Origin of the sequence: Niabella yanshanensis (genome assembly GCF_034424215.1) — a bacterium.
Taxonomy (GTDB): Bacteria; Bacteroidota; Bacteroidia; order Chitinophagales; family Chitinophagaceae; genus Niabella; species Niabella yanshanensis.
On sequence record NZ_CP139960.1, the window covers coordinates 4210016 to 4267686 of the forward strand.

The 57671-nt window shown below is 42.8% G+C and carries 48 protein-coding genes (1 of these 48 cut by a window edge); 22 read left to right on the plus strand and 26 right to left on the minus strand.

Going from position 1 to position 57671, the window contains the following annotated elements:
* The first annotated feature begins 278 nt into the window (after positions 1 to 278).
* Together U0035_RS17530 and U0035_RS17535 are read left to right on the plus strand one after the other, a co-directional pair.
* A complete protein-coding gene (locus U0035_RS17530) occupies positions 279 to 740 on the plus strand; it encodes a ribonuclease domain-containing protein (protein ID WP_211316474.1) in 462 nt (153 codons plus the stop codon).
* On the plus strand, positions 737 to 1018 hold the full coding sequence (locus U0035_RS17535; protein WP_114791739.1) for a barstar family protein: 282 nt from the start codon (positions 737 to 739) through the stop codon (positions 1016 to 1018). The genes U0035_RS17530 and U0035_RS17535 overlap by 4 nt, the downstream gene beginning before the upstream one ends.
* On the opposite strand, the gene U0035_RS17540 is transcribed toward U0035_RS17535, so the two are convergent.
* From U0035_RS17540 to U0035_RS17575, 9 genes are all read right to left on the minus strand, one after another.
* On the minus strand, positions 1015 to 1503 hold the full coding sequence (locus tag U0035_RS17540; protein WP_114791738.1) for a VOC family protein: 489 nt from the start codon (positions 1501 to 1503) through the stop codon (positions 1015 to 1017). The genes U0035_RS17535 and U0035_RS17540 overlap by 4 nt on opposite strands.
* Position 1504: 1 nt before the next feature.
* On the minus strand, positions 1505 to 2860 hold the full coding sequence (locus U0035_RS17545) for an efflux RND transporter periplasmic adaptor subunit (protein ID WP_114791737.1): 1356 nt from the start codon (positions 2858 to 2860) through the stop codon (positions 1505 to 1507).
* A 59-nt stretch (positions 2861 to 2919) separates the two neighbouring features.
* Positions 2920 to 4347 carry a TolC family protein gene (locus tag U0035_RS17550; protein ID WP_114791736.1) on the minus strand — a complete coding sequence of 476 codons (1428 nt, stop codon included), beginning with the start codon at positions 4345 to 4347 and terminating at the stop codon, positions 2920 to 2922.
* A 66-nt stretch (positions 4348 to 4413) separates the two neighbouring features.
* Complete coding sequence (locus U0035_RS17555) at positions 4414 to 6579, minus strand: peptidase domain-containing ABC transporter (RefSeq protein ID WP_114791735.1); 2166 nt, start codon at positions 6577 to 6579, stop codon at positions 4414 to 4416.
* A gap of 77 nt (positions 6580 to 6656) precedes the next feature.
* Entirely contained in the window at positions 6657 to 7769 is a 1113-nt protein-coding gene (locus U0035_RS17560) for an HlyD family secretion protein (protein ID WP_114791734.1), read from the minus strand.
* 184 nt (positions 7770 to 7953) lie between these two features.
* Positions 7954 to 8469: a CPBP family glutamic-type intramembrane protease gene (locus tag U0035_RS23015; RefSeq protein WP_114791733.1), complete on the minus strand. Its 516-nt coding sequence runs from the start codon at positions 8467 to 8469 to the stop codon at positions 7954 to 7956.
* Positions 8470 to 8478: 9 nt separating this feature from the next.
* On the minus strand, positions 8479 to 8676 hold the full coding sequence (locus tag U0035_RS17565) for a hypothetical protein (protein ID WP_114791732.1): 198 nt from the start codon (positions 8674 to 8676) through the stop codon (positions 8479 to 8481).
* A gap of 17 nt (positions 8677 to 8693) precedes the next feature.
* Positions 8694 to 8900 carry a hypothetical protein gene (locus U0035_RS17570; protein WP_114791731.1) on the minus strand — a complete coding sequence of 69 codons (207 nt, stop codon included), beginning with the start codon at positions 8898 to 8900 and terminating at the stop codon, positions 8694 to 8696.
* A gap of 528 nt (positions 8901 to 9428) precedes the next feature.
* On the minus strand, positions 9429 to 9899 hold the full coding sequence (locus U0035_RS17575; RefSeq protein ID WP_114791730.1) for a CPBP family glutamic-type intramembrane protease: 471 nt from the start codon (positions 9897 to 9899) through the stop codon (positions 9429 to 9431).
* 389 nt (positions 9900 to 10288) lie between these two features.
* On the opposite strand from U0035_RS17575, the gene U0035_RS17580 reads away from it, so the two are divergent.
* Entirely contained in the window at positions 10289 to 10684 is a 396-nt protein-coding gene (locus U0035_RS17580; RefSeq protein WP_114791729.1) for a helix-turn-helix domain-containing protein, read from the plus strand.
* A 79-nt stretch (positions 10685 to 10763) separates the two neighbouring features.
* On the opposite strand, the gene U0035_RS17585 is transcribed toward U0035_RS17580, so the two are convergent.
* Positions 10764 to 11372 (minus strand): C40 family peptidase, encoded by a 609-nt coding sequence (locus U0035_RS17585; protein ID WP_114791728.1) that lies wholly within the window; start codon positions 11370 to 11372, stop codon positions 10764 to 10766.
* Positions 11373 to 11890: 518 nt separating this feature from the next.
* On the opposite strand from U0035_RS17585, the gene dnaE reads away from it, so the two are divergent.
* The 4 genes from dnaE to U0035_RS17605 all read left to right on the plus strand — a co-directional run bounded on the left by dnaE (position 11891) and on the right by U0035_RS17605 (position 17981).
* Complete coding sequence (gene dnaE, locus U0035_RS17590; protein ID WP_114791726.1) at positions 11891 to 15562, plus strand: DNA polymerase III subunit alpha; 3672 nt, start codon at positions 11891 to 11893, stop codon at positions 15560 to 15562.
* A 91-nt stretch (positions 15563 to 15653) separates the two neighbouring features.
* A complete protein-coding gene (locus tag U0035_RS17595; protein WP_211316473.1) occupies positions 15654 to 16373 on the plus strand; it encodes a phytanoyl-CoA dioxygenase family protein in 720 nt (239 codons plus the stop codon).
* A gap of 45 nt (positions 16374 to 16418) precedes the next feature.
* Complete coding sequence (locus U0035_RS17600; protein WP_114791725.1) at positions 16419 to 16985, plus strand: thioredoxin family protein; 567 nt, start codon at positions 16419 to 16421, stop codon at positions 16983 to 16985.
* 312 nt (positions 16986 to 17297) lie between these two features.
* Positions 17298 to 17981 (plus strand): TIGR02117 family protein, encoded by a 684-nt coding sequence (locus U0035_RS17605; protein WP_114791724.1) that lies wholly within the window; start codon positions 17298 to 17300, stop codon positions 17979 to 17981.
* A 26-nt stretch (positions 17982 to 18007) separates the two neighbouring features.
* On the opposite strand, the gene mqo is transcribed toward U0035_RS17605, so the two are convergent.
* From mqo to U0035_RS17625, 4 genes are all read right to left on the minus strand, one after another.
* A complete protein-coding gene (mqo, locus tag U0035_RS17610; protein ID WP_114791723.1) occupies positions 18008 to 19489 on the minus strand; it encodes a malate dehydrogenase (quinone) in 1482 nt (493 codons plus the stop codon).
* A 260-nt stretch (positions 19490 to 19749) separates the two neighbouring features.
* On the minus strand, positions 19750 to 21636 hold the full coding sequence (locus U0035_RS17615; RefSeq protein WP_114791722.1) for an ABC-F family ATP-binding cassette domain-containing protein: 1887 nt from the start codon (positions 21634 to 21636) through the stop codon (positions 19750 to 19752).
* Between the two features lie 133 nt (positions 21637 to 21769).
* Positions 21770 to 22555, minus strand: coding sequence for an SDR family oxidoreductase (locus tag U0035_RS17620; protein ID WP_114791721.1), 786 nt, complete (start codon positions 22553 to 22555; stop codon positions 21770 to 21772).
* 60 nt (positions 22556 to 22615) lie between these two features.
* Positions 22616 to 24190 carry a M1 family metallopeptidase gene (locus U0035_RS17625; protein ID WP_114791720.1) on the minus strand — a complete coding sequence of 525 codons (1575 nt, stop codon included), beginning with the start codon at positions 24188 to 24190 and terminating at the stop codon, positions 22616 to 22618.
* Positions 24191 to 24452: 262 nt separating this feature from the next.
* On the opposite strand from U0035_RS17625, the gene U0035_RS17630 reads away from it, so the two are divergent.
* Positions 24453 to 25085 carry an SRPBCC family protein gene (locus tag U0035_RS17630; protein WP_114791719.1) on the plus strand — a complete coding sequence of 211 codons (633 nt, stop codon included), beginning with the start codon at positions 24453 to 24455 and terminating at the stop codon, positions 25083 to 25085.
* Between the two features lie 51 nt (positions 25086 to 25136).
* Here U0035_RS17630 and U0035_RS17635 read toward each other — a convergent pair whose 3' ends face one another.
* Positions 25137 to 25826 carry a rhomboid family intramembrane serine protease gene (locus U0035_RS17635; RefSeq protein WP_114791718.1) on the minus strand — a complete coding sequence of 230 codons (690 nt, stop codon included), beginning with the start codon at positions 25824 to 25826 and terminating at the stop codon, positions 25137 to 25139.
* Between the two features lie 55 nt (positions 25827 to 25881).
* Positions 25882 to 26526, minus strand: coding sequence for a J domain-containing protein (locus U0035_RS17640; RefSeq protein ID WP_114791717.1), 645 nt, complete (start codon positions 26524 to 26526; stop codon positions 25882 to 25884).
* 245 nt (positions 26527 to 26771) lie between these two features.
* On the opposite strand from U0035_RS17640, the gene U0035_RS17645 reads away from it, so the two are divergent.
* From U0035_RS17645 to U0035_RS17685, 9 genes are all read left to right on the plus strand, one after another.
* A complete protein-coding gene (locus tag U0035_RS17645; RefSeq protein ID WP_114791716.1) occupies positions 26772 to 28265 on the plus strand; it encodes a DUF6600 domain-containing protein in 1494 nt (497 codons plus the stop codon).
* 205 nt (positions 28266 to 28470) lie between these two features.
* Positions 28471 to 29643, plus strand: coding sequence for a mannonate dehydratase (gene uxuA, locus U0035_RS17650; protein WP_245957760.1), 1173 nt, complete (start codon positions 28471 to 28473; stop codon positions 29641 to 29643).
* A 263-nt stretch (positions 29644 to 29906) separates the two neighbouring features.
* Positions 29907 to 30488, plus strand: coding sequence for an RNA polymerase sigma factor (locus U0035_RS17655; protein WP_114791714.1), 582 nt, complete (start codon positions 29907 to 29909; stop codon positions 30486 to 30488).
* 84 nt (positions 30489 to 30572) lie between these two features.
* A complete protein-coding gene (locus tag U0035_RS17660) occupies positions 30573 to 31766 on the plus strand; it encodes a FecR domain-containing protein (RefSeq protein ID WP_114791713.1) in 1194 nt (397 codons plus the stop codon).
* A gap of 293 nt (positions 31767 to 32059) precedes the next feature.
* The gene (locus U0035_RS17665; protein ID WP_114791768.1) at positions 32060 to 35419 is read left to right on the plus strand and encodes a SusC/RagA family TonB-linked outer membrane protein; all 3360 of its coding nucleotides are present in this window, start codon (positions 32060 to 32062) and stop codon (positions 35417 to 35419) included.
* A gap of 17 nt (positions 35420 to 35436) precedes the next feature.
* A complete protein-coding gene (locus U0035_RS17670) occupies positions 35437 to 36933 on the plus strand; it encodes a RagB/SusD family nutrient uptake outer membrane protein (RefSeq protein WP_114791712.1) in 1497 nt (498 codons plus the stop codon).
* 11 nt (positions 36934 to 36944) lie between these two features.
* Positions 36945 to 37778: a DUF4843 domain-containing protein gene (locus tag U0035_RS17675; protein ID WP_114791711.1), complete on the plus strand. Its 834-nt coding sequence runs from the start codon at positions 36945 to 36947 to the stop codon at positions 37776 to 37778.
* 48 nt (positions 37779 to 37826) lie between these two features.
* Entirely contained in the window at positions 37827 to 39254 is a 1428-nt protein-coding gene (locus U0035_RS17680; RefSeq protein WP_162817925.1) for a PKD-like family lipoprotein, read from the plus strand.
* A gap of 27 nt (positions 39255 to 39281) precedes the next feature.
* Entirely contained in the window at positions 39282 to 40445 is a 1164-nt protein-coding gene (locus U0035_RS17685) for a TlpA disulfide reductase family protein (protein WP_114791709.1), read from the plus strand.
* A 165-nt stretch (positions 40446 to 40610) separates the two neighbouring features.
* Here the strand turns inward: U0035_RS17685 and U0035_RS17690 are convergent, their stop codons facing one another.
* The 10 genes from U0035_RS17690 to U0035_RS17735 all read right to left on the minus strand — a co-directional run bounded on the left by U0035_RS17690 (position 40611) and on the right by U0035_RS17735 (position 55478).
* Positions 40611 to 41228 carry a YIP1 family protein gene (locus U0035_RS17690; RefSeq protein ID WP_211316472.1) on the minus strand — a complete coding sequence of 206 codons (618 nt, stop codon included), beginning with the start codon at positions 41226 to 41228 and terminating at the stop codon, positions 40611 to 40613.
* A 53-nt stretch (positions 41229 to 41281) separates the two neighbouring features.
* Positions 41282 to 42625: a B12-binding domain-containing radical SAM protein gene (locus tag U0035_RS17695; protein ID WP_114791707.1), complete on the minus strand. Its 1344-nt coding sequence runs from the start codon at positions 42623 to 42625 to the stop codon at positions 41282 to 41284.
* A gap of 157 nt (positions 42626 to 42782) precedes the next feature.
* On the minus strand, positions 42783 to 43349 hold the full coding sequence (locus tag U0035_RS17700; protein ID WP_114791706.1) for a Crp/Fnr family transcriptional regulator: 567 nt from the start codon (positions 43347 to 43349) through the stop codon (positions 42783 to 42785).
* Between the two features lie 187 nt (positions 43350 to 43536).
* A complete protein-coding gene (locus U0035_RS17705) occupies positions 43537 to 44334 on the minus strand; it encodes an AIM24 family protein (protein ID WP_114791705.1) in 798 nt (265 codons plus the stop codon).
* A gap of 134 nt (positions 44335 to 44468) precedes the next feature.
* On the minus strand, positions 44469 to 45770 hold the full coding sequence (locus U0035_RS17710) for a dicarboxylate/amino acid:cation symporter (RefSeq protein WP_114791704.1): 1302 nt from the start codon (positions 45768 to 45770) through the stop codon (positions 44469 to 44471).
* A gap of 32 nt (positions 45771 to 45802) precedes the next feature.
* Complete coding sequence (locus tag U0035_RS17715) at positions 45803 to 46384, minus strand: hypothetical protein (protein ID WP_114791703.1); 582 nt, start codon at positions 46382 to 46384, stop codon at positions 45803 to 45805.
* Between the two features lie 20 nt (positions 46385 to 46404).
* Positions 46405 to 46998 (minus strand): sugar O-acetyltransferase, encoded by a 594-nt coding sequence (locus U0035_RS17720; RefSeq protein ID WP_114791702.1) that lies wholly within the window; start codon positions 46996 to 46998, stop codon positions 46405 to 46407.
* Between the two features lie 34 nt (positions 46999 to 47032).
* The gene (locus U0035_RS17725; protein ID WP_114791701.1) at positions 47033 to 48004 is read right to left on the minus strand and encodes a YihY/virulence factor BrkB family protein; all 972 of its coding nucleotides are present in this window, start codon (positions 48002 to 48004) and stop codon (positions 47033 to 47035) included.
* A 112-nt stretch (positions 48005 to 48116) separates the two neighbouring features.
* Positions 48117 to 50411, minus strand: coding sequence for a translocation and assembly module lipoprotein TamL (tamL, locus tag U0035_RS17730; RefSeq protein ID WP_114791700.1), 2295 nt, complete (start codon positions 50409 to 50411; stop codon positions 48117 to 48119).
* 36 nt (positions 50412 to 50447) lie between these two features.
* Positions 50448 to 55478 (minus strand): translocation/assembly module TamB domain-containing protein, encoded by a 5031-nt coding sequence (locus U0035_RS17735; RefSeq protein WP_245957759.1) that lies wholly within the window; start codon positions 55476 to 55478, stop codon positions 50448 to 50450.
* 237 nt (positions 55479 to 55715) lie between these two features.
* On the opposite strand from U0035_RS17735, the gene U0035_RS17740 reads away from it, so the two are divergent.
* The 5 genes from U0035_RS17740 to U0035_RS17760 form a co-directional block, all read left to right on the plus strand.
* Positions 55716 to 56546 (plus strand): alpha/beta fold hydrolase, encoded by an 831-nt coding sequence (locus U0035_RS17740; protein WP_114791766.1) that lies wholly within the window; start codon positions 55716 to 55718, stop codon positions 56544 to 56546.
* A gap of 25 nt (positions 56547 to 56571) precedes the next feature.
* On the plus strand, positions 56572 to 56817 hold the full coding sequence (locus tag U0035_RS17745) for a hypothetical protein (protein WP_114791699.1): 246 nt from the start codon (positions 56572 to 56574) through the stop codon (positions 56815 to 56817).
* A gap of 14 nt (positions 56818 to 56831) precedes the next feature.
* On the plus strand, positions 56832 to 57296 hold the full coding sequence (locus U0035_RS17750; RefSeq protein ID WP_114791698.1) for a PA2169 family four-helix-bundle protein: 465 nt from the start codon (positions 56832 to 56834) through the stop codon (positions 57294 to 57296).
* A 20-nt stretch (positions 57297 to 57316) separates the two neighbouring features.
* Positions 57317 to 57475 carry a phosphatidate cytidylyltransferase gene (locus U0035_RS17755; protein WP_114791697.1) on the plus strand — a complete coding sequence of 53 codons (159 nt, stop codon included), beginning with the start codon at positions 57317 to 57319 and terminating at the stop codon, positions 57473 to 57475.
* Between the two features lie 142 nt (positions 57476 to 57617).
* Positions 57618 to 57671, plus strand: partial view of a hypothetical protein gene (locus U0035_RS17760; protein WP_114791696.1) — the 5' portion only. 150 nt of this gene lie beyond the right edge of the window; the window shows 54 of its 204 coding nt (coding positions 1-54); its start codon is at positions 57618 to 57620; its stop codon lies beyond the right edge, outside the window.

The window sequence follows — 57671 nt, forward strand, 5'->3', positions numbered from 1 at the left end:
TTACCGGAAGATAGCAAAAAGAATTGAAGTGGTTCCGGCTGCGTTTCTCACCGGACAGCAAAGCGTTATGTAGTTTTCTTACGGACTCCACAGAATAGCGCAGAAGGAAGGTATATTGTACAATAGTACCGATTGGATATCCTTAATAGACCCATTACATTGACCTAAACGGCTATCAAACCGGCATTATAAGGGAAATTACCGGTCTAAATGACCACTCACTTTCGTATAACTTCTGTGTATTTCTGCGTTTTCAGTGAGAAGCTTTTGTCTTAAGTTTGCATAATGATGAGCAGCAAAAAAATCGGTTATATTTTTTTAGTGTTAGTAGTGGCGGGCGCATTCCTTTTTTTAGGGACCAGTCACCTGCCGGTGGCAATGCTGTTGTAAATGACAGTACGGTTCAAAGCATCGATCAGCTAACCCGGGAGGACCTGGTGGTTCCTTATGTGAAAAAGCATCAACAGTTACCGGAATACTATATCAGGAAGAGTGAAGCCCGGGAAAAAGGATGGGAAGCAGCTGCGGGCAATTTGTGTGATGTATTGCCTGGTAGGGCAATAGGGGGTGATGTGTTCTCCAACAGCGAGGGTGGTTTGCCATCTGCGGAAAAAAGAAAATGGTTTGAAGCGGACTTAAACTATAAGTGCGGCCGTCGTAATGCAGACCGCCTGCTTTACTCAAGCGATGGGTTGATATATGTTACACATGATCATTATAAAACATTTCAGCAAAAATGAAACAGGTGAAATTTGATTTTGAAAGGATAGGAACTATCGATGATTTTTATGTGATCTTGGTACGTGAATTAGGATTGCCTGAGCATTTTGGAAGAAACCTGGATGCCCTATGGGATAGTCTCACCGGCGATGTAGCGCTGCCGGTGTCTATTCAATTCGTTAATCTTTCGATGGCACAATTGGAAACCTTCGAAAAGCAGATCAGTTTATTTGAAGAAGCTGCTGAAGAGTTGGGGGCTGATTTTACTTTTGAATATTACCTTAAACCTATGTATTAAGGTGTAAACCCTTGTTGATCATTATTGATCTCCAGCCAATAGCCATCCGGGTCCTGCAGCCATAACTGTTGAATGCCATCCGGCCTGGTTGTTACTGCTCCTTTTTTACCGCCGGCATCCTCCCAGGTTAGATTATTCTTTTTAAGCTTTCCAATAAAAATTTCCAGCGATGGGACGCTGAAGCAGATGTGGTGATTTTTATAATACTCTTTTTTTCCTTCCGAACCTAGTATCAGGTGCAGGGAGGTATGAGGGCCTGTTTTTAGCCACACATGTTTCCCTAATTTAAAAGGTTCTTCTATCTGGGGAAGTCCGATAATGTTTTTATAAAAATCAGCAGCTTTTTGAAGGTTCATAACAAACAGCGCCTGATGATTCAATATGGCCACCGCCTTACTGCTGTCCTGTGCCTGTAACCAGCTGGTACCAGCCAACAATATAAAAGCAAGCAGGGCTGTTCTTAGCCGGTTGATAGAAGGTGTCATACTATTTCTTTTTAAAGAGCTCATCTTTGGTAACAATTTTTACTTTGTCACCGTCTTTTAAGGTCTGACTTACCATATTGTAAGGACCCGTGACAATCATATCACCCGGCTGTATACCCTTGGTCACTTCTATGTAGTTGATATCCTGTATGCCGGTTTTTACTACTCTTTTTTTAACGATACCATCTTTCATCACTATAAACACCACTTCCTGCATATCATTGTCTTCAGTTTCCAGGGCATCTGTGGTATTGGCTTTTTCATTTTCCTTTTTAACCTCGGCAAGGCTCTTATCGCTGTCTTTAATACGCGCGTTTACCGAAGCAATAGGCACTGCAATCACATTGCTCTTTTGCTTGGTTTTGATATCAGCGCGGGCATTCATGCCAGGCCTGAAAGGGAAACGGCTTTTCCCGGACGGGTCGATAAGATCCTGATAAGAAGATTTATCCAGGCGAATCCTCACTTCGTAATTAGTTACTTCGGTACTCGCAGCGGCAGCCAGGGCGGATTTCACACTACTGGCGATTTTGGTAACGATGCCTCTAAACTTGCGATCATTATAAGCATCTATTTCAACATCTGCATTATCCCCTATATTCACTTTTACAATATCGTTCTCACCTACGTCCACTCTTACTTCAATCGTGTTCATATCTGCAATGGTCATCATTTCTGTTCCGGCCATTTGAGCTGTACCTACTACTCTTTCTCCCTTTTCTATTTTGAGAGAAGATACAACCCCCGTCATAGGCGCAACAATCGTAGCACGGCTCAGCGTGATATTGGCCGAAGTAAGACCAGTTTGCGATGATTGTACACCTGCCTGCAGGCTGCGTATATTTTGAAGTGCCGCGTCATAGTTGGCTTTGGCAGAAGAAAGGCTGGTCTCAAATTGTTCGAATTCAGCTTTGGATATAACGCGGTCGTTGTATAAAGTTTTGTTGCGGTCGTATTGTTGCTGTGCCTGGTCCATGCTTGCCTTTAATGCGCCCAATGCTGCCCGGCTGTTGGCAACGGTAGCCTGTGATTGGCCCACTCTTGCAGCGGCTTCATCTCTTTGCAGGGCATATACATCTGCATATACTCTGGCCAGCACCTGTCCCCTGGTAACACTATCACCCTCCGCAACGGTGAGTTCGGTAACCTCACCACTAATGTCGGGGCTTATTTTAACTTCATATTCCGGGTAGATCTGCCCGCTGGCAGTTACTGTTTCGGTAATAGACCGGGAAGCCGCTTTTTCAGCTGTTACCTGCAAGGCGCCTTTACCTTTATTCATATTTACAGCGATCAGAAATACCAGCGCCAAGGCAGCCCCGGAAATGATCAGTATTTTTTGCCAACGTTTACTCATTGATATGGATGATTTGGAGTTCCAATAGTTATCAGGAAGTGATTGGGCCTATTGTTAAATTAAAGTTTTAATCCTAAGCCTTTGTAAAATTCTAATAGTTTCATTTTGAAAACATAATCATATTGCGCCGATACCAGGTTTATTTTAGCCCTGAACAAATTATTCTGATTCAGAATAAGATCAATGGGTTGTAGCAAACCTACATCAAATCTTTTCCTGGCAAAATCGTATGCCTTCTGTGCCGACTCTACTGCAACCTGTGTCGCATTGTATTTCTGGATAGCTGCCACCGCATTGGTATGCGCCTGATAAATATCCTGTTTTAAAGTGCGGCTGTCCTGTTCTCTTAACAATTGCTGGTTCTCAACATCGAGCTTTGCCTTTTGCCAGTTAATACGTGCAGATCCTCCGTTAAAAATAGGAATATTCAAAGCCAAACCTGCATTTTGACTGAAGTTGTTACTAAGTTGTCTGAAATAAGTGTTTTTGTCAAATCCCTGAGGAATCCTTGCTTCTGAATAAACGATGTAATCCTGTCCACTAATGTTTACAAGTCCGGAAGGTGCGGCAGTTATGGCATAATCTCTAGGAATTATTTTTTGCGCATTAGAATACCGGGAGTTTAAACCGCCAAAAAAAGAAATCGTTGGATACATGCCTGCTTTAGCTATTGCTACATTTCTTTCGCTGGCAAGCAAATTCAGGTTATTGATCTTTTGCTGGGGCAAATGCTCCAACGCCGATTGATACACCAGTGCGGGATCCAGTTCGGCCAGCGTTTCTAACGGAATGGATTCTACCGGAGGTACTTCTATCTCAAACGGAATATCAGCTTCGAGGTTGATCAATGCCTTTAGCTGTAGCAGCGACAAAATATAATTCGTACGGGCGGTGATCATATTAGAACTATCCGTCGCGTATTGGGTTTGTGCTTCAGCCTGGTTTAATTCGGGTAAGGCCCCGGCATCCACCTGTTTCTTTATATTATTGAACTGTTCACGGCTTTGGTCAACCTGTACCTGGCTGATGTTGATTTGCTCTTTATTTAATAAAGCTGCCAGGTAAGCATTAGCAACGTTCAGCGATACATCATTTTTTGCTTTTTCCAGCCGGGCAACACTTGCCTGTGCCAGGTAATTGTTCGCTTTTACAGTATTCTTTTTAGCGAACCAGTTGAAAAGGTCTAACCCAACATCCAGCCCATGGTTGGCAAATAAGATCTCGTTGGTGGTAAACTGGTTCGATGTAGGATCGATGGAGCGGCCAAACTGAAGCCCTCCGCTATGCTGGCTGTTAATTCTGGGATATAAAGCCATTATGCTTTGGTGATGTGTTAACTTGTCAAAACGGGCCTGTACGTCTGCTTGTTTTACGGAGATATTGTTTATGACAGCATAATCCACACAGCGTTTTAAGGACCATTTTTCCTGGCCAATAGCTGACCCATAGATCGCAATAAGCAGTAAGACGAAAGATTGTCTCTTCATAAAATAAGCTAAATATTAGTAAAAATAAGATAGAATACAGATATTACCTATACCATAGTTTTTCTGTTACAAATCGGTGCTTCCGGTATGGAACTTCCATAGGGAGGCATAAACGCCGTTGGCAAGCATTAATTCTTCGTGAGCCCCTGATTCGACAAGCGTTCCGCTTTGTATCACCAGTATTTTGTCGCAGCTCCGGATAGTGGATAAACGATGGGCTATTATGATGAGGGTTTTGCCTTGTTGTTGGAACCATTGTAATGCCCGCTGCGTTTGTGTTTCGCTCGCGGGGTCTAAACTGCTCGTAGCTTCGTCCAGTATCAGTATTTCCGGATTTCTATACAAGGCTCTTACAATAGCCAGGCGTTGACGCTGACCTCCTGAGAGGTTTACTCCCTGTTCGTTCAAAGTGGTATGATAATTAGCCGGTAACTTTTCAATAAAATCGTTAACACCCGTCAATTTGGAAAGGAAAAGAATTTTTTGCATGTCGGGTTCGTAGTCTCCAATAGCAATATTTTCAATAATGGTTCCGGCAAAAAGATCGATATGTTGCGGAACTACCCCAATCAGCTGACGAAGACTTTTATTGGAAATATGATCCAGTTCAAAATCGCCGATGGTGATGCGACCTTCTTTTACAGGATAGAGATTTTGCAAAAGCGACATCAGGGTAGATTTACCGCTTCCGCTCTGACCAACAATTGCAGTGCTTTTTCCCTTTTCAATAGCTAAGCTCAGGTTGGTGAATACCTGGGTTCTGGTGCCGTACCGGAAAGAGACGTTGTCAAAAAGAATATTCCCCGTCAATTCGGGCGTGATATTTACCTTATTATCATTGTTGGTTTCGGTTTCCAGGTCTATGATTTCGAACAGGCGGTCGGCAGCAATTAACGCATCCTGAATGTTTTTATTGGCGCCGATAAGGGAAGCAGCCGGACCGGTTAAATAACCGATCAATGCATAAAATGAGAGCAGTTCACCCGGCGAGAGTTCGCCCTTTACTACAAAATAGCTACCGGCCCATAACAGGACGATCGTAAATAAGCGGGTAAAGAATTCAATGGCATTGCCAGTATATAAACTGTATACAGATGTTCTGTAAATAGTTTGAAGTAATTTATAGAACCGGTTCTCCGTTTTTTCATTGGCGTACGACTCGAGGCCCAATCGTTTGATCGTTCCTGCGGCAGTAAGACTTTCGACCAGCTGTGTTTCCAGCTCAGCGCTGTCTTCCATCAAAGTGCGTTGCCATTTTTTATTGATCTTATTACTGATAAAATAGAGCAATGCGTATATCGGAATGATCAGCAGCATTATGGCCGCCAGCTTCCAATAGTACATAAACATAAGGCTGATGGAGAAGCCGATAATAAGAACATTTACGACCAAAGAAAGAGAAACGTCGTTTACAAACATTCTGATTTTAACGGCATCGTTGACCCGGCTGATGATTTCACCTACACGCATGGTATCGAAAAAGCGCTGAGGGAGTTTTAAGAGATGTTTGTAGTATCCTAATATGAGCTTTGCATCGATCTGCTGCCCGGTTTGCAAAGCGAATAACGACTTATAAAATCCTATGAGTAGTTGGAAGACAAGTATTGCGATCATCGCTACGCTCAATAGGTTCAATAGCCTCAGATTGCCTTCAACCAGAACAAAGTCGATGATCTTTTGCATATAGATGGAGGTGGAAAGTCCCAGGATGGTATAAATTGCAGCACCAATAACAGCTTGTAACATAATAGCGCTATGTGGCTGGATCAGCTGCCAGAATCTTTTAATGTTGGATACTTTTTCATTGCCCGTGGTAAAGCTTTCGCCGGGCACGATCAATACAATTACGCCGGTCCATATTTCTTTAAATGCTTCATGTGTATGCCTGTAAAGTTTGCCATCAGCCGGATCCATTACCAGGATATAGTTTTGGGTTGTTTTATAAATCACTACATAGTGGTACAGCTGATTCTTAAGCTGCAGGTGAGCGATGGCAGGCAGCGGAATTTTAAAAAGACTTTCAAAAGGGCCTTTAGCTCCTTTGGCCTGGAAGCCCAGCTTTTCTGCAGCTTCTATCAGGCCCAGTACATTCGTGCCGCGTTTATCGGTACCTGCAAACTGGCGGATACGGCTAACTGGCAGACGGAGCTTATAATGGGCTGCGATTGAGGCCAGGCAGGCGGCGCCACAATCAGTGACGTCTCTTTGTTTGATTTTGATTTCCTTTCTCATAGGTCTTTAACAGTATTGGGTTTCAAGCAGGTTGCCGCAGGCAGATCCGTTGAATTAGAGACCCTTGCAATCGGTAGCTACCCTGCGTTGGCTATTCCAGGCGCTGCCGGGTTCAGCCAGTCGTCTATCTTATCAAACAGCAATTGCCAGAGTGTTCGTTCTGCTACAACAAACCGGGCCTGCAGCGATAATCCTTTTTTCAGCTTCTCGGGGAAGCCATTTTTTAAATGCAGCTGTGTAGTATCAAAACTGCAGCGTACTTTAAATACCAGCTGTTCATTCACTACTGAAAAGTCATTGTCGATACTTAAAATTGTCCCGGTAAGCACACCAAAATAGTTATAGTCAAAAGCGTCGACCTGGAATCTTGCAGCCTGTCCTGTTTTGAGTAAACCTACATCCCGCGTATTTACATAACATTCTGCAATCAGGCTGCTTTCGGGCGATAGGGTAGCAATGGTTTGTCCTGCCTGTACCATGCTTCCTTCATATAAGCTATTGATGCCTTGAATTACGCCGCTTACCGGTGCTTTTATCTGGAAGTTTTTTTGATCAGCCAGTATTTTGCTTCCGGCAGCCTGAAGTTGTGATAGCTCAGCTTCGTAGGTTGCCAGCTCCTGCTGCCATTGGGCTAGCTGGTTGCGCGTAAATGCCTCGTAAGCCGCCAGTAGTTTTTCATTTTCAACCTGCTTGTCAAAGGCTTCTTTAGGAGCAATTACTTTGTCTTTTAAAAGGGTATTATTAATGTCCAGCTCCCGCTGCACTTTTCTAAGTGAAGCCTGTTGATCAGCCAGTTGGTATTTAAACCGGTTGAGTTGTTGCTTGTATAGGGCGCTACTTAAACTATTAAAGGAAACATTGCCATGAGACGTGGTAAGTATTTTAAGGTCATGTATAAACAGCGTGCGTTGGTTGATGTCGTAGTTATTACTTACAGCCTGCACCGGAGATACTTCATCTTTAATAATGGCGATTATCTCACCCGCTTGCACCAGCTCACCCTCTTTGTAAAAGAGTTTTTCTACGATGCCTGAAACAACCGGTTTTATATCGCTACGTTCGGTTACAGGACGGGTAATACCGGTAGCCCGGGTAGAAATAGTGGTGGAGATGAAGGGCAATGCAACCAATGCCGCCATTACCATAACCAGGGTGACAAGATAGATTATGGAAGTTTTTGGGAAATTCATAGGTGTAAAAAATGGTTATCATTGGGAATTGTAGCCATCCAGGAAACCTTGTTTGGCATCTTCCCAGTCAAGGATGAGCCATACTGTAAGCACTATTATAATAATTATATAGATGGTTCGTTCATTTAATTTCATAGCGGAGTGGGTTATGTTATTAAAGAAAATAATTACATTTTATGCTGTTCTAGGCAAGATATTTCTTGAGAAGAAAAACGCATAGGTTATAAAGTAAATGGATCAAAACAACAGATAAATACGGATAGAATTTGGCTTTTTTGAAATAGAGATAACTATAATTGAGGGTGATTCCTCCCAAAAAAGCATTTACACGGTATAACCAATTGTAGCTATGCATAAAAGAAAATACCAAGCTGCTACATATGATAAATAACCAGTCCTTATTACTGTCAGTCAAGGTGACGTCCTTCGTTATATACAGAAAGATTTTGTAAGAATAGTATTGGAAAATCAGTGTCTCGAAAATAGGGACAAGTAATATAGTAACGATTGCTTCTTCAATTGTAGAATCCCAAATTATAGCGTTATTTGATAAAATGCCTTTGAGATAGTAGTAGGATAAGTATGAAATCGCAACTGAAAGTAAAAGATTTATACTAATTACCAGAAAAACGAACTTGAGATATTTACCTAAAGTCATTTGTTGAAAATTAAAAAAATGCATGCCATACTTGGCATGCATTGTAAAAAATTATTTGTAAAAGTATTTTGAGCCTTGTGAAGCACCCTCAACGAAAGCACAAAAGCCACCCCAAATTGCCATTGCTGTATAAACTCCATAATAGCTTATATCGTTGGCAAAAGAAGTGTCTTTAGATGGTGTTTTGCCTCCATAGGTGTCCATCAACTCTGTTTGGTTTAATTCCGTTAGTTCTATTAAATTTTTCATGGTGTTAAAGTTTAGTATTAGCGAGGATTGTTTTTATTGTAATCTTCCCAGGCACTTACTGCTCCATCCTTAATGTCTTTCCAATTGTCAACTACAAAGGCTACAAGACCACCTATAGTTAATTTTCTTGCCCAAGATGGGACTTTCCCCCCATCTGCTACAAGCTGTTCGTCCGGAGCGAGGCTGACCAGCCCCATTTTTTCGAGTTCAATTGTTTGTGTCATAAATTAGTTTTTAAAGTGTTTTCAAATACTCGTCTTACGTGTTTTGCCAACACAGGGCATACAGTATTGCTCCCTCATGGTGCGTCCACCAGTCTTTTTGTTTGATAATAATGGTGTTCGATACAGGCGTTAGCTCCTGTATATCGGCCAGCTTTCAATATGAAGTTACTATTACCACCTGTTGAAAACCAAACCATTTTTAATATATAGTTATCTGTTTTTTATATATTTTATAATTGGTATATTTCTGATGTATGAGAGTCATTCCAGGAGGTTTGATCAATTTGTCAGAACGAAAAGCAGGCAGGAAATGGTATTATAAATAGGTTTCAATGAGGGGCTACCAGGCACAGGATAAAAAATGACTAAAAGACAATTTATTTCCTGATGCCGGAGATGCGAGTTCGCCAACAGTTAAAAGTTCAGCGTACACGGTGACCATAACTGATATCAGGTATCCGCAACGAAAAGCATTACAAAGCAGAATGCTTTTGGAATGGCCCAAAGGAATCGATAGTATGGCTGTTTTTAAAGCAGTGTATGTCTGATAACGAATACTAAAAAGTTGTACAGGCAATGGATAAACGTCACAGACCAGTAAGGATAGAAATTAGCCTTTGTAAAATACACGTAAGCATAATTAAGACAAATCCCGCCCAGAAATGCGCTGACGTGGTACAACCAGTTGTAATTGTGAAATGCAGAGAATACCAGGCTGGCTGAAATAATAAACAACCCATCTTTAGTATTGCGTTTTAAGTTTAGCTTTTTAATTAAAAACTGAAAAGCATCATAAACTGAAAGCTGAAATATAAGCGTTTCAAGAAGGGGCGCGACCACCACCACCAGGCAAAATTCTTCCATCAATGACTTCCATTCTATAGTATTGCGGGACATAACACCATCTAATAGATGATGCGATAGACAGGCCAGAGAAAAGGTTATAAGCAGTTGCAGCGCTACAATTGCAATAGCAAATCGGAAATGCTTATACACCATGGTTCAAGTTTAATCGTTAGCAAGCGAAGAATGAGCCTCTGTTGGCTCTGAAATTTCCTGCGACCGGTTCATGTTAGACTTTGAGGCAAAAAATAAAGCAGCCATTTGACAGCTGCTTTACTTTAATTAATAGCCTTTGGTCTTTCTCGATAGGTTACACGAAAAATACAGTTTAATAAACAATTTTCTTTTGCGTAACTTGCAGCACCTGAGTAAATAATAATCTGCCAAACTACCGCTTTTTTGTTGCGCATGACAGTGTTTCTCAAATTTTATCGGTTAGCAACGACAGCCGGGGTAAAAGTAGAAAGAGGTAGGTAGTTCAGCAACCCAAATTTCTTATATGTTTATCAGTTTTTTATATAATTTTGTTTGAATATGTGTTACCTATGATTCATCATACTTTAAAACAACTAAGAAAGAGTAAGGGAATTACTCAAACGCAAATGGCCGAGTTACTACACAAAAGCCAAAACGCTTACAGTTTACTGGAGTCGGGGCAGTCGAAAATAGACGCGGCGGCCATACCGGATATCTGCCGGGTGTTTGATATTACGCCCAACGAATTCTTCGGTTTTGAATCCGACAACAGTAATGAGCCGAAACAGGTTGACCTGGTAGAGATTGTCAGGCTGCTAAAAGCCGAATTGGATAAGAAGAATGAATTGCTAAAGCTTTCATTAACAGCTTTAAGCGAAGTAGAGAAAATAACAGAAAAGAATAAGAACCTGATCAGCTTTCTGAATATTACGAAAAACTATCTATCTTCTCAGGACAGTTGTTAGCAACGGTAAAATAAAAAAGTTCCGCAAAACGGAACTTTTTTTCATATCAAAATTTTCTGTCGTTTGAACTGTATTGAATTTACATTCTTTTAGCGCCCAGATACCGCGCTGCATAGTATTTTTCATCTAATCCGCTCACTGTAACGCCGTTACTTGAAGACGCGTGCGCAAATTTATTATTGCCTAAATATACACCTACATGTGATACACCGCCTCTTGTGTTAAAGAAAAGTAAATCACCGGCTTGCAAATAAGCCATGGAAATAAACTGTCCTGCTGCTTTAAACTGATCACGGGCGGTTCGGGGAAGATCGATGTCAAATGCATTTTTATAAACCTCCCTCACAAAAGCACTGCAATCAATACCACTTTTAGTGGTGCCGCCAAACCGATACCTGGTTCCGTACCACTCGTCAATAGCTTCCAGCAATTTTACACTGGGAAGCATTCCCGGTAACATTTTCAGAATGGCACCATATTTGGACTGCAAACCAGAAGGCATAAAAAACTTCTGGGCAGCTTCTAATAAACTTTCTTTGGTACTGTTCGATTTAGGCCTGATCCCGTTGATCTCATCTTCTATAGACTGGGCAGATCTTACAGCAGCTGGTTTAGTAGGGTCTAGTTGGGCAAATGAATTGTTTACAAAAAACAAGCTAATCAACCCCAACACACAAACTCTTAGCATAAACTTAAATCCTTTTTATTGTTTTCATCCTGTTCTGCGAACCGGAATTAATTGTCAATTTTCTGAATCCTATTAAAAACGTCAAAAGGACAATATTATTGTTCAATGTGCCATTTTTTTTAAAAAATTATTAAAAGCTTGATTTTTAATAAAATATCTAATTTTTGATCCATTTTTATGCTTTTTTTTATCGCCGGATGCCTCATTTTGTAGGTTGAATGCAGCATTTTGGGGAATTATTCTCCACAAAAAACGAAACATTTCTGTTCATCGGGCGAGGGGAAAGTGCCGTTTAAACGGTTCCCTGTTCTTAAACTTATCAGCATTAACCCCATAACCTTAATCTGTTTCCGGGTGTTATAAATCAGCCTGGGATATTGTGCATAAAGAATTTGGGTAGGGAGGGAAAAAATTTGCACTTTGCAAGGCAAATCCGGAAGGTTAAAATTACATTGTCTTTCGGTATCATGATGTTTTAAAAAGGATAGCTGCTGCTGTGGCAATCATAAAATATACGGATGAAATTCTCACATTTACACGTTCATACACAATATTCACTGCTGGATGGGGCCGCACCTATCGGCAACCTGTACAAAAAAGCGATAAAAGACGGAATGCCGGCGTTGGCGATCAGTGATCATGGCAACATGTTTGGTGTTTTCCAATTTGTTGCAGAAGCCTATAAAAACCTGGATGAGAACGGAAAACCTAAAGTGAAGCCCGTGGTGGGTTGCGAATTCTATGTAGTAGAAAATCGTCTTGAAAAAACTTTTACCAAGGACAAAAAAGATAAAAGATATCACCAGATTTTACTCGCCAAAAATGAGCAGGGATATCGTAATCTGACCAAACTCACTTCGCTGGGGTTTATCGAAGGGTTGTACGGCAAATACCCCCGTATTGACAAGGGCCTGATCCTGCAATACCATGAAGGGTTGATTGCCACTACCTGTTGCCTGGGGGCCTCCGTACCGCAGGCCATTTTGAGAAAAGGAGAGGCAGAAGCCGAACAGGAATTTAAATGGTGGCTGGACCTGTTTGGAGAAGATTTTTATGTGGAGCTACAGCGGCATGATATCCCCGACCAGGAAAAGGTAAACGAGGTGCTGATCAGGTTTGCGGCTAAGTATAAGGTGCCCATTATTGCCAGCAACGACTCGCATTATGTAGACCAGGAAGATGCGAACGCCCATGATATCCTGCTTTGCATCAACACCGGTGAAAAGCAGGCCACGCCCAAGTTTAAAGGGGATTTTGGCGACGAAGATGCGAATAGTAAAGGATCCCGCTTTGCTTTTGCTAACGACCAGTTTTATTTTAAAACAACTGAAGAAATGACGCAGTTGTTTCATGATATTCCTGAAGCGATTGACAATACCAATGCCATTGTTGATAAAATTGAGTTGCTGGATCTGAAGCGCAGCATATTACTGCCTAATTTCCCTATTCCGCAGGAATATAAAACGCATACACAGGATCAAAAGACAGAAAAAGGGGATGTTATGAGCGCCGACTCCCTGAACCAATGGGAGTTTCTGAAGCACCTTACTTATGAAGGAGCGAGAGAGCGTTATGGGCTGGCATTTGAAGGCGACGTAAAAGAACGGATCGATTTTGAGCTGTTTACCATTAAAACCATGGGTTTTGCCGGTTACTTCCTTATTGTAAGTGATTTTATTAAAGCGGGTAGAGATAGTGGCGTATTTATCGGGCCGGGGCGCGGTTCGGCCGCGGGTTCGGTGGTAGCCTATTGTATCGGTATTACCAATATTGATCCTATTAAATATAACCTGCTTTTTGAGCGTTTTCTGAATCCCGATCGTAAATCCATGCCGGATATTGATACGGATTTCGATGATGAAGGGCGCCAGAAAGTAATCGATTATGTAGTACAGAAATATGGTAAAAGCCAGGTAGCGCAGATCATTACTTACGGTACGATGGCCGCTAAAATGAGTATCAAAGACGTGGCTCGTGTAATGGATCTGCCCTTGTCAGATTCTAATGCCCTTGCCAAGCTGATACCGGAGAAACCGGGTATATCGTTAAAGCGGGTATTGCACGCGCCCATGTCGCCCAAAGACGGTGAAAAATCTCTTTCAGAAAAAGAGGGGCTGGCTTCTGAAGATCTTGATAGCGTAAGAAGGATACGGGAAATATATAATGGCAGCGATTTACAGGCTAAGGTATTACATGAGGCCGAAATCCTGGAAGGATCCGTTCGGAATACCGGTATCCATGCAGCGGGTATCATCATCGCTCCGAAAGATCTTACCGAATTATTACCTGTAAGTACAGCTAAAGATTCCGATTTATGGGTTACACAGATTGAAGGCAGTGTAATTGAAGAGGCGGGCGTAATTAAGATGGACTTCCTGGGTTTGAAAACCCTTACCATCATTAAAAATGCGCTGCAGCTGATCAAATTAAATTATGGTATTGAGATAGACATCGATAGTATACCGCTGGACGATGAAAAGACTTACCAGTTATATCAAAAAGGTGAAACCAACGCAACGTTCCAGTTTGAAAGTCCGGGTATGCAGAAGCACTTGCGCGATCTGAAGCCCGATAAATTTGCCGATCTGATCGCCATGAACGCCTTGTATCGCCCGGGACCTTTACAGTACATTCCCAACTTCATTAAACGTAAACATGGAGCCGAGGAAATTACCTATGACCTGCCGGAGATGGAAGAGTACCTGGCAGAAACTTATGGTATCACCGTGTACCAGGAGCAGGTGATGTTATTGAGTCAGAGCTTAGGAGGGTTTAGTAAGGGTGATGCGGATATCTTGCGTAAAGCCATGGGTAAAAAGCAAAAGGCGGTACTGGATAAAATGAAAAAACAGTTTATCGACGGAGCGGTACAGAAAGGGCATCCTGCCGATAAGCTGGAGAAAATATGGACAGACTGGGAGGCGTTTGCGCAATATGCCTTCAATAAGTCGCACTCCACCTGTTATGCCTTTGTAGCTTATCAGACAGCCTATTTAAAAGCGCATTATCCCAGTGAATATATGGCCGCGGTTTTAAATAACGCCGGTTCATTAGAGAAAATCACTTTCTTTATGGAAGAGTGTAAGCGTATGACATTGGAAGTATTGGGTCCTGATATTAACGAATCGCTAAAAGGTTTTGCCGTAAACAAAAAAGGAGAGATCCGTTTTGGTTTGGGTGGATTAAAGGGTGTGGGTGAAGCAGCGGTGGAAAGTATTATTGCTGAACGCGAAAACGGTGCTTACCCCAGCATTTTTGATATGGTAAAGCGCGTAAACCAGCGCACTGTAAATAAAAAAACGATGGAAAGCCTGGCTTATGCAGGGGCTTTCGATTGTTTTACTGATATCCACAGAGCGCAGTACTTCTTTACACCGCCTAATGACAATATGAATGGACTGGAGAAGATCATTAAGTATGGCCAGGTGTGTCAAACCCAGTCACAAACGAGCTCGAATACCTTATTTGGAGACCTGGCAGAGTCAATGGAAATACAAGTGCCTAAAATAGCTGAGTGCGAACCCTGGCCATTGGTGGTTCAGCTGGATAATGAAAAAGAAGTAACAGGGATTTTTGTGAGCGGGCATCCTTTGGATGACTATCGTTTCGAAATGGAAAACTACGGCATATCGAAGATTGGTTATGTGAATGAGTTTAAGGAAGACAAGGAAAAAGTAAACTCCAGCGCTACTTTTAAACTAATGGCCCTGGTGAGTGACGCGCAACATAGGGTAGCCAAGAGCGGTAATAAGTTTGGCAGTTTTGTACTTGAAGATTATAGCGGTAAGCTCGAAGTAGTATTGTTTTCTGAAGACTATCTCAAGCACTCAGCGATATTGCAACTCGGTGCGACAGTTTATGTCACAGGCTTTTTCAAGCAGCGTTTCAACGGCGATTTTGATTTTAAAATATCATCGATTTGCCTGGCCGAAAGCGTTAAGAAAAACATGACTAAGAAACTTACTTTACAACTACCCGCTGCAGAGATTACCGAAAACATGATAGATTTCGTGCAGCAAAACCTGAAATCAAATAAAGGCCCCTCAGCTTTGAACTTAAAAATAGTAGACGAGGCTGAAAATATAGAAGTCGAACTCTTAACAAATGGCAAAGGCTTTGAAATGAATAGCGAACTGATCGGGTTTTTAAAAGACAGAGAGAACTGGAAAGTGAAGGTGGAATGTAATTAGGTAATAGTGAGTAGTAAATGGTGAATAGGAGGACCCGGCTCTAACCGATCCAAATTTAATACGGTGGCGTAAGTAATCAATGCCTGCAGTTATGGATGATGCAATGTTTCATAAAGCCCGGATTACGGGGCAGGGTTTTTCGGTTGTTAAATCGGTTTATACCAATATGGAAGTTGATGCTGTTCTGCAAATAATAGGGCAGGCAGATACTTCAAAAGATACTTTTCGCCGATCGGATGACCTTTTTGCCATCCGGCAGTTTTTAAAAGAATTGCCGGGTGTGTTACCAGTTTTATTAAATGACCGGTTAAAGGAGTTGATCAGTAGTTTGTTTGGTGAAAACTATTTCATTGTCAAAAGTATTTATTTCGACAAGCCCCCCGGCTCTAACTGGTATGTAGCCTATCACCAGGATCTGACCATATCTGTTGACCAGAGATCAGATATACCCGGTTTCGGTCCCTGGACGGTGAAACAAAACCAGTTTGCGGTGCAACCGCCCTTATCTGTACTGGAAAATAATTTTACCATTCGTATTCATTTAGACGATACCACCGAAGAAAACGGGGCATTGAAAGTCATACCAGGTTCGCATATGAAAGGCATATACCGGCCGGAAACAATTGACTGGGTCACGGAACGCGAAGTGAGTTGCGCAGTTCCGAAAGAAGGTATAATGATTATGAAGCCCCTTTTATTGCATAGTTCCGGCAGAACGACCAATAATAAAAAAAGAAGGGTAGTGCATATCGAGTTCTCTGCAACTGAATTACCGGAAGGTCTGCGATGGTCAGAGCGTATCAATCTGTAGTCAACTTTTAAACTTCCTGCTTGTTATTAATGCATGATAAAAACAATGAACTGGAATGAGTATGTTGAGTATACTCATCAGCTTTTAATTACTGACCCGCCACCGCCTCCTTATGATAATCCCGATTATCATCATTACACCAAAATGAATGAAACCCGCATGAAGCGATGGGTAAAAACAAATCCTGTCACAGCAGAAACAGCGGCTGTAATCCAGTCGATCAGTAAGCCACAAAATTGGGTGGTAATTACGGAACCCTGGTGCGTCGATGCTGCCCATATAGTACCGATATTGTACCTGATGAGTTCGTTAAATGATAAGATCAGTTTTGAGTTGCAGTTACGCGACAGCGGATCTGAAATAGATCAATATCTCACCAATGGCTCTAAGTCTATTCCTATCCTGATAGTAAGGGATGAAGCAGGTAAAGATCTTTTTCATTGGGGGCCGCGCCCTAAAGAGGGGCAGGCAATGTACCTGGACCTGGCTGCTAATAAAGCCGATTTTGAAGTGGTGAAAAATGCTATTCAAACCTATTACAATGCAGATAAGTCTTTAAGTACTCAAAGAGAAGTCGTGGCGTTATTGAATGCTGTATATACCCCACAATAACTCATCGCCATTGCTACTGCAATACCAGGAAGAACCCGCCTGAGAGACGTGTGCGCAAACTGTTTTTTGAAAGGGATTTTTAACCGCGAAGAAATGAGGACGCTAAGAATGCGCAAAGGTGTCATCCAGTTCTGATAAATGGAACCGGAGTTGCTTTTAAACCTAACTACTCTGCGATACCTCTTTTCTCTCCGTCTCAGCGGTTAAGTATTTTAACCTTATAAATAGAGGTATTAGCGTGTTGTATACGCTACTTATACACAAAGCTTCTGATTCTATTTTTCAGCCTATATTTACCTGGCAACGCAAAAAATGAAAAAAATACTAAAACGTACCGCTAAAGTGTTACTGTATATCGTTCTGTTTTTGGGCATCTATGTATTGGCAGCGCTATTAATACCTTTTATTCCGGTTAATAAAAATAAAGATTACCGCTCACCCAATGACCTAACGATCTACATTATGTCAAACGGGGTTCATACAGATATTGTGGTGCCGGTACAAACGGAGTGGATGGGCTGGACGACATATATCCGCTATGCCGATACTGATCTAAAAGATACCACTTATGGTTATGTAGGAATAGGCTGGGGCGATAAGGGCTTCTACCTGCAAACACCAACCTGGGCAGATCTTAAATTTTCGACTGCCTTTAAAGCAATGACGGGTTTAAGCAGTTCTGCCATTCATGCTACTTTCTACAAAAATATTGTTCCCGATTCCTCAACTGTAGCCATCAATATTAGCAAAGAAGATTATGAAGACCTTATACAATTCATTATGCAAAGGTTCGATCTTGATGATAAGGGCAATTCCATTCCTATACCCAGTGTGAACGACGGCTATGGTGATATGGATGCTTTCTACGAAGCCAAAGGGTCTTATAACTTATTCTATACCTGTAATACCTGGAGTAATAATGCGTTGAAGGCCGCACATCAAAAAGCAGCGCTTTGGACGCTGCTTGATAAAGGTATTTTCAGGCATTACCGGTAAGTTGCTGCCAAACCGGTAATACTTTATTATGCATTTAATTCTAATATGCGGCTGGTGCGTTCTCTTACCTGCGCCAGCAATTCAGGGTTGTCTTCCAACTGCTGGCCATAGGAGGGGATCATCGCTTTCAACCGGTCAACATTATCACCTGCTCTGTCAGGGAAACACTGGTATAATAGCCGGAGCATGATAGAAACCGCAGTGGAAGCACCAGGCGATGCGCCCAGCAACGCAGAGATGGTACCATCTGCCGAAGTAACGATCTCTGTACCAAATTGCAGGGTAGGACCATTTTCGGGATCGTTTTGAATGACCTGTACCCTCTGGCCTGCTTCCTGCAGCTTCCAGTCGGCATTTTTAGCTTCGGGATAAAATTGTCTTAATACGCTCATCCGGTCTTCAAAAGAAAGACTTAACTGCCTGATCAGGTATTTTTCCAGGTCGATATTTTTGATACCCACTTTAATGAGCGGGAATATATTCCAGTACTTCACGGTTCCGAAAAGATCCCAATACGAACCTTCTTTCAGGAATTTAGTAGAGAAAGTAGCAAATGGTCCGAATAGTATTGCTTTTTCACCATCTATAATGCGTGCATCGAGGTGTGGCACGCTCATCGGAGGGGCACCCACTTCGGCCTGTCCATATACTTTGGCGCTGTGCTTTGCACTGATCTCCGGATTTTTACACACCAGCCACTGGCCACCTACAGGAAAACCTCCGTATTTTTTACCTTCAGGTATATCCGATTTCTGTAACAGCTCTAAAGAACCACCTCCTGCACCAATAAATACAAATTTGGCAAGTACATTATACTTCCTTCCAGAGCTAAGGTCTTTCACCTTAATCAGCCAACGATTGTCTTTTTGCTGCTTCAGCTTTTTTACTTCGTGGTGTAAATGCAATTCGGCTTTGCCGGTCTTTTGTAAAGACTTTACCAATGCTCCCGTAATGGCACCGAAGTTCACATCCGTTCCCAAAGTAGAATAAGTGGCTGCTACTTTTTCGGAAGCCTCCCGGCCACCGGTAATTAACGGTGCCCATTGTTCAATAACCTTCTTGTCTTCAGAGTACTGCATCTCTTTAAACAGCACGCTCTTCTGCAAAGCATTGAACCGCTTTTTCAGGTATTTTACATCTTTATCGCCGCGTACAAAACTCATATGCGGGGTTGAACGTATAAAATCTTTGGGGTTAGCCAATCTTTCCTGCTCAATTAAATAAGCCCAGAATTGCTTAGATACTTCAAACTGCTCCATAATAGAGCTGGCCTTATCGGTGTGTACTACGCCTTTGGCGTCTTCGGGTGTGTAGTTTAGTTCGCACAGAGCAGCATGACCCGTGCCCGCATTATTCCAGGCATCAGAAGCTTCTTCTGCAACATCTTTCAATCTTTCAAAAATATGGATCGATTTATCTGGCGCCAGCTGGTTGATCAGCATGCCTAAAGTAGCGCTCATAATGCCACCGCCAATGAGGGCCACATCCGTTTCAATTGTTTCTTTCATCCCTATTTCGTGTTTTAAGTTATCGGACGGCTGCCGTTGGGCAGACCAAGGAACGCTGCAGTATTATAAAGAATTATAACACGCATCGTTTTTTGTAAAATGCGGCGCGAAAATAACACGAATTGTTCAGCATACCTAAAGCAATGCTTGATTAAATTAAATTTTAAGGTAGTATTCGACGGAAAACTGACAGGAAATTAGAAAATGATTAGAAATGGTAATATTAAATTAATATTGAATGAATGGGCTGTTGCTGGTTGTTATCCATCAATCATTTCACTTAATTCCAACCAGCGCATTTCTTTTTCATCCAAAAGATCTGCCAGCTCTCCGATTCGGTTGGATAGCTTCTGCAACTCTTCGAAAGGAAGGCTGCCATCGTTTAATTGTGCCGTAACCTTTTCTTTTTCTTTGGTCAGATCTTCCATTTCTTTTTGCAGCAGCTCAAATTCCCGCTTTTCTTTAAACGAAACTTTTTTCTTTTCAACAGGAGCGCTTTGCGGCGCCGCAACTGTTGCCTTTGCTGTCACCTGCGAACTGTCACCTGTCGTCTTTTTCTTATCCTCCTGCAAGCGGTATTGCGTATAGTTACCCGGGAAATCGCTGATCACGCCCTCTCCCTCAAATACGAGCAAATGATCTACCAGGCGATCCATGAAGTAACGGTCGTGGCTGACGATCAAAAGGCAGCCGGGGTATTCCATTAAAAAGTTCTCCAGCACGCCTAATGTGGGTAGGTCCAGGTCGTTGGTAGGCTCATCCAGAATCAGGAAATTAGGATTGCGGAATAAAATAGAAAGCAGGTGCAGGCGGCGTTTTTCACCTCCGCTTAGCTTGCTGATGTAGGTATATTGTTTATCAGGGTTGAAAAGAAACAGCTCCAGGAACTGGGCTGCACTCAAAGTTCCTCCTTTGGCGAGAGGAAAATGCTCCGCTATATCCTTAACAAATTCAATAACCCGCATATCAGTTTTTACCTGCAGGCCCTGTTGTGAGTAATTGCCGAATATAACGGTGTCGCCGATATTGATCTTACCGCTGTCAGGCTCCTGCAAACCCTGTAATATATTCAGGAAAGTAGATTTACCTGCCCCGTTTTTACCTATAACACCTACCCTCTCGCCTTTGCTGAAAGTATAGTCGAAGCCGTTTAATATTTTTTTGTCGCCATACGCCTTGTACACTTTCTTCATCTCCACAACCTTTCCTCCCAGGCGGTTCATCTTCATTTGTAACTCTACCTGCTCATTGGTTACCTGTTGTTTGGCTTTTTTTTCAACTTCGTAAAAACTGTCTTCGCGGCTTTTAGACTTCGTGGTGCGGGCTTTGGGCTGCTTACGCATCCATTCCAGCTCGCGCCGGTACAGGTTTTTGGCTTTATCGATGCTGGCCAGTTCGTTTTCGATACGCGCGGCTTTTTTCTCCAGGTAATTCTCGTAATCACCTTTATGAACATAAAGATTGCTACCCTCCATTTCCCAGATCTCTTCACTGACGGCATCTAAAAAATAACGATCGTGGGTTACCAGCAATAAGGTTACTCTTTCTTTGTTTAAAAAATGTTCCAGCCATTCTACCATTTCCACATCCAGGTGGTTGGTAGGCTCGTCCATGATCAGCAGTACGTGCTTGTGCTCAAATCCAATATCAATAAGCGTTTTGGCGAGCGCCACCCGTTTTTTCTGCCCGCCGCTTAGATTTTTTACCATCGCGTCGAGGTGGTGTATTTTCAGCTTGCCGAAAATCTGTTTTACTTTAGAGTCGAAATCCCAGGCATTCAGTTCATCCATGCGTCCCAGGGCGTCGGCGATTTTATCTACATCTTCCACCTCACTGGCCGATTCATAATCTTTAATGGCAGTAATTATCGGGTTGTCGTGAAAAAAAACATTGTCGGAAATCGTTTTTTCCGGATCAAGATCGGGTTCCTGCTCAAACAATACTACATCCACATCTTTGCTGATCCAGAGTTTGCCTTTGTCGGGCGTTTCTTTTCCGGCCAGGATTTTTAACAAGGTAGATTTACCGGTACCATTGCGTGCCACCAAGGCTATTTTATCACCTTCTTCTATATGAAAAGAAATATCGGAGAACAGGGGCTGAATGCCATAACTTTTTTCTAAACCTTCCGCAGAAACATAATGCATGGCGCAAAAGTAAGCAAGATGCACAGTTAGTGCGCTATTTTCAGCAGATTGTCCGATTTACTGCAGCTATTTCTTTAAATCTGGTAACAACGGCGATGGCATCATAGTCAACAACAAATGCAGGAGGCAGTGATTATATAGACTTTAAAAGCCCGCCATCAACCGGAATGCTGACACCTGTAACGTAAGCGGCCTGATCTGAAGCAAGGAAAGTAACTACATTGGCCAGCTCTGCTGCGGTTCCCAGGCGTTGCAGCGGGATATCGGTAATGGACTTTGCTTTTATCGCTTCTGTGGTAGAGCTTTGAGCTTCTGCCTGCGCTTCAAAAAGCTCGGTCAGCCGTTCTGTATCGAAGTTCCCCGTGAGAATATTGTTAACGGTGATATTGTATTTTCCCAGGTCGCGGGATAAGGTTTTGCCCCAGGCTACTACGGCGGCTCTTATGGTATTGGATAAAGCCAGGCTATCTACCGGCTCTTTAATGGTTCTTGATGTTAGATTAATGATCCGCCCAAAGCTCTGCTCTTTCATATGCTTTACCGCCAGCGCCGTAGTATGTTGTACGGTTTGAAATAAGAGGTCAAATGCCGATTGATAATCTGCTCCCGTTTTCTCGAGTACGGCACCTGCTTTTGGACCATTAGTATTGTTAACAAGAATATCAACGGTGTTGGCGCTGAAAAAAGTTTCTATTATTTTTTTGTAAGAGGCTAAATCAGCAAAATCAACTACCAGGTAGTTGTGCTGCTGGCCCTCAGTAGCCGGTAGCTCTGATGCAATAGCACGTAGCTTATCTTCATTACGCGCCATTAGAGTAAGGCTTGCACCGCTGTCTGCCAATTGCCGGGCTATAGCATAGCCCAAACCCTGGCTGGCGCCACCAACCAGGGCTTTTTTATTTTTCAATGAGATGATCACGGAGTGAAATTTTAAATACTAAATATAGAATTCAGAATATTCAATGAGATACTTACATCTTTACAAGCTGCCTTTCTTTTTCAGCTCTGCAAAGAAGTCATCCAGGTTAATACCCAGCGATTTTTCAAACGAGGCTTTCATATCTTCCGGTTGCGGATGTTTATGTTTCCAGGTTTTAAAATATTCCTGGAAGGCGGCATCTATTTTGTCGCGACCAAACATCTGCTCCAGTTCATATAACCAGATAGACGCTTTTAAATAGGAAATCAAACCATATTCTTCCGATGTTTTAAAATCAGCTGCGGGCTGGTCTATTGCCGCTTCCATTGGGATAGATGATAGTGCCCTGTAAGCAGTTTTCTGAAAATCGTCCAGAGGTAGTTGCTTCATTTGCGGCGGCATTTGGTCGCGGAAGATGGAATTGTACCGGTATTTCTCCGCCTCATAACGGAATTGGTAATAAGTGTTCAGTCCTTCGTCCTGCCAGGTATGCATGCGCTCATTACTGCCCAGCATGCTCATAAACCAGTTATGGCCAATCTCATGAGCAATTACACCATCCAGGTACTCCTTGCTGGCGTCAGGCACGGTAATGATGGTAATCATCGGATACTCCATACCGCCGCTTGAATTATTCTTGGGGCCTTCAAAGACCTGTACAGTAGGGTAGTCATATTCGCCTATTTTTTCGCTATAATACCGGGTGCCATCTTTCGCATAGTCGATACTGTTGTTCCAGATCGTATTAGGCTTGTTCTTGTAATAAGTAAACGCATCCACAATTTTGCCGGACCGTAGTTTCAGTGTATCATATTGTATCACCACTCCTTTTTCTGCAAACCAGGCAAAATCAGGAACATTTTCTGCATGATAAGTCAATGTCTTACTACCGGCTTTCCCTTTATACAGTTCCGGAGTGCCGGTACGGTTGGCGGTATTTTTAGCGCCAATCGTTTTATATTGATTTAGCTCGTCTTTATTCTGTAAAATACCTGTAGCTCCTACTACATACTCGGCAGGCAGGGTAATATTTACTTTGAAATTGCCATACTCGCTGTAATATTCTCCCATGCTCAGGTAAGGGAATTCGTGCCAGCCGTTTTTGTCAAATACAGCCGGTTTGGGGTACCACTGGGTGGCCATATATTGGCCATCGGCATAACCTGAGCGTGAAAAATAGGAGGGTAGTTTTACCAGGAAGTCAGTAGAAATGGTGGTAGATTGTCCCGGCTTCAGGCTTTTAGGTAATACTACTTTTATAATGTCTATATAATTGGGATTGCTATGAGGCTCCGTTTTGGCCACTTTCCCGTCTACCTTGAAATTTAAACCATTAATTTCTCCACGCGTGATTTGCGTTAGATCCTCGTGTGATGTTGAATCATTTCTGAGCTGCTGAAATAATGCCGTGCTATCATTTTTATAAGCATTCGGCCAGATATGAAACCAGATAAAATCCAATGATTCCGGCGAATTGTTTTTATAAACAACATTCATGTTGCCTTTTAGGGAATTGCTTTTGTCGTCTAGTGCCACATCTATTTTATAATCGACATGCTGCTGCCAGTAGGCGTTTTGAGCAAAAACGGTGGTCGTTAAGGTTAGTAAAAGGGATAAGGATAATAATCTCACCATGTGTGTAAATTTTTTGAAAGATAAGGAGAAATTTGAAAGCTGTTTGCAAAGAACATTGCTATAGGAAACAGGTATATATTGTTAAGAGTTTCATAAACGGTATTTAAATAAAAGAGAAAATATTGCGCTTTTCCATGCTGGTATTGTGTGTCGTTTTTTTTATATCCACCCGGGTAGGGGTAAAAGGATGATCGGTTGTATTTCTACTATAAACCCTGACAGGGTATTCTGGCAATCCATTTTTAATATAAAAAGATAAAGTATGAAAACGGTATTTCAATATAATACGTTGTTGGTGCTGGCGCTATTGTTCACTCATTTTTGCAGCGCCGGCGATTTTGAATTAATAAAAGCCGAACGGAATATAGCACTCTATGAACGGTGGGTAAAGCATAATGGCCATACGGTAAGGGAATTAAAGGCCGATTTTACCGTCAAGGCTGCATCAGCCCAGGATGTTGTCGCGCTATTAAAGAATCCGGCTAAGGGGCCGCGTTGGAACACTAATGCCAGAAATTACAAGATAGCCTACACCAGCAACGATGCGGTTTGGCTAACCTATGTCCGATACAAAATTCCATGGCCAATGGACGACCAGGACTGCAGCCTGAAATACTCCTTTAATACAAGCGATTTGAATAGTCAGGTATGTAATATTTATTTTGAAGGAATTTATACCGAGAAGTTCCCCGTTGTAAAAAACGTAACGCGCATTACAGGTACCAGGGGCAAATGGGTAGTAGAAAAGGCGAAGAACGGGAGCCTGAAAATTACCTACCAGATTGTAACGGATAAAAGCGCCAGTGTGCCCCGTTGGGTATCTGACCCCATTATACATGATAATCTTTTTAAAACCATTACCGAATTCAGGAAGTTGTTGGAGCAGGTTTCCTGATCAATGAATATTTTGGTGGAGTCAATTGAACCGGTGGGAGGTAGGCAATACTTATCTCCTTACCGGTTGTTTCGTAACAAAAAAACTAACCAGTATGAGGCCTGCTGCGAAGCCGCCTACATGGGCCGCATAAGCAATACCGCTGCCCTCGCGTCCCATAGCGCCCCAGCCTTCAATCAATTGTAGTGCGATCCATAGTCCAAGCGCAATAAAAGCATTGACCCTGATGATAAAAGGAATTAAAAAAATACGGATCTTGTTTTTGGGGAACAGCAGAATATAACCACCTAGCACGCCTGCAATAGCGCCCGATGCGCCTACACAGGGAGTATAAAGACCTGTATGGGTATACGAGGAGATAAATATATGTGATAATGTTGCCAGGATGCCACAAAGCAGGTAAAAAATAAGATATTTTTTGTGGCCCATTACATTTTCGAGATTATCGCCGAATATCAGCAGGTACATCATATTCCCAATAATATGTCCGAAGCCTCCATGCATGAACATGGATGTGAGAATTGTTCCGTAAACGGGAATAGGCGTGACCCCAAGCCCTCCACCTACGATATCGCGATTCGATAAGATTTCTTCCGGTACCGCAGCATAGCGGCCGAGGAATGCTTCATTGGCACCCATTCCCTGGGCAAAAACAAATACCAGTATATTAATGGCTATTAAAAGATAATTGATGTAAGGTGTAATGGTACGACCCGAATTGTCATCTCCGATAGGAATCATAAGAGTTTAATTTTTATAATGTTGTTAGCAATAAGCTTATCAAAAAACCTGCCGTCTAACGTCTTAAAGAGGTTCCCCATATTAAAATACACAGCATCACCACTAATAAAATAATGAACGCCGGTTTCCAGGTTTCCCAAAACACTTTCCCCGCCAGCTCTTCTTCTTTTTGTCGCAGTATGTCAATATGGTTACTTTGAATGGTTTGTAATTTTTGGAGGTAGCTGCTTTGAGCCGTGATGGGTATGGTCGCCGTTAGCTGAAACAGCTCTTTTACGATAGCGTCATTAATACTGGTTTCATTAAAATCATTCAGCAGTTGAACCCGGTTATCTGTGAGCAGCTGGTCCAGTTCTTCCTTAATTCCTTCCTTGTTCATGCGGTAAATATCCATCCGATGTATCTTATCACTGGCCGATAAAACCAGTTTTAATAAATCCTCAGGTGTTTTTACCGGTTGCTCAAATAACTGGCCGTTAGCCTTGTGTAACCATCTTTCCTGCAGGTATTGCTCTTTTCTCCCGGGGCTGGAAAGCGTTTCATAGGCTTCTTTGATCAGTTCAAAATATGCTAAAGCTGATTGATTATCAGGGTTTTTGTCAGGATGATACTGGTGCGCCAGCCTGCGGTAAGCCGATTTTATTTCAGCCAGATCAGCTGATGGCGGCACTTGTAGTATCTGGTAGTAATCAATAGCCATGATAATGTGGCAAAATATATTAAATATTTAAATAACAGGCAGGTATAAATTAGGTTCACTCCTTTCTGTAATAGTGGAACCGCTTGAAAGGTTTCATACCTACTTATTAAATAGTGTAAAATAAATCATAAAACCTTAACCGGCTTTCAATTTTGGCAGCAGGGTGACAACTTAATTTACAATTCCACGTCATATAAACAGAAGCGCGAACTTCTGCAATTATTAAAAAATAAATTACAATAAAAATGAAACGATTTATCAACTATTTAGGTATGGGACTGATGCTTGCCTTTGCAATGCTGTTGTCCAGACCTGTTGATGCGCAGCCGAGGGTAGGGGTGAGTATCAATTTTCAAACATTCTACGATGAATTGAGTCCTTACGGAGAATGGATTGATTACCCTGAGTACGGGTATACCTGGAGGCCGCGTGTGGGAGCTGATTTCAGGCCCTACGCTACCAACGGTTCCTGGGCTTATACAGCTGACAATGACTGGATGTGGAACTCCGGCTACGATTGGGGCTGGGCGCCGTTTCACTACGGCCGCTGGTTTAATGACCCTTTTTACGGATGGCTTTGGGTACCTGGTTATGAGTGGTCCCCGGCCTGGGTAAGCTGGCGTGGTGGTGGCGATTACTATGGTTGGGCGCCGATCCGTCCCGGGATTAATATTAATATTGGCTTCGGCGGTTATAACCCTCCATACGATTACTGGACTTTTGCTCCCGGCCGTTACATGAATTCAGTGCATATTGGACGCTATTTCTACCCTTACAGAAATAATGTAACTATTATTAACCGCACTACTATAATCAATAATTACAACTATGGTCCGAGAGGTGGTAATTACAGGGGAGGAAGAAATAGTTATTATACCAATGGTCCACGCAGGGGGGACGTTGAAAGATATACCGGTCGTATTAATGCCGTAACAGTTCGGAATGCTGACCGACCCGGGAGGGCCACCGTTTCAAGAAACGCTGTGTCTGTTTATCGCCCTGCAGTTAGCAGAAATGACAATCGCTCAACTTATGCGCCGCGCAATGTACAGCGTTATGATAGAAACAGTATAGCCAGCCGAGGCACGGATAGAAGTGGAAGAACGAACGAAGTACGTAGTAACTCAAGAAATAATGATTCGAGAGATTACAGGGTGAACTCAGCACCCCGCCGGGATGATGCAACTAGGACAGACAGGACCAACGAAAACCGGGGGGCTGCCAATAGGCAGGAATCTTCCCGCAGGTTTGGAAATGACGCGGACCGGGGCAGTCAACCTAACGGGCAGATCATGCAGCGCAATAACGAAATGAGAGCGCGTCAGCAGCAGATGCAACGTTCTCAGGAGAACCGATCGTCTATAGATCGTTCTGCAGAAATGAGACAGCGTAACGAGGCGGCACAGCAGCAACGTTCGGCTGAGATGAGGCAGAGAAATGAGGCAGCACAGCAACAGAGGTCAGAGGCGATGAGGCAGCAACGGGAAACCAGGGCGCAACAGGAAAACCAGGCGAGAGTAGAATCCCGGCAAAGATCGGTACAGCAGCAACAAAGGCAGTACGAGAACAGAAGCAGGGAAATGCAGGTACAAAGGCAGCAATCGGCTCCGAGAGTAGAACGCCAGGCGCCAAGCAGGAGTTTCGAAAGTCGCAGCTCAGCTCCTTCACGCTCAATGGGTGGTGGTGAAAGTCGCGGAAGCCGCGGCGGTGGAGAAAGAGGAGGTGGCAGAGGCCGATAAAAATTGGGTGAGGTTTAGTTTTTTATATATTTAAAGTTTGCAAAACGGCTCCGGTTTTCCGGGGCCGTTTTTGTTGGCAGTGAGGTGCTGCAACGGCACCGGGACCCGTCGTACCACTGATGCGCGGCCATGCCGGCTGATTTTACATCGATTGAATTATTAACTTTTCAAGAAATGCTGTGCTTTTAGTCTATTTTAGCGAATTATGAGTTACACAATGATACAGACCATGCGATGGTATGGTGATAACGATGCTGTTTCGCTAAGTGATATACGCCAGTCGGGTGCTACCGGAATTGTAACTGCTTTACACCATATACCGGTGGGAGCCATATGGACCTCAGAAGCAATCAGCAAAAGAAAAGAAACCATAGAAGCCGGAGGCTTAACCTGGGAAGTAGTGGAAAGCCTGCCGGTACATGAGGATATTAAAAAGCGCAGTGGGAATTATCAAGAATGGATAGAGAATTATAAGGTGAGTTTAAAAAATCTTGCCGCCAATGGTATCAGGGTGGTTACCTATAACTTCATGCCGGTGCTCGATTGGGTAAGAACGAACCTGGATTTTCCCACCGAAACGGGAGCATTGTGTTTAAGGTTTGGATGGAAAGAATTTATTGCTTTTGATGTTTTTATATTAAAACGCCCGGGAGCTGAAGATGATTATAATGAAAGTGATTTAAGAAAGGCCAAGGAGTTTTTTGACAACCTGAGCATCAGTGAAATCGATCATCTTAAAACATCCTGTCTCATGGGGCTTCCAGGTTCTGATGGATTGTTTACGACCGGGCAGGTGCTGGACCTGCTGGATGAATATGGGGACATAAGTGCCGAACAGCTTCAGCAAAATCTTTTTTCATTTTTAAACGAGATCGCTCCAATTGCGGAAGAGGCAGGGGTTCTGCTGGCGATACATCCCGACGATCCACCTTACCCGATACTGGGCCTGCCGCGTATTATGAGCACTGCCGCACATATTGAAGCATTGATTCAAAATGTACCCTCCAAAAATGCTGGGCTTTGTTTCTGTACGGGTTCTTATAGTGCCCGCAGGGATAATGACCTGTTAGATATGATCAAAAGATTTGGAGACAGAGTCTATTTCCTGCATTTAAGAAGTACCGACAGAGATGAAGAGGGTAATTTCTTCGAAGCCAACCACCTGGAAGGAAACGGCAATATTGTTTCCATTATTCAATACGTGAGCCAATTACAAAAAGATCAGCAGCGCCGCATTCCGATGCGTCCTGATCATGGTCATCAAATGCTGGATGACCTGCAAAAGAAAACCTACCCCGGATATTCTGCGATAGGTAGATTAAAGGGGCTTGCTGAAATAAGAGGCGTAGAAGCAGCTATTCAACAATTGCAGTTGTAAGCGTACAAAAAATAAAGTGAGAGTACCAGTGAACCATCACTAGTTTTTTTATGCCTTTAACAGTATATGTAAATCTGGCCTTAAGAGTTGCCACCGAATTCGCTAAAAGTCCAAGTTATCTCACTTAGACTGTCTTTTTTTTGTACAAACTCTGTTAGAATTAAGTATTCTCAACCTTTTTATTGCTATTATTAAAAAGTTTAATGTTTCTAAATTGTTAAATTATATATAACTTCGGGGAGAGATTTTTACATGAGGAGTTGATGAATTTGTACAACGAGAAAATATTACTGGAAAGAAGTAGTCGCGGCGATGAGGAAGCCTTTGGCCAATTATTCCGGCACCATAAAAACCGACTTTATAGTTTTTTGCTCAGGTTTTCACAATCTCCTGAAGTGGTGGAAGATATTGTGCAGGATATCTTTTTAAAGCTATGGTTAAACAAAGAACAGCTTACTTCCATAGAAAACCTGGATGCGTATCTAATAACACTTTCAAAAAATCAATTGATCAATACCATTCGTCGCCGGGCTAAGGAGTCAGATATCCTGACGGTCCTCGGCAGGGAAGGCCAGCGGCACGAAATGAACAATGCTACTGTGAATTTAGCGCTGACGGAAACAAAAGAGCAGCTTTCTGCAACCATTGAAAAATTGCCACATCAGCAAAAGGTAGCTTTTTATTTGAGCCGCCAGGCCAATCTTAAACACGAGGAAATCGCGTCGTTGATGCAGATCTCTAAAAATACCGTACGGAATCACATTATCCAGGCCATGCGCACATTAAAAAAGAGCCTGACTTCCTTACTGGTCTCTGTTGCGATACATTTTTTTATTTTTTTTTAGGGTTACTAGTTCTATGACAATTCTTATTTGTCTTTAATAGTAACGGGACGTAATGCCGGTTATTCCTGCTTAAATACCAGGGCTATGCAAGATTTATATTATTATAAAAATCTGGTCCACAAATGGGGACGTCAATCAATTTCCGAAGAGGAGAAGGGCGAACTTTTTACATGGATCAATGAAAAAGCTACAGATGATGAGCTTTTAGAGATCATGCAAGATGAGTATTCGCAGGAGGATGCTGATGGTACTGTAATGCCCCTGGATATGCAGGAACGTATTATGCAACGTATTTTTCATACGCAGGATCACAAGGAGAAACCAGTTCGCCGACTTTGGACCAAAAGAATAGCCTGGGCTGCCGCTGCCGTTTTTGTGATGGTTATTGCAGGATATATGCTACAGATGCAGCCGGCTGCAAGGCCGGAAGTTGATAATGTAGCCTCCGTAACAGCAGATATAACGGCACCTGTATTCAACCGGGCGGTGATTACCATGGGTAATGGAAAAACAGTGTACGTGGATAGTATCCGGAAGGGACAGGTACTCAGAATTCCGGGCGGGGTTTTGAGAAAAAGCGATCTAGGCGACCTGGAGTACACCATGGACCGGCAAACCGCTGCTGCTGGTGCTATACTCAATACCTTATCAAACCCTAAAGGAAGCAAGATCATACACATTAAACTTTCCGATGGTTCAGTAGTATGGTTAAATGCAGGTTCCAGCATTACTTACCCGGTTGTATTCAACCAATCCACCCGTAAGGTTTCAATGGATGGCGAAGCCTATTTCGATATTGCTCATGATAAACAAAAACCTTTTATAGTATCCAAGAACGGAGTGGTAAACATAGAAGTGTTAGGCACCCGGTTTAATGTAGCCGCCTACCAGCAGCAGGCCAAAGTAACCCTGCTGGAAGGGTCGGTGAAAATTTCAGCAGATTCATTGCAGTCACAGAAAGGTAAGTTTAAAATGCTGAAGCCCGGCCAGCAGGCAGTTGTAAGTAAAGAAGCAATTCAACTGGCAGGTACAGATGTAGCCCGGCATGTGGCATGGAAAGAAGGTTTCTTTAGCTTCAAAAATGATAGTCTATCATCGGTACTCCGCCAGTTGGCGGTGTGGTACGATCTTGAAATTGTTTACAATAATCCGGATGATCAACGTTTGTTCAACGGGGAACTGTCAAGAAGCTTAAGCCTGAAGCAGGTATTGGCCGTTTTAGAGGAATCAAATGTATCATTCAAAATAGAAGGCAAAAAACTAATTGTAGCGCCCTAAAAGAAAAACCGCTCCGGCTGGACCCCGAAGCGGAAGATGTTTAGTGTGTATAAGAACTCTGTCGAATCTCTTATTATTTAACCAAACTATGCAAAGCTATGCATTTAATGAATTCCTCCTGCCCTGAAGGAGTGAAACCCGAAACAATACCACAAACTGCACGTTTAGCATGCCTCGGAAAAAGCTGCTGGTGGCATTTTACAATGTCGTCCTTTGCCAGCTTTGATAAGAGGGCGTTGGTGAAACAGGCAGTTTTGCGGAGATACGGGATCAGCAAAAAAACTGTTTTAAAAATGAAACTTACGGCAATTGTTATCCTGGTTGCGATTTTTTCCTGTTCGGCGGCTGAAGGCTATACCCAGTCTGTTACGATAAAAGAGCGGGGCATATCGATAGAGCAGGCGTTGAAGATGATTCAAAAGCAAACAGGATATGGCCTGTTTTATGACGCAAGCTTATTTGATAAGAGCGATAAACTCAATATCAATATAAAGAACGTGTCGGTACAGGAAGCGTTGCAGGCCAGTCTCGGGCATGAACGGGTCAGCTATAGCGTTGTCAATGGGGTTATCATTATAAAACCGGCCGTGTCAAGGCCTGTATCCGGTGCGGCATTAAAAACGGAGACTTTAGGGATAGACGTTACGGGTCGTATTGTTGGAGAAGATGGTGTAGCCGTTGGAAGTGTCTCTGTTCAGGTAAAAGGGAATCCGGGTAAAGGAACAGTGAGTAACAGCGAAGGGCGGTTTTCGCTGACTGATATCGACGAAAATGCTGTGTTGATAGTAAGCGGTGTCAATATAGAACCTAAGGAGATAAAAGTGGGCCGGAAAAGAGACCTGGGAGATATAGTAGTAACCATCAAAATAGCTGCACAGGAGGAGGTGAAAGTTATTAGTAATGGCTATCAAACCTTAAACAAAAATACGTTTACAGGGACAGCGGTGGCTATTACGGGCGAGGAGCTGAAAAGAGTAAGTACACAAAACCTGTTCCAGGCCATACAGGTGCTCGATCCATCTTTCAGGCTGCTCGATAATAATTTTGCAGGATCTAATCCTAATAGTCTTCCCAGCATCAATGTACGCGGTACTTCTGCTTTACCAACGGGTAGCAATGATATTTTAAGAAGGGATAATATCACCGGTATGGCTAATATGCCTGCGTTTATCCTCGATGGCTATGAAGTAAATGTTCAAAAGATTTTCGACCTGGACCTGAACCGGGTTGCCTCAGTTACCTTGTTGAAAGATGCAGCCGCTACTGCTATTTACGGGTCGCGGGCCGCTAATGGCGTATTGGTCATTGTAACTAAATTACCCAAGGAGGGCAAGCTTCAGTTTTCTTACCAGCACGAAACAAATGTAATGGCGCCTGATCTTACGGGCTATGATGTGTTAAACGCAGCTGAAAAGCTGGAGTACGAGAAGAAAGCAGGTGTTTACACCGCCGGACTTCAGAATACCATCTCGCAGGATGAACTGGATGAACTTTACTACCACCGATACAAAAATGTAGTGGGTGGGGTCAATACTTACTGGCTTTCTCAACCCCTGAGAACAGCTGTGGGGCAGAAGCATGGTTTGTCGCTCGAAGGAGGATCGAACACTTTTCGTTATGGCGCCGACCTGCGTTACCAAACCCGGCCGGGCGTTATGAAGGGCTCGGGCAGGGATCAGTATTCGGGCGGAATGTTCTTCAGTTATAACCTTAATAATAAGATCAGGTTTCAAAATGAGCTATCCATTACTTCTATTGAGGGCAGCGAATCGCCTTATGGGAGCTTTACATCTTATGTAACGATGAACCCTTATTATCCCAAAACAGATGAGAACGGGAATATCATCCAGAATGTAGATGTATGGACCAGGCGGGCAGATAATGGCTCTTATATATATGACTATGTTCTAAACCCTATGTACAATGCGACATTGAGTAGTTTTGATAAAACGAAGTACAACGAAATACTTAACAACTTTGCCACTGAAATAGAACTGGTGAAAAACCTGAAGTTGCGTGGGCAAATCAGCATGTTGAAACGCATGAGCACGGGTGATCGCTTTATATCGCCACTGGCTAATGACTTTTACTTTTATGAAGCGGCCCGGGCCGATGAAAGAGGTAGCTATACCAGCAGCGTGAACGATGTTACAAATTGGGACGGGAATTTAAGGCTCAACTGGATTAAACAAACCGGGGGTCATGTCATTAACCTGGTTGCCGGTTCTAATATCCGTACCGAGCGTTCGGACGCCAGGTTTTTCACAGCCATAGGATTCCCGAATGACCGCTTCACCAGTATAGGATTTGCAAAAGGGTATGCTGAAAATGCAAAGCCCGGCAGCAGCTTATCTGAGTCGCGCCTGTTCGGCGTTTTTTCCAGCGTTAACTATTCTTTTAAAAACAGATACCTGTTAGATGGTACCGTACGAATAGATGGGTCTTCTTTATTCGGAGCTAATAACCGCACAGCTCCTTTTGGATCTTTTGGTGTGGGCTGGAATGTTGATAAAGAAAACTGGTTCAATATACCACAGGTGAGCCAGCTCCGTTTACGCTTTACAACGGGTCTTACCGGATCGGTTCAGTTTGCTCCCTTCCTGGCACAAACCACTTACTCCTACGACCAGAATAATTGGTATTCTTCCGGTTTGGGCGCTTATGTAAATACTTACGGCAATAGCGACCTGTCCTGGCAAAAAACAACTAATATAGACTGGGGCGTGGATCTGGGATTATTGCGGGACCGGATCTTCCTGTCTTCGAGAGTTTACCGGAAGCTTACCCAGGATATATTAACGGATATCAGTATCGCGCCTTCTACTGGTTTTTCCACCTATAAGGATAACCTGGGCGATATGGAGAATAACGGGTTTGAGGTAAACCTGCGCGCGAACATCATACAGAATAAAAACTGGACCGTTGGACTGATGGGCAATTTTGCACGCAACACCAATAAGATCGTAAAGATCTCCAATTCTTTAAAAAGTTATAACGAACGGGCAGACGAGGCTCAGCAGGGTGAGGACCTGAAAGCTGTTCCGCTGTTGCGTTACAACGAAGGACAATCCATCTATGCTATTTATGCGGTGCCTTCATTGGGTATTGACCCGGAAAACGGTAAAGAGATTTTCGTAAAACGGGATGGCTCGCTTACCTACGAATGGGATGCCAGGGATATAACAGTAGTAGGAGAAAATACGCCGAAGCTGGAGGGCTCTTTTGGTACTACGTTGCGATATAAGCAACTGATGATTGTAGCTTTTTTTCAAACCCGGTTCGGAGGCGATATGTATAATCAAACCCTGGTCGATCGCGTGGAAAATGCCGATCCCCGCTATAATGTAGACCGGCGTGTGCTCGAGCAAAAATGGCAACAACCCGGCGACGTTGCGTTTTATAAAAACATTGCAGATCTGGGTACAACGCGTGTTTCCTCAAGGTTTGTGATGCCCGATAACCTGGTTAATTTCTCCTCACTCAATCTTACTTATGATGTGGATCCCCGGCTGGCTTCCAGGCTGTCACTGACCGGACTCAGGTTTGGTGTTACTGCAAATGACCTGGCCCGGTGGTCTTCTGTAAGAGTAGAACGCGGAATTGATTATCCGTTTGCACGTAATATCAGCATTACCCTCCAAGCTATTTTCTAATTAACAAAAAAGACATTATGATAAAAACAAATCATATCCTTATAAGCCTGTTGGTGCTGGCGCTTTTTAGTTCCTGTAAAAAGTGGCTCGATATACAACCCGAAAGCCAGATATCGGAAGATGTTTTGTTCACTACGGAAGAAGGATTTAAAGAAGCGCTTATCGGCATTTACACACGCTGTACCAGAACGGATATTTACGGAAAAGAGCTAACCATTGGTACAACCGAAGTATTGGCTCAGAACTACAGCATCAGCGCCAACGATCCACAGCGCTATCTGAAAACCAAAGCTTATGATTATAAAGACCTTAATTTTATTTCCCGCAGAGATGATATCTGGAAAGGGTTGTACAATGCCATCGTTAACTGTAACCTGATCCTTGGTAAGATAGATGAGAAGAAGAACCTTTTTATGCCGGGTAACTATGAGTTGATCAAAGGTGAAGCGTTGGGATTAAGGGCCTACCTGCATTTTGATGCATTAAGACTATTTGCTCCCTCATTCGCCAGTAATCCCAACGCAGCGGCGATTCCTTATGTAACGCAGTATTCTAATAAAACAACGCCATTGTCTACAGTGACCCAAGTGCTAGACTCAGCCATCTTTGACCTGGAGCGTGCCAAACAATTTTTAAGCAGCGACCTGATTCGCAGTGCTGCTTATCGGGTAGGTTATCCAACGCAGACTGATACAACTTTGAATACTGAGGAGGGCGCGCGTGATCTTTTTTTACATAACCGCAGGCATCGCCTGAATTATTATGCTGTGTGCGGCACATTGGCCAGAGTGCAACTGTATAAAAACAATAAAGCACAGGCATTGCTTAATGCGCAGGAAGTGATCAGTGCCAATAAATTTCCCTGGACAAAAGCCGAAGACTTTTTAGCAGTTGATCAGGATAAAAAGGATCTTATGCTATATAAAGAACTGGTGTTTGGCTGGTTTATTCCAACATTAGATGGAGCGTATAATAATGAATGGTTTTCGGGTGGGGTTACCGGCATGCATCTCACCCAGGAGGCGTCGCAGGACTTTTATGAAACCGGGACTGTAGGTAGCAATGATATGCGATATAAGCAATGGTTTGCTACTGTAAACGAGCAGACCAGCTACATTTCAGAAGTGCATAAATACCGCAGAAACAGTGCCAGTACCACCAGTACTGCCAACCTCGCTTATATGGTGGCGCCGGCTATACGGTTAAGCGAGATGTATTTTATTGCTGCAGAATGCACTTATGCTACTAATCCTGCCGCAGCTACCGCTTTTATAGATGAAGTGCGCAGCCACAGGGGCATTGGCGAGAAGATCACTGTAACTAATGAAACGGCCCTGAGAAATGAGCTACTGAAAGAATACCGGAAAGACCTCTTTGCTGAAGGACAATTATTCTATGCTTTTAAAAGATGGAATGTGGCAATCACCGGTCAGAATGGCGTCAGTTATCCGGCTTCCAACAACATTTTTGTATTGCCGCTACCCGATGATGAGATCATTTACGGAAACCGTTAAAACTTAAAATCATGAATCAATATATAAATATATTGTTAAGCAGAAAAGGATGTTACTTATTATGCATGGTATTATTTGTCACTTCCTGTAAAAAGGCAGACCCTCTTACGTTTGATCATGCTGCCAATGTATATTTCGATCTGCCGCAGGACCAAAAAGATAGCATTTCCTACACATTTGCCTATGATCTGGCCAAAGCCAGCGATACGATTAATATCCCGGTTACTATCTCCGGCAAACGAATATCTCAGGATCGTTTTTATACTGCTTATGTGGAAGCGGATTCTTCAAGCGCTATACCCGGAACCCATTATAAGGCGCTCGAACAGCAATATACCGTCCGGGCGGATGAAGGCAGGACAGTACTGCCGTTGATTGTTTATAACCGGCCCGACCTGGAAGATAGCTCCAGAACTATTATCCTTAAATTAAGGGCATCCGGCGACTTTGGTATAGAAAACCCAACTATTATAAAGGCCAGGGTAGTGCTTTCAGCAAGACTGGAGCAACCTGCATGGTGGAGTATGTGGTGCGGCGCTTATTCAAGAACGAAGCATCAGTTGTTCTTAATTGTGACGGGTATTACAGAGCTATCTACCGTTGGACTGGATGCCCCCAAAAACCTTTACATAGCCAACCTGCTGACGGTGATGTTGAATAACCCTTTTGATTGGGTAGCCAATAATACAGGTAAAGGCTATGTGCTGGAGCCGGTAACTGCAGGCAATACAGATGCCTACTATTTCTACACACCTCTAAATCCCAATAAGAAAATTGTACTGAGAAAAAACAGCGGTTCAGGACGATATTTCTTTATAGATGAAAATGGACAGGAAGTGAGATAGGAGGGGTTTCTTGGTTAAATAATATGAATGAAAGTTAAACACAAAACAATGATCAGACAATACAGCTTTTTGTTGATGGTTTGCAGTGTGCTACTGGTTTCCTGCTTTAAGGATAAAGGTAATTACGATATCACACTTCCGGTGGAACCGGTTATTGCCAACCTGGATACGGTATACACCGCTTATGTGGGTGACAGCCTTATTATTGAACCACGTATAACGGCGCCGGCCGGTGCAGATATTGAATTGGAATGGCGGATTATGGTACCTGAAGCGATCAGCGATACTTTATACCGCTTCAGAGGCCCGTCACTACGCACTGTTTTTGGCCTGCAGTCGCTCAGGTATCGAACCAGGCTTATAGTGCATAATAAGACTAACGGGATGAAGTATTTTCATTGGTTTCAGATACAAGGCGTAACGGAATTTACCAGGGGCACCACGGTATTGAGTGTGGAAAACGGAACGACGCAGTTTTCTTTTGTAAAACCAGATGGTACGGTACAACCCAGGGTGTACGAAGCTATTAATAACAAGACCCTGCCTGATGATCCTTTGCATTTGTTTTACCTGACCAACCATTTTACGGGTAATACGCCCCTCGGCTACTGGATCATTACAAAAAACGGAGGTGTTCGTTTAAACGTAAGTACATTGATGGAAGATGCGATCAATCCGAATACTTTAAAGGATAATTTTTTTACACCGCCTTCTGGAATCGAGGTCGGTTCTTTGCAAAAAAGTCCACAGGGAGTAATGGTGGGGGTGATCAACGGCAAATTTTACGGAGGTGCAACCACTACCTGGGATCAGTCGCCGACATATGGAATGTTCGGAGGTTTTGCCAATGGGGAATATGAGCTCGATCCACATTTTATAATGACCAGAATCAATAATGATATTACTTATATTGCTTTTGAAAAAAATAAGAAGCAATTCATACGCATCAATTCCTACGGTGTTCCCACCTATTTTGGCACCGATTACAGTGTAGAGAACCGTACTATCTTTGATCCTACGGGTGTTGGAATGGATCTGACTGAAATGGTACAGATCAACAGTTCGGATACTTATGCCTATTGCAGGGATAATGCCGGTGTAATGCAGGAACTGATGTTTAACGTTAATTTTAACGGCCCCTTCACCTTTACGGCACGTCATAAGCGACCTTTTATAAGGCAGGAATTGTTTAATACTAAAACCAGGCTAATAGCCACCAGGAGCGGCGCTATTTATATAGCTTCAGGAGCGACCATTTACCGTTACAATCCGCTTAACCAAGAGGTGAGGGCCTTAAATACAACTTTCAATAGCGATGTAACCATGCTGAAGCTATCCGATGATGAAAACCAACTGATCGTAGGAACGGCCAATAGCCTCGCTTATTTAAACATCAGCGTTGGCAATTACGGCGACCTGGTCAGCCGGGTAGATGGTATCCCCGGATCCCCTATAGATATACAAAGAAGAAATTAATCAATCACCAGAATAAAAAAGTTTATAATGAAGTCAATAAAGATCACGCTTGTAGCGATGGTACTGACACTCAGTGCTACCGCCCAAAAAAAAGCTTTTAAATTAGAGGGTACCGCTCCTGCCGGTAAGGAAGGTGCCAAAGTATATCTCGATTACCAGATTGAATCGGGTAGTGTTGCCGATTCAGCAATAATTAAGAACGGTAAATTTTCCTTTGAAGGTGCTGTGGATGAGCCTGCCTACTCGCGGCTGATACTGGATCACAAGAACCAGGGTAAATACTGGATTGCCAATGTTGGAGATCGTTTGTTTTTTTACCTGGCTAATGAAAACTACAAGATCGAGATTAAAGATTCTGTACAATCGGCCCGGATTACCGGATCGCCTACACAGGCAGCGTTCCAGTCGTATATCAAAGAAATCGGAGGCGATTTTATGGTGCTGATAGGAGCAGCGCAGGCCACCATGGCTGCCATTCCTCAAAATGCGCCGGACGCTAACGAAAGGGCAAAAGCTGTTTACGATTCTTTTGAACAAAAGTTCGAAGATCGCCGGCTGAAAGAAATCGAATTTGCTAAACGCAATCCCGGGTCCATTTTTTCGATCGATGCTCTTACAGATGCCGCCAATAAGCATCCCCTCAGCTCGCTGGAACCTATCTTTTTAGCCTTGACTGATGAAGTACGCAGCCTGAGGGGTGGCAAGGCACTGGACACCCGGATACTAGCTGAGAAAACCATTAAAATAGGAAATATAGCGCCTGTTTTTTCACAGGCAGATACCAGTGGGAAAATGGTTCATCTGGCCGATTACAGGGGGCAGTATGTACTGGTTGACTTCTGGGCCAGTTGGTGTAAGCCCTGCCGTGCCGAAAACCCGAATCTTAAAAAAGCGTACGATAAGTATAAAGATAAGCTTGCAGTGATCGGCGTTTCGTTAGATGATAAAGATACCCGGGATGCATGGATTGCGGCAATACATAAGGATGACCTGCCCTGGGTACATGTTTCCGATTTAAAAGGATGGAGTAATGAAATTGCCCTGAGGTATGGGGTGCGGGCAGTTCCTCAAAACTACCTGCTTGACAAGGAAGGGAAAATCATTGCATCTAATTTGCGCGATGAAAGACTACACGAGGTTTTGAGCGATGTATTTGCGGGTAAAACGCCTGCAGCCGATAGCACTGAATAGTAATTATTCCGTCAACAGATTTTAAAAGGGACTATTCGTCGCAGGATGAATAGTCCCTTTTTTAACCAGATCTCATAACTATTTTAACTGGTTTACTTTGCAGACGATATTATAACGTGAACTGAGTACGATCAGTGGTATTTTATCTGCTATTGAAATTAACACCTACGAAGCGCTATTTTTTCTCCGGCTCTTATAAATTCCGATGCAGTAAGCCAGAAGCAGTGGAATAGCTAATATCATAGAGAGCCCGGTTAGTAGCATCAGGATCAGGTAAGAGCTGTCGTGTGGCGACGGATCTCTGATGCCGCCCATCACTTCAAAGACAACATTATGTAAATTGAGCATTGTTAGTACTGATATAATGAGGCAAATAGGCATAAATGTAACAGTTGCAATATTGCCCGGTGAAAGCTTTGTATAATGTTTTATAAAATAGTAGAGTAGGCAGAGTCTCCATAAGGCTACTATGGCCAGAAACCAAACATTGATTCTGTTGGCTGTTGTAATTGAATAAAAGCGTTCTACAGGGATCGCATAAAAGAGGGCAGGGAATGACGTTAGTGCTATAAAGGTTAGTACAATTCTATAGCTCCAGTTTTCAATTTTGAATGGTAAAATAATCAGCCATATAAAGCCGGCCAGTAGAAAAATATAAATGATAGAGCCTAAACCCAGGTGCTGCAATAAGCCTGCCTGCGTATCGTCCCAGTACCGTCCCATACCCACCACCCAGGTGCCGAAAATGCCGGCGATCAGGTGTTGGTTGTTTAATTTCAGCATATCTGCTCTGCTTAACCGAAAACTAAGCAGCTGCAGAATATAATTGATTATACTCATGTGTTGATGGTGTTTGATTTTTCTTTTAAAACTGCTTTGAAATGTGATTTTCGTTCTTTCTTGTTTTCTTCAGTGTAGATCCGGGCCATCAGGTTTTGAAACAAGCCTTCAAACTCCTGCACTGTAAAATTTCGCGGATGAAAGGTGGCATCAAATAGCGTACACTTGTCCCAATAGTTTTCTTGCAATAGCCTGTTCTGGCTTTTTAACTGATAGTATAAAGCTGTATTGGGAAAAGGCGTTAACATGGTTACCTGAACTTCTGTTAAGTTGCTTTGTTTAATGAACTGCTCGGTTGTAGTAAAGGTTTCCACTGTGTCTGTGTCAAAACCTAATATAAAACACCCATTGACCGATATCCCGTAGGACTGGATCTTTTCGATTGCTTTAAAATAGTGATCAAATTGTTTGTATTTCCAGTTAGCCTTATCCAGGTTTTTCAACCCATTTGCGGTGGTGGTTTCAAAGCCTATTAAGATCTGGCTGCAGTTGGCCCTGGCCAGTTTTTCCAGTAATTCGTCATCATGGGCAACTGAAATATCTGTTTCGGTAAACCATTTCATAGGGTATTTCGAAAAAAGATCCAGCAATTGCTTCGACCATATTTTATCAACGAAGGTATTATCATCAGCAAGCTCAATGAACGGTCTGTTCCAGAGTCCAAATATTTTATCCAGTTCTTTTCTAATTAATTCGAGGGGCTTTTTTTTATAAGAGCTTATTGTACGGGATGCTGCGCAGAAATGACAGTGCAGCGGGCAGCCCCTTGTTGTTTGAAGTGTTAGCCTGTTATACTTTGAAATGTCGAGTAAGTCATAGCGAGGTATTTTAGCCTGGTGTAGGTTAAAATTTAAGCCGCTATGGGAAAGGGAGCTGTAGTGAGGTTGTAATTTCCCTTTTTCGAAATCGCGGAGAAGCGAGGGCCATGCTAACTCACCTTCACCCTGGATCACACTATCTGCAAATTGCATGGCTTCTGCAGGCATAGCCGTAACGTGTAAGCCGCCCATGATAATCCTAATTCCCCATTGCCTGAATTTCGTAGCTAAAGCGTATGTTTCATTGATCCTTGCTGTCAAAGCGGAAAAAGCAATAATGTCGGGCTGTTCATCAATAATGTGCTGGATATCTTGCTCCGTGTAATGGTCTAATTCTTTATAAGCTATTTTCCAGTTGTCAGGCGTATGCGATGCCAGCGTCAGTAGCCCCAGACTAGGTAGGCTGGCTATTACCTGGCTTCTTTCCACGAAGCCGGGCAGCGTCAGGCCCAGCTCAAGAAGTTTTGGATTGTAGACCCTTACACCACTCATCGATATTAAAGTAGCCTTGTATTGTTTCATGATCCGGCATTTTAAAGCAAATCTATATCTGGTTATATATTCAAAACTTTGATATTTATCAAAGTTTTAAGCCAGTAAGCTTTTGTTTGCGATGTTGCAACAGACTGGTGACGGCAAGCTTTTACAGCATATTGATCTGTGTAGTTCAGTTGTATCGTTATCGTTCAGAGCGGATACGGCTTAAAGTTTCGAGACTGATTCCCAAGTAAGAAGCCACATGCTTTAATGGAACCCGGTTGAGTATTTCCGGTTGAGTTTGTAACAGCGACAGGTAACGGTCTTTTGCTCTTTCCTTGCGAAGGGAATAAAGCCTTTCTTCGCTTTGAATATAATATTGGGTGGTTAATATTCTGCCAGTGATATTGAATTCAGGAAACTGAACATATATCTGATGCAAGTCTTTATAATGAATTCCCAATACAGTTGTATTTTCCAGTGCAACAATGTTTTCTACACTAGGCGTTTGCGTGTAAAAGCTTTTTACAGAAATGATCACATCGTTTTCCTTCATAAACCATGATGTGATCTGGCTATCATGTTTCTCATAGTAGCATCGCAACAATCCGTCATTTACAAAATAGATATATTCACAAACCTGTCCCTGATGCAAAAGCGCTTCCTTTCTCTTTATATTCCTGGCCACCAGTATCGACTTTAAATGTTCCCGGAGCTCATGGGATAAAGGGTTTACGGCATCCAACATCGAAAATAAACGGTCGAACATTGCAGGTGTTTTAAAACTGTTTGTTAAGGAAATGGAATTCAGCTATGAGCCATAATAATTGTTCTTTTTTATCAGACGTCTGATTTTTCACGCAGCACTGTATTTAATTGCTCCGCCTTTAATAGTGATTTGTTAAGCAGGCCTGCGTCGCGATTGCAGTCTGCCTTTTTCACGGTCGCCAGCTTTATTAGCGCCCGTCACCATCGAGCAGATTTCCTAAACCGCCTAAAATACTTCCTTCTTCCTTGCGGCTGGTAGTTGCAAAGGACAAAATGCGTGAGGCCAGTCGGCTTACCGGCAATGTCTGTATCCAAACACGGCCGGGACCAGCTAAGGTTGCAAAAAAGAATCCTTCACCACCAAATATCTTATTGCGGATGCCGCGCACCATTTCTATATCGTAGCGTATGTTTTGAGTGAAACCTACCAGGCAGCCGGTATCAACACGCAATAGGTCTCCCGGTTGCAGGTCACGATGAAAAACATGTCCACCTGCATGTATAAAGCTCATGCCATCGCCCTCCAGTTTCTGCATGATAAAACCTTCCCCACCAAAAAGCCCTGTACCCAACCTGCGCTGAAATTCAATGCCCACTGAAACGCCTTTGGCCGCACACAAAAAAGCATCTTTTTGGCAAACAACTTTGCCACCATATTCCGAAAGGTCTACCGGGATGATTTTGCCGGGATAAGGAGAGGCAAATGCCACTTTCTTTTTGCCGTTGGCTATATTGGTATAAGCTGTCATGAACAGGCTTTCTCCTGTAAGAAGCCGTTTGCCGGCGCTCATTAGTTTGCCTAATATGCCGCTGCCCTGGCCGGACTGGCTGCCATCCCCAAAAATAGTAGCCATTTCCACCCCATGATCCATCATCATAAAACTGCCTGCTTCTGCAATGGCGGTTTCATTGGGGTCTAGCTCAATGCTTACATATTGCATTTCTTCCCCAAAAATTTCATAATCTATTTCGTGGCTCGATTTCATTGTATGTTTGTTTATATGTCAGAGATTTAGTTGCTGGCTATTGGATACTGGATGTTAGGTTACTAGATGCCCCGACGCCGGATCAAGCGCGGGAATACTGAATGCATGCGGTTTAAATATTGCCACATTCAAGATCATTGAACACCGGGCTTTATATTCAGCACTTTATTCAGTTGTTCTTTATCTAACTGCTTTTCCCAGCGTGCTATCACTACCGTGGCTACTGCATTGCCTACCATATTAGTTAACGCCCGGCATTCACTCATAAAACGGTCAATTCCCAGTATTAAGGTCATACCCGCTATGGGCACTTCGGGAACTACTGCCAGCGTGGCGGCTAAAGTAATAAAGCCTGCACCACTTACGCCCGCTGCACCTTTGGAGCTTAACATAGCTACTAATAGCAGCACGATCTGGCTTTCTAAAGGCAGATCAATATTGCAGGCCTGTGCTATGAACAGCGCTGCCAAAGTCATGTAGATATTAGTGCCATCAAGATTGAAAGAATAACCTGTAGGGACTACCAGTCCCACTATAGGTTTGGCACAACCGGCCTTTTCCATTTTCTGCATCAGGCTGGGCAGGGCAGCTTCAGAAGAGCTGGTGCCAAGCACCAGTAGTAATTCATCTTTTATATATTTCAGAAAGCGAAAAATGGAAAAGCCATTGTACCTGGCTACCGCTCCCAGGATTACAATCACAAATAATAAGGATGTTGCATAAAATGTAACTACCAGTGCCAGCAAATTGCCGATGGAAGAGATGCCGTATTTGCCAATGGTGAAAGCGATAGCGCCAAAAGCGCCGATGGGCGCCAGTTTCATCAAAATAGCAACTACTTTAAAAATGGGATAAGCCAGGGCTTCCATAAAGTCAAGTACAGGCTTACTATTGGGCATGGTGGTTGATATCCCGATGCCGAACAAAATAGCGATCAGTAATACCTGTAAAATGTTGTCACCGGTAAGCGGGCTTACCAAAGTTTTCGGAATAATATCGAATATGAATTTGATCAGTGAGTTATCGTGCGCTTTATTTACATATTGTTCAATGGAAGAAGCCTGTAGGGTAGTGGGATCAATATTAAGCCCTTTGCCGGGCTGAACGATGTTGCTAACAATGAGACCTATGATAAGCGCCAGTGTAGAAAAAGTAATGAAATACAAAAAGGCTTTGCCCGCTACGCGGCCCACTTTTTTCATGTCGTTCATAGAGGCGATGCCCACGGTGATGGTGACGAATATGACCGGGGCGATGATCATTTTGATCAGGGAGATAAAACCATCTCCCAGCGGCTTCATCTGCTCGGCGAGAGAGGGTTTAAAATAGCCTAGTAGTGCGCCTATAGTAATGGCTATTAAAACCTGTATGTATAGTACCTGGTAAAACTTTTTTTTCCCGGCAGGTGCGTCGTTTGGATGCGCTTCAACAATCATTTGTTCATTTCTTTCCGGAAATATCGGAAAAATTATTCAAGCAGTTCTTTAGGAAGGATCTTTTTTAAAAAAGGCATCTTGTCTTCCTCCATTACAATGAACTTCCAGTCGGTAAGATTTTTCGATTTGGCAATCACATCTTTCATAGAAAGGATAGTGTAGTAGCCTGATGCCTTATCATAAGTAACATTGGGCTCGCCAAATTTCGACTGCATTGTTAAGGTCAGGAACTCATTTTCCGCAGCTGTAGAATCAGGCAAAGTGGAGTCGCCGCCAAACTTCATGCGAAGTATATTAGAGTATTGCAATTTCAGGAAATGAGCGCTATCGATTAACCTCGCATCTCCAACCTTTAATACTTTAGCAGAGTCGATCTGGTAATCAAATTCGGGCATATTAAAAACGGTTTCCATTGCCTTTATCATTTGCTCCCTGGGAATGATCGAATAGAAGTCTTCAATAATGAAACCGGCAGCCGTCCTAAAGTCTTTTTTAATAATTAGATTGGTATACTGCATGAACTGTTGCTCGGCGGTTTTCTTGTAGTCCTGGGCAAAGCTGTGTATATACCCGGCGCAAACAACAATGAGGATAAACAGGGACCTGATTTTCATGGGAAAGCGTTTAGGGGTGATTAAAATTTTAAATTTCTGAAATAATATTGCTGGTCTTCATCTGTAATACTTCGTATCAGCTTGCAGGGGCTACCCACAGCAATGACATTGGCAGGAATATCTTTTGTTACTACGCTTCCCGATCCGATAACGGTATTGTCGCCAATGGTGATACCTGGGTTAATAACTGTATTCCCTCCAATCCATACATTATTACCAATAGTCACTGGAAATGCGTATTCGTATGCTTCGTTACGGGGTTCGTAATGAATAGGGTGGCCTGCGGTGTAAATAGCCACGTTAGGTGCCAGCAATACATTGTCACCAATAGTTACGGGTGCGCAGTCCAGTATAATACAGTTGTAGTTGGAGTAGAAGTTTTCGCCAATGGTAATATTGTAGCCATAATCGCAATAAAAAGGCGGTTCTATATGAAATTGGGTACCGGTGGAGCCCAATAATTTTTTGAAGAGTTCGTTACGTTCTTCTAATTTAAAGGGGTGCAGCTGGTTGATCTGGTAATTCAGATCTTTAGCCCGTTGCCGTTCTTCAAACAGTTGAGGCTCGAACGATTTATAGGGTTTACCCGCCAGCATTTTTTCTTTTTCATTCATATTATAATTGTTGTGCTGTAAATGTAAGATTTGTTTACTGCTCCGAGGTATACTCCGGGTGCTGAGGAGGCAGCTCCCTTACATTTTGTTCTTCTGTTACTACTTCCACGTGCACGGCATATTTTGATGGCCTGATACTCTCGCTGTACTTTTCCGCGTATACCTGTGTAAATTCTGCGCCAAAATATAAAATAAAGGAAGTATAATAAACCCATAACAAAATGATAATAATAGTGCCGGCAGCGCCAAATACCACGCCCGGGCTGGACTTGGTAATGTACAGGTCGATCAGGAATTTTCCTATTCCAAATAATACGGCAGTGAAAGCAGCTCCTACAAATGCGGGTTTCCATTTTATAATAACATCGGGAAGTACCTTGAATATAACAGCGAAGAGAAAAGTGATCACGCTAAAGGTTAACACATTATTCAGTATAAAGAATAACCAGCCGGAGTCAACAGGAATCAGGTTTTGAAAACGCGATTGCACACTTCCCAGGATGCTGTTAAGAATCAGGGAAACCAACAATAAAAAACCCAGGGACACAATCAGTCCGAACGATTTCACACGATTGGTTAATAGTCCCCAGATTCCTTTACGGGGTTTTGCCCTTACTTTCCATATAGTATTCAGGCTATCCTGTATTTCAAGGAATACAGCTGTAGCGCCTATGATAAGTGAGATAATGCCGATGATCAGGGCGATGGTTGTTTTGCCGCTTAAACTGGCCTGGGTTACGATGTTTTGAACCTGTGCGGCAATATTTTCATCGGTTAATTTGACGACTTCCTCATAAATCTTATTCTCAATAATTTCTTTTTTATAAATTAGACTTGCTGAAGCGATAACAATTGTGAGCAGGGGCGCCATAGAGAATACAGTGCAGTAGGCCAGCGAAGAACTGAGTTTAGGAATTTTGTCAGCGGAAAAGCCTTTGGCCGATGCGATCAGGAGGTCTCCTGTATTTTTAAAGAAGCTTTTTGATTTGCTGAATGCTCTTTTCATGAGGCATAACTATTTTGAGTATAATTGGATAATCATATTCAATAATAAAGCCATACTGCCTGTTTCAATAAAAAGATATTCTTTAAAGTTCTGATTAATAATGAAGTGTTCGTTAAAACGGATACCCGATACCAATATTCAGGATGAGATTTTGCTTACGCCAGGTGGGGTCGCCAAAATTGATCTGGTTAAAAACCCAGCGCTCGCCAGCCGGTAACCAGGGTTTTCTGAAGGGCATGGCCAGGTCAAACCTGATCACAAAAATACTGGCATCTACTCTCAATCCAACACCGCCGCCTACAGCAAACTCGTTGAGCGCATTGCGTAACCTGAACTGGCTACCCATGCGCGATGTATCGGCTTTAGCAGTCCACACATTGCCGGCATCTACAAAAACAGCTCCATGTATCACGCTGAACAGTTTGGCGCGAAGCTCTCCATTCACCATCATTTTTATATCACCTCCCTGGTCGGGGAAAATCTGGCTGGAGTCAGGATTAATATCATAATTATAAGAACCGGGGCCCAGCGATCTCGCTCTGAAAGCCCTGATATCATTGCTACCTCCCGCAAAAAATTGCCGGATATACGGGAGTACGGTACTATTGCCATAAGGAATTCCATAACCAATATTAGCACGCCCTGCCAAAACGAGCTGCGGTTTGATCTTATAGTAATCGCGGAAGTCTGCTTCCAGTTTGATGAACTGGTTAACCGCTGTATTAAGCAGGGTTTTTTGCCCCTGGTCATTCTTTTTAAGAAAAGCATTTACCAGGTTGCCTGCTGTTTCGGCGGTACCCTGGAAGTAAATATTGTTTCTTTTAGCATCCTGGAACTGGTCGCTGTAAGTGAAGCGGTAGTTGGTGCTGAAGATAAACTGGTTCTCGTAGTTGCCTCTTAAACTGGGTACTCTTACCAAAAGCTTTTCAAGACTATCTGTTGTTTTGAGTGTGCGTACATAAGTAACAGAAAAAGGATTGAATGTATGGTCTACAAATTGGCTGCCCTTCCAATTATAACCAAATTCAGCATTTCCGGATAACATGGTGAAATAAAGAGCCCTGTTCAGAAGCTGTCCGCCCAGTGTAATATGTGTTTTAGGAACAAAATTGCTCGCACTTTTAAAATTGATGGGGGCAATGATACGAGGAAAGATCAGCCTGGCGCTGGCGCTTAAAGAATAGGAATTTGTTCGGGCGCCACTCACCTGCGTTTCAAATCCGCCCGCTATGCTGGTAACTAATTGCTCTGCTCCTCTAAACAGGTTACGGTTGGTATTGGACAGTTTTATTTCAGAACCCACGAAGTTGTTCGATTTACTGGTACCGGTTACCTGTAACGACATAGAACGCTTTTTTTGAGGGGTGAGGTAAAAGTTAGCATCCAATAAATCACTCTCCAGTGTGTCTATGGGTCTGAATTCGGCTTTCACAAAACGGAAAGTACCCAGGTTTACGAGGCGGTTGAGACTGAGGCTGTGATCGGCACGGTTGTACAATTCATCTTTCTGGAAGAAAACCAACCTGTCAAAAATCCGGGGCTTGTAAGTATTTTGAGGATCGTAAATTTTAAAATCGTTATGCAGTACCGGCTTTGATAATCTTAGTGCAGAATCGCGCCTGATATTGTAATTGGGATAAATTTTGATTTCGTTGATCCGGTAAGGTTTCAGGCCTTCAATAGGGGTCATGTCCTTAACTTTTACATACACATTGGCTTTGTTATTGCCGATGGTACTATCTACCTGTAGTAATAAAAAGTCGGGGTTAAAAAAGAAGTAGCCTTTTTCTTTCAGATCGTTATCAATACGCTCCCTTTCTGCGGTGAATACATCGATGTCGTAAAAGATCCCCGACTTTAATAAAGACTGATCCGCCCCGCGCCTGATGATATTGTTGAGTGCTGTCGGTTCTGTAGGGAATTTGATTTCGTTAAGTGTGTATCGGTCATTGGTTATCGCCTTATATTCTGCGCGCCCTGTGCGTCCTTTTACAATAGCTTCACCGGTAACCGCAGCCTGCAGGTAGCCTTTACTGATCAGGTGGCTTTGTAGTATGTTAATGTTGTTTTGTAAACGCAGGTCGCTCATCAAAACAGGTGGTTCACCTAGTTTGGTACGTATCCAGTTTCGCAATCCTTTAGGCTTTTTAGGCTCCCCCGCAAGTGCATAAAAGGAAAGCTTATACCGCATCCCCAATATCTTTTTATTGGGCTCGGGGCGTGTCATTTCTTCCAGTGTGCTCTTTAATGCTTTTTCACCGGGAACTTTTTTAGCGCTATCGGGATTTATTTTTACCGTGGCGCCGGTATATAAAACCTGGCCTTCCTTCAGAGCTTTTAAGCCGGTACAGGACGCTGCTCCAAGGATGATGGTTGTTAATGTTATGATGTTGTAAAATATCCGCATTCTTATATTGTTATCGTCGTACGTGCATGAGATTAATTAAGGTTGTTGCTGTTGCTGCTCTCTCTGCTGTCTTCTGGCTTCACGTTCCTTTCGTAATTTTTCTTCGCTCTTAAAACTTCTGAATATTTCGTTGAAACGGTTATAATCAACTACCATGACAAAGCCTAAACCCGTTTCAATGATCTGGCCCTCTACTACTAATGTAGACTGATTGCGCCGGTAAGCCCTGAGCCTGTAGCGCCCGTCCCTCGACAGCGCATACTCGATATTTACGTTGCCGGCGATATTGGCCCCGTTATTGTTTTGAGTGCGTGCTCCCTCCAGGGCAAAATCGCTACCTACGGTTATCGTTAACCGGTCATTCAAAAGACGTTTCGAAAGCGCCACATTCAGGTCGGTACGTGTTTGCTGAGTTCCCGTACTAAAGTCATCCTGCGAAGTAAGGTCAAATGCCACATCCACTCCTTTAATAAGATCTGAAGCCAGGTTGTTCAGCTGCTGTGTTAATAACCTGCTTACACTCTGGCGGGCCAGCATTTCGGGAGACGCACCTCCGGCAAGGCTTTCAAAAGGATTTTCGGATATAAACCTGTTTAGCGCCAATACTGCAAAAACCTGTTTATTAAGTTCGCTGGGGTTGGAGTTTACCTGCATTAACCGGGCGTTTACAATACCATCTATAGCGTTTCTTTCATTTTCAGGCAAGGCAATTTCGAAGTTGATCTTAGGTTTCAACAACTGTTCTGTCATCTTCAGATAAACCATAAATGGTAATTTTTGCCGGGCCCTGGTTTGTGTGGATTGATCTAACCCGGACAGCTGGTCCGCAATTAAATCAATAGGGGCGGTATTAACATTGTATACCGCGGTAAGATCCACATTGGCTTCCGTAGGTGCGCCGGTCCATTGTATATAGCTCCCCTGTTGTAATTCAAATTTTCTTTTCGCCAGTCCTCCAATAGAAAGATTGTAGTTGCCGCCCGAAACAAGATAGCGTCCCGTCATGGCTATTTTACCGCTGGGGTCCATTGTTAAGTTCAGTTCTGCTTCGCCCTTCACCAGCAAGGCATCGCCGTTTGCAGGATCCACTACAACAGTAATTTCGGCTTCCTTCTCTGTTATCAGGTCCATCGAAACATTTAGCCCTTTTAATTTGGATCTGGTTAAGCTGTCCACGTCCAACGCTTCCCTGCCGTTATTCGGCGGTGCATCCATATCTACAAATTCCACAACACCCTCCTGGCTTACGATATCCGGATCACTGTCGGGGATCGCAAAGAAAAAGCGCGTGTCCTTATTGATTCTTAAAGATCCCGTTACTTCAGGTTTGTTTAAATCGCCTCCTACATTGGCATTCAGGGTTAAAAAAACTTTACCATAGAAAAGCTCATTGTCTTGCGACGTGGAGTTGAGCGCCATAAAGTTATTAGCACGCAATTTCAGATCGAACCCGAAATCCTGGTAGTTGGTTGTTTTAATTAAACCATTAACTGTAAATGCCTGGTTGGCAGAATCTCTCAAGGTAAAGTTGTTAAACCTGATGCCATTGGATACGAAAGAAATGTTTTCATCATTTAACCTGAAATAAGAATTCAGCTGTGCTACGTTTAAGCCTGCATTCTTAAATGCTAAATTGCCTAATACTTTTGGGGCCGTTAAAGGTCCTTTTGCCGTCAACTGTCCAGTTAACGTACCCGAGCCATTTTTTATCTGGCCGCTGCTGAGACTTTCAATAAATTTTAGGTCAAAGCGATTGATGCTAACTGTCATATCCAGCGAACCTTTGTCGGAGGTATAATAATAGCCTCCTACTTTTACATCATGTACACCAGTTAAGGCAACATCTACTTTAAATGCATCTTTGGTATAATTGTCTGCCAGGATTTTTACATCACCCAACTGATCTTTCTGGTAACGCAATTTGTTGATCGTAAGGTCAGCTTCAAAAGCCGGAGAATCCTGTATATTTTTTACATCAACCGTTCCGTTAAGTGTACCCCCTACCAAAGCAGTGTCCTGTTCTGCATAACGGGTTAATGTTTCCAGCATAAAGTTTTGGAAGTTCACCTTAACAGGAGAATTGGCCGCTGTTGAAGCGCTGTTAACAGATAGTGATTGCCCGTTGTTACTGATACTGAAATTTCTGACGTATATGCCGGCTTCTCCGTATTGAATCAAATTATCCTGCGCTACCTGCCATCTGTCGTAATTCAACAGTAGTTTCTGGGGATCTAATGAAAACTGGTAGGTTTGATTGTCCGCTTTAAAGTTTCCACCGATCATATATTTGTCCTGGTTTTTACTATCGCGTAAAAACACGTTCACCCCAAGTATATTGTTGGCCGCTGCCCCATTGATAGATGAATTGTATAATTTAACTGCCGGACTCTCCACACTTTTTATATCAAGGGTATAGGCGAGTTTCGAGCTGTCGTTAATATTGCTGACGTTAAGCGTAGTATTCTTTACATCAAAGCTATCGTATACTATATGAGGGAAACTGGCATTGACGAGCAGACTGTCTGCCTCTGTATCTAAAATGCCGTTTAAAGAAGAAGGGGCAAATGTATACAGGGAGGGAACAAACTCTTTCAATAATTTAGAATTGTGTATCATTATATTAAATCGCATCTTCTGCGGATCGGTTTTCTTCACCGGGGCAAAAGCATAATACTTATGTATTTCATTGGTAAATGCCTGTCCGATTTGCGTGAGTTGGTATTTGCCGCTTAAATCTGCATTAACGATGTCAGATATTAATGTCAGGTTGTTTTCTGTTGCCGTGGATAAAGCGTTAAGGTAAATAGTATCCAGGTTGATAATACGTCCATCCATTGCTACCTGTAGGCTGGCAACATTAGCGGTTCCGTTCAGGTAGTCGGGGTCAACTGTGGGGAAATCGAGCGTGGTAAGTCCTGCAATTTTAAATTCGGAAGTAGCAAAATTTAGCTTTTGCAGGTCAATATTTTTTAGATCTATCGTGCCTTTTAAGGATGGATATTTACCAGCTATATTGACATTGGTATTAATGTCAAAATGAGCATTGGAATCAGGACTGCTGGCTTGCAATTGCAATGCCTGTTTGGCGTATCTGCCATCCAGTTGAATATCGCGGTAATTATACTTGTTGTAGTAAGCACTGTAAATGGTCCCCTTAACGGAAGCATTAGCTGTTTGAGCCGAAGTTCCAGTTCCTGCCACATCCAGGAAAAGACTTATCGTTCCAACATCGGTTCTTTTCAACAGGCGACCTACGTTAAACTGGTTGAGTTCAACAATAGCTTTATACGATGGGTTTTTCGAAGAACCACCCATTGCTGCATTCACTTTTGCCGAGCCCATATCCGTACGTACACTCAGGTTCGTAGCAAATTTGCTGATGCTGCCTGCAAATTTACCATTGGCCGCAATCTGGTTAGGCAATTCAATACTGGTAGGTAAGGTCCCTTTGGGGAGCAATGCATTCAGGTCAGATCTGGAAGTGGTAAACTTTGCAATGTTGATATTAAAAAGGGTATTGTCTACTTTAGGTAAACCCTTAATGGTTCCTTTAATATCAATATTAGTGTTTTTTAGCCCGCTTAACTGTAGCTGATTAATATCAATATCATTCAACCTGCCTCTAATAAGCGCTGCCAGGTTTAATTGTTGATTACGGTAAGTGGCCGGAACGGAGGATACAAAATAAGCGGCATCTGCCAAACCTAAAACCGATTTGCGAAACTGGATGTTCATGTCCACGCGCTCGGGATGTTTACTCAGATCATCCTGCGACGTATAAGTGACCAGCGAATTATTGTCAATGTAAGTATGGGGCGTTTTAACCAGCAGGTCTTCAACACTGATCTGTTTGTCGTCATAGATTATTTTACCTCTTAAATCATTTAATACAAAACCACTGGTGTCGGCCAGTTTACCACCGTTAACAGTAGCTTTAATACCTGCACTATCAATTGCAATGTTTTCACCACTGATACCCAGATTTTTTATATTCAGGTGGTTGAAATCCATTACTCCGTTCTCTCGGGGCGCAGCGAGGTTATCGTACTTAATATGATTGTTAGATAGAATGATCCTGTTGAGATAAAGGCTGAATGAAGATTCCTGTGCACTGTCTGCTGCCTCTTCAATTGCCGCTTCATTCGATGGGGTAGGCCGGTATGCAAAGTCAATAACAGAGTTGCTTAGTTCCCCGTTACTGGTTTGGTACCTGCCATGTGTAAGGTCGATAAGCAGGTCGTTAAAGTTGAAAGTTTTTAGTAAGGCAAAGGCTCTGGTGTCAGAGAGCCGGTCGTCATATTTTAAATCGATGTCGCTAAAAGCAAAGTTTTTCACCTCTATCAGTGGTAAACGTCCTCCTGATTCTTTTTCCGTGCTGTCAATAGCCGCATCTGCTTTTTGTTGCAGCACAGTTAAAGGTTTGTTCTGGAAGTACTGCAGCCGGGTATTGGCTAGTTCGAGCTTATCCAGCACATAATGCATTTGTTCCAGGTCAAACTTGTCTACTCTTGCACTTAACCTACCTAGCGAAACACCGGCATCGTTTCCTACTACATCATCCCTGAACTTAATGCGGATATCGTTAAAAGTGATTTTGTCTAATTTCAATTGAAGAGGCGCCGTCGAGTCTTTAGGCGTTTCCGGTTCTTTTTCAGCTGATACAAAAGCGTCTACGAGAAACTGGTAGTTAAAACTGGTATCCGGATTAACCCTGGTAAGATTGGCATTGACATTATCCAGCTCAATATTACTAACAGCAATGCGACTCCGGATCAGGCCGATCATATCCAATTGAACAGCCAATCTACCTGCATATAATAAAGTGTCTTTTTTCAGATCCTGTACATAAAATTGGTCTAGTTGTAAGCCGGTGGGAAAATTAATTCTTATCCGTTCCAGGCTGATCTCGGTTCCTGTCTTGGTTTTTAAATAGGATACAACTTTATCTTTTACGAAATTCTGGACAGCAGGTATAGTTAGCGAAATAGCTACCAGTATAACAAGCATGATAACGCTCGCAATAACCCACAATATAATCTTCAGAACCTTACGTGCTACGCTACTCAAAAAAAATAGTTTTTCAATATGAAAAATAAAGGATACATCTTATTGTCGCTCAACAGGGACATTATAAGATTATCATTTACACAAAAGTATAATTTATACAAATTGCGTGCTACTTTTCCTGGTGTGGCAAATTTTACACAGTGCACCCTGTTTTTTAGAATATTAAGTATAAATCAGGCAGTTGGCTTGGTTTTGGTACTAGTTCAGGCGTCCATTAGCAATGTAAAAATTAAAGATATGCCTTATATAACCAATACAAAAAGTTCAGGCGAAGTAGCTATATTTTATGAAGATCATGGAGCGGGGAAACCTGTGATATTAATTCATGGGTGGCCGCTAAGTCACCGCTCCTGGGACGGGCAGGTAACGGCATTGGTGGCGGCAGGCTATAGAGTGATTGCCTATGATAGAAGGGGTTTTGGCCGGTCTGGTACAGAATGGAACCGGTATGACTATGATACGTTGGCTTCCGACCTCCATGCATTGATAACCGGGCTGAATTTAAGTGATGTGGTCTTAGTGGGTTTCTCAATGGGAGGAGGGGAAGTGGTTCGTTACCTTACTAATTATGGTACGGAGCGTATTTCGAAGGTTGCTTTGATTGCCTCCATAATTCCACTGGTCCCTCAAAAAGAAGATAATCCTGATGGGGTTCCTCAGGAAGAGCTGGATAAAATTACAGATGCTTTGGAAACAGACCGCCTTGCATTTCTTAAGGATTTTCATAAGAATTTCTATAATTATAGTATGCTGAAGAAAGATGTAAGTGAAGCAAGATTAGACGCTGATTTTATTGTGGCTTCAGGGGCGTCTGAAAACGCTACACAGAAAGCGGCTGAAGCCTGGGCCACTACTGATTTCAGGCCCGAACTTAAAAATGTAACAGTACCCACATTAATTGTGCACGGTGATTCGGATAATATTGTACCTATCAAAACTTCAGCTGAGCAGGCCGCTAAAGGCATTATTAATAATGAGTATCATATAATTGAAGGGGCTCCTCACGGTTTAAACGCAACCCATGCTTTTGAACTAAATAGCCTCTTATTAAACTTCTTAAATAAATAATTTTTCTAACCTCAAATAAATGATCATGGAAGATAATAATGGCAGAGCATTTACAATAGAAGCCAAAGTGGGTGGCAAAATGCAACAGGTGCAGGTTGCTGCTTCAGAAACCACAGATGGGGCAGCTTTTTACATTTGCCGGGTAGCAGATGATGAAATTACCCAGGTAAGAAAAGACGAGCAGGTGTGGAAACAAATATGGGGCGAACTGGATGAAGCTGATGTGAAGTCAATCGGAGCGGCAATAGAGGGTGCTGTATTAGAGGAGTAATTAAAAAATGATGCATGGAAACAGGAAATACTAATATACAGGTGGAGATACTTAACGATCTCATCCAGATCAACAACGACAGGATCGCCGGGTATGAAAAAGCCATCGATGGACTTGAGGAAGAGGGTAACGAAGATCTGAAGCGTCTATTTCGTCACCTGATCAATAACAGTCTCGATTATAATGAAACCCTTGAGCGACAAATTGGCTTGCTGGATGGGGAACCTGCTTTGGGAACCTCAGGTGCCGGCAAGCTATACAGGGCATGGATGGATTTCAAGGCGCTTGTAACCGGAGGCGATCGCGCGGCTATTCTCGGAAGTTGCATAACGGGTGAGGAAACAGCGATCCGGGCGTATAAAGAGGCTATAGGTGACGGACAGTTGACTCCCGGCCTGGAGCAATTGTTAAACCTGCAGCTTGCTGAGCTCCGGCAGTCGTATCAGGAAATAAACGCCTTGAAAGAGGTGCTTGAATAATAACCCCTTAAACCTTTTATATGAAAAAATTATCGTTATTCTCAATGGCCATTTTGGCTTCGTTTATGTTGCAAAGCTGCGAATTGGTAGAAGGCATTTTTAAGGCCGGGATGTGGTGGGCCTTTTTTCTGGTAGCATTGGTGGTTATCGGACTGTTTTGGCTGCTACGCAGAAAATAGCCGGTTTTTGAAATATGGCAAGCAATTTGCAATAATTAATAAGATAGTAACACCGCTTAATCATCCTAAAACTGCGGTGTTGCTATCAGCTAACTTAAAAATGCGGTAGCTGTTGTAAACAATTTTAAAATAATATATATATATGAGAGACGCTTTCACCAACAACTCCAGAAACTTCGGCAGTAGTGACGCTGCA

Coding starts and splice junctions, on each gene's coding strand:
- U0035_RS17545 (WP_114791737.1), bottom strand. CDS start 2,860: ATGAGTAAACGTTGGCAAAAAATACTGATCATTTCCGGGGCTGCCTTG.
- U0035_RS17625 (WP_114791720.1), bottom strand. CDS start 24,190: ATGGTGAGATTATTATCCTTATCCCTTTTACTAACCTTAACGACCACC.
- U0035_RS17690 (WP_211316472.1), bottom strand. CDS start 41,228: ATGCTGAAATTAAACAACCAACACCTGATCGCCGGCATTTTCGGCACC.
- U0035_RS17645 (WP_114791716.1), top strand. CDS start 26,772: ATGAAACGATTTATCAACTATTTAGGTATGGGACTGATGCTTGCCTTT.
- U0035_RS17550 (WP_114791736.1), bottom strand. CDS start 4,347: ATGAAGAGACAATCTTTCGTCTTACTGCTTATTGCGATCTATGGGTCA.
- U0035_RS17670 (WP_114791712.1), top strand. CDS start 35,437: ATGATAAAAACAAATCATATCCTTATAAGCCTGTTGGTGCTGGCGCTT.
- U0035_RS17570 (WP_114791731.1), bottom strand. CDS start 8,900: ATGACACAAACAATTGAACTCGAAAAAATGGGGCTGGTCAGCCTCGCT.
- U0035_RS17665 (WP_114791768.1), top strand. CDS start 32,060: ATGAAACTTACGGCAATTGTTATCCTGGTTGCGATTTTTTCCTGTTCG.
- U0035_RS17535 (WP_114791739.1), top strand. CDS start 737: ATGAAACAGGTGAAATTTGATTTTGAAAGGATAGGAACTATCGATGAT.
- U0035_RS17715 (WP_114791703.1), bottom strand. CDS start 46,384: ATGAAAATCAGGTCCCTGTTTATCCTCATTGTTGTTTGCGCCGGGTAT.
- U0035_RS17740 (WP_114791766.1), top strand. CDS start 55,716: ATGCCTTATATAACCAATACAAAAAGTTCAGGCGAAGTAGCTATATTT.
- U0035_RS17615 (WP_114791722.1), bottom strand. CDS start 21,636: ATGCATTATGTTTCTGCGGAAGGTTTAGAAAAAAGTTATGGCATTCAG.
- mqo (WP_114791723.1), bottom strand. CDS start 19,489: ATGAAAGAAACAATTGAAACGGATGTGGCCCTCATTGGCGGTGGCATT.
- tamL (WP_114791700.1), bottom strand. CDS start 50,411: ATGCGGATATTTTACAACATCATAACATTAACAACCATCATCCTTGGA.
- U0035_RS17720 (WP_114791702.1), bottom strand. CDS start 46,998: ATGAATGAAAAAGAAAAAATGCTGGCGGGTAAACCCTATAAATCGTTC.
- U0035_RS17540 (WP_114791738.1), bottom strand. CDS start 1,503: ATGACACCTTCTATCAACCGGCTAAGAACAGCCCTGCTTGCTTTTATA.
- U0035_RS17595 (WP_211316473.1), top strand. CDS start 15,654: ATGGATGATGCAATGTTTCATAAAGCCCGGATTACGGGGCAGGGTTTT.
- U0035_RS17755 (WP_114791697.1), top strand. CDS start 57,317: ATGAAAAAATTATCGTTATTCTCAATGGCCATTTTGGCTTCGTTTATG.
- U0035_RS17580 (WP_114791729.1), top strand. CDS start 10,289: ATGATTCATCATACTTTAAAACAACTAAGAAAGAGTAAGGGAATTACT.
- U0035_RS17710 (WP_114791704.1), bottom strand. CDS start 45,770: ATGATTGTTGAAGCGCATCCAAACGACGCACCTGCCGGGAAAAAAAAG.
- U0035_RS17630 (WP_114791719.1), top strand. CDS start 24,453: ATGAAAACGGTATTTCAATATAATACGTTGTTGGTGCTGGCGCTATTG.
- U0035_RS17600 (WP_114791725.1), top strand. CDS start 16,419: ATGAACTGGAATGAGTATGTTGAGTATACTCATCAGCTTTTAATTACT.
- U0035_RS17750 (WP_114791698.1), top strand. CDS start 56,832: ATGGAAACAGGAAATACTAATATACAGGTGGAGATACTTAACGATCTC.
- U0035_RS17725 (WP_114791701.1), bottom strand. CDS start 48,004: ATGAAAAGAGCATTCAGCAAATCAAAAAGCTTCTTTAAAAATACAGGA.
- U0035_RS17685 (WP_114791709.1), top strand. CDS start 39,282: ATGAAGTCAATAAAGATCACGCTTGTAGCGATGGTACTGACACTCAGT.
- U0035_RS17700 (WP_114791706.1), bottom strand. CDS start 43,349: ATGTTCGACCGTTTATTTTCGATGTTGGATGCCGTAAACCCTTTATCC.
- U0035_RS17705 (WP_114791705.1), bottom strand. CDS start 44,334: ATGAAATCGAGCCACGAAATAGATTATGAAATTTTTGGGGAAGAAATG.
- U0035_RS17565 (WP_114791732.1), bottom strand. CDS start 8,676: ATGAAAAATTTAATAGAACTAACGGAATTAAACCAAACAGAGTTGATG.
- U0035_RS17655 (WP_114791714.1), top strand. CDS start 29,907: ATGAATTTGTACAACGAGAAAATATTACTGGAAAGAAGTAGTCGCGGC.
- U0035_RS17745 (WP_114791699.1), top strand. CDS start 56,572: ATGGAAGATAATAATGGCAGAGCATTTACAATAGAAGCCAAAGTGGGT.
- U0035_RS17605 (WP_114791724.1), top strand. CDS start 17,298: ATGAAAAAAATACTAAAACGTACCGCTAAAGTGTTACTGTATATCGTT.
- uxuA (WP_245957760.1), top strand. CDS start 28,471: ATGAGTTACACAATGATACAGACCATGCGATGGTATGGTGATAACGAT.
- U0035_RS17575 (WP_114791730.1), bottom strand. CDS start 9,899: ATGGTGTATAAGCATTTCCGATTTGCTATTGCAATTGTAGCGCTGCAA.
- U0035_RS17680 (WP_162817925.1), top strand. CDS start 37,827: ATGATCAGACAATACAGCTTTTTGTTGATGGTTTGCAGTGTGCTACTG.
- dnaE (WP_114791726.1), top strand. CDS start 11,891: ATGAAATTCTCACATTTACACGTTCATACACAATATTCACTGCTGGAT.
- U0035_RS17635 (WP_114791718.1), bottom strand. CDS start 25,826: ATGATTCCTATCGGAGATGACAATTCGGGTCGTACCATTACACCTTAC.
- U0035_RS17560 (WP_114791734.1), bottom strand. CDS start 7,769: ATGAATTTCCCAAAAACTTCCATAATCTATCTTGTCACCCTGGTTATG.
- U0035_RS17555 (WP_114791735.1), bottom strand. CDS start 6,579: ATGAGAAAGGAAATCAAAATCAAACAAAGAGACGTCACTGATTGTGGC.
- U0035_RS17660 (WP_114791713.1), top strand. CDS start 30,573: ATGCAAGATTTATATTATTATAAAAATCTGGTCCACAAATGGGGACGT.
- U0035_RS17585 (WP_114791728.1), bottom strand. CDS start 11,372: ATGCTAAGAGTTTGTGTGTTGGGGTTGATTAGCTTGTTTTTTGTAAAC.
- U0035_RS17695 (WP_114791707.1), bottom strand. CDS start 42,625: ATGAAACAATACAAGGCTACTTTAATATCGATGAGTGGTGTAAGGGTC.
- U0035_RS17640 (WP_114791717.1), bottom strand. CDS start 26,526: ATGGCTATTGATTACTACCAGATACTACAAGTGCCGCCATCAGCTGAT.
- U0035_RS23015 (WP_114791733.1), bottom strand. CDS start 8,469: ATGCATGCCAAGTATGGCATGCATTTTTTTAATTTTCAACAAATGACT.
- U0035_RS17675 (WP_114791711.1), top strand. CDS start 36,945: ATGAATCAATATATAAATATATTGTTAAGCAGAAAAGGATGTTACTTA.